Origin of the sequence: Chryseobacterium glaciei (assembly GCF_001648155.1) — a bacterium.
Classification (GTDB): Bacteria; Bacteroidota; Bacteroidia; order Flavobacteriales; family Weeksellaceae; genus Chryseobacterium; species Chryseobacterium glaciei.
Map to the genome: position 1 here is coordinate 2,408,260 of NZ_CP015199.1, position 57,671 is coordinate 2,465,930.

The 57,671-nt window shown below is 33.8% G+C and carries 50 protein-coding genes (2 of these 50 only partly in view); 26 read left to right on the plus strand and 24 right to left on the minus strand.

Annotated elements, in window-relative coordinates:
- The 3 genes in view from flxY to A0O34_RS10810 are tightly spaced (at most 58 nt apart) and all read left to right on the plus strand, a layout consistent with a single transcriptional unit that may run on beyond the window.
- On the plus strand, positions 1 to 397 hold the end of the coding sequence (gene flxY / locus A0O34_RS10800) for a flexirubin biosynthesis putative acyl-CoA ligase FlxY (protein ID WP_066754513.1). It extends 896 nt beyond the left edge of the window; the window shows 397 of its 1,293 coding nt (coding positions 897-1,293); the start codon falls outside the window, past its left edge; its stop codon occupies positions 395 to 397.
- 19 nt (positions 398 to 416) lie between these two features.
- Positions 417 to 1,016 (plus strand): hypothetical protein, encoded by a 600-nt coding sequence (locus A0O34_RS10805; RefSeq protein WP_066754515.1) that lies wholly within the window; start codon positions 417 to 419, stop codon positions 1,014 to 1,016.
- 58 nt (positions 1,017 to 1,074) lie between these two features.
- Positions 1,075 to 1,686: a hypothetical protein gene (locus A0O34_RS10810; protein ID WP_066754525.1), complete on the plus strand. Its 612-nt coding sequence runs from the start codon at positions 1,075 to 1,077 to the stop codon at positions 1,684 to 1,686.
- 36 nt (positions 1,687 to 1,722) lie between these two features.
- On the opposite strand, the gene A0O34_RS10815 is transcribed toward A0O34_RS10810, so the two are convergent.
- Complete coding sequence (locus A0O34_RS10815; RefSeq protein WP_066754526.1) at positions 1,723 to 2,973, minus strand: NAD(P)/FAD-dependent oxidoreductase; 1,251 nt, start codon at positions 2,971 to 2,973, stop codon at positions 1,723 to 1,725.
- 98 nt (positions 2,974 to 3,071) lie between these two features.
- Here A0O34_RS10815 and flxA point away from each other — a divergent pair, with 98 nt between their 5' ends.
- From flxA to A0O34_RS10865, 10 genes are all read left to right on the plus strand, one after another.
- Positions 3,072 to 4,589 (plus strand): flexirubin biosynthesis tyrosine ammonia-lyase FlxA, encoded by a 1,518-nt coding sequence (gene flxA, locus A0O34_RS10820; protein ID WP_066754527.1) that lies wholly within the window; start codon positions 3,072 to 3,074, stop codon positions 4,587 to 4,589.
- 241 nt (positions 4,590 to 4,830) lie between these two features.
- Positions 4,831 to 5,562, plus strand: a complete 732-nt coding sequence (gene flxB, locus A0O34_RS10825) for a flexirubin biosynthesis SDR family reductase FlxB (RefSeq protein ID WP_066754528.1) — start codon at positions 4,831 to 4,833, stop codon at positions 5,560 to 5,562.
- Between the two features lie 160 nt (positions 5,563 to 5,722).
- The gene (locus tag A0O34_RS10830) at positions 5,723 to 6,943 is read left to right on the plus strand and encodes a beta-ketoacyl-[acyl-carrier-protein] synthase family protein (RefSeq protein WP_066754529.1); all 1,221 of its coding nucleotides are present in this window, start codon (positions 5,723 to 5,725) and stop codon (positions 6,941 to 6,943) included.
- A 4-nt stretch (positions 6,944 to 6,947) separates the two neighbouring features.
- Positions 6,948 to 7,202, plus strand: coding sequence for an acyl carrier protein (locus A0O34_RS10835; RefSeq protein WP_066759632.1), 255 nt, complete (start codon positions 6,948 to 6,950; stop codon positions 7,200 to 7,202).
- Positions 7,203 to 7,340: 138 nt separating this feature from the next.
- Positions 7,341 to 8,225, plus strand: coding sequence for an LpxL/LpxP family acyltransferase (locus tag A0O34_RS10840; protein WP_066754533.1), 885 nt, complete (start codon positions 7,341 to 7,343; stop codon positions 8,223 to 8,225).
- Between the two features lie 162 nt (positions 8,226 to 8,387).
- Positions 8,388 to 9,923: a phytoene desaturase family protein gene (locus tag A0O34_RS10845; RefSeq protein WP_066754535.1), complete on the plus strand. Its 1,536-nt coding sequence runs from the start codon at positions 8,388 to 8,390 to the stop codon at positions 9,921 to 9,923.
- A 103-nt stretch (positions 9,924 to 10,026) separates the two neighbouring features.
- Positions 10,027 to 11,682 carry a C45 family autoproteolytic acyltransferase/hydolase gene (locus A0O34_RS10850; protein ID WP_066759634.1) on the plus strand — a complete coding sequence of 552 codons (1,656 nt, stop codon included), beginning with the start codon at positions 10,027 to 10,029 and terminating at the stop codon, positions 11,680 to 11,682.
- Positions 11,679 to 12,044 carry a hypothetical protein gene (locus A0O34_RS10855; RefSeq protein ID WP_066754537.1) on the plus strand — a complete coding sequence of 122 codons (366 nt, stop codon included), beginning with the start codon at positions 11,679 to 11,681 and terminating at the stop codon, positions 12,042 to 12,044. The genes A0O34_RS10850 and A0O34_RS10855 overlap by 4 nt, the downstream gene beginning before the upstream one ends.
- Before the next feature lie 259 nt (positions 12,045 to 12,303).
- Complete coding sequence (locus tag A0O34_RS10860; RefSeq protein ID WP_066754540.1) at positions 12,304 to 13,395, plus strand: hypothetical protein; 1,092 nt, start codon at positions 12,304 to 12,306, stop codon at positions 13,393 to 13,395.
- A 25-nt stretch (positions 13,396 to 13,420) separates the two neighbouring features.
- A complete protein-coding gene (locus tag A0O34_RS10865; protein ID WP_066754548.1) occupies positions 13,421 to 15,433 on the plus strand; it encodes a CRTAC1 family protein in 2,013 nt (670 codons plus the stop codon).
- A gap of 71 nt (positions 15,434 to 15,504) precedes the next feature.
- Here A0O34_RS10865 and A0O34_RS10870 read toward each other — a convergent pair whose 3' ends face one another.
- The 16 genes from A0O34_RS10870 to DarG form a co-directional block, all read right to left on the minus strand.
- The gene (locus tag A0O34_RS10870) at positions 15,505 to 16,677 is read right to left on the minus strand and encodes a DUF2062 domain-containing protein (RefSeq protein WP_066754549.1); all 1,173 of its coding nucleotides are present in this window, start codon (positions 16,675 to 16,677) and stop codon (positions 15,505 to 15,507) included.
- A gap of 4 nt (positions 16,678 to 16,681) precedes the next feature.
- Positions 16,682 to 17,158 (minus strand): hypothetical protein, encoded by a 477-nt coding sequence (locus A0O34_RS10875; RefSeq protein ID WP_066754551.1) that lies wholly within the window; start codon positions 17,156 to 17,158, stop codon positions 16,682 to 16,684.
- Entirely contained in the window at positions 17,155 to 17,535 is a 381-nt protein-coding gene (locus A0O34_RS10880) for an ApeI family dehydratase (protein WP_082891142.1), read from the minus strand. The genes A0O34_RS10875 and A0O34_RS10880 overlap by 4 nt, the downstream gene beginning before the upstream one ends.
- Positions 17,536 to 17,538: 3 nt before the next feature.
- On the minus strand, positions 17,539 to 18,174 hold the full coding sequence (gene lolB2 / locus A0O34_RS10885) for a flexirubin biosynthesis protein LolB2 (RefSeq protein WP_082891143.1): 636 nt from the start codon (positions 18,172 to 18,174) through the stop codon (positions 17,539 to 17,541).
- On the minus strand, positions 18,140 to 18,766 hold the full coding sequence (lolA2, locus tag A0O34_RS10890) for a flexirubin biosynthesis/transport protein LolA2 (protein WP_066754552.1): 627 nt from the start codon (positions 18,764 to 18,766) through the stop codon (positions 18,140 to 18,142). The genes lolB2 and lolA2 overlap by 35 nt, the downstream gene beginning before the upstream one ends.
- An 88-nt stretch (positions 18,767 to 18,854) precedes the next feature.
- Complete coding sequence (locus A0O34_RS10895) at positions 18,855 to 19,592, minus strand: polysaccharide deacetylase family protein (protein WP_066754553.1); 738 nt, start codon at positions 19,590 to 19,592, stop codon at positions 18,855 to 18,857.
- Between the two features lie 152 nt (positions 19,593 to 19,744).
- A complete protein-coding gene (locus tag A0O34_RS10900; RefSeq protein WP_066754555.1) occupies positions 19,745 to 20,806 on the minus strand; it encodes a beta-ketoacyl synthase N-terminal-like domain-containing protein in 1,062 nt (353 codons plus the stop codon).
- On the minus strand, positions 20,803 to 22,002 hold the full coding sequence (locus A0O34_RS10905; RefSeq protein ID WP_066754562.1) for a beta-ketoacyl-[acyl-carrier-protein] synthase family protein: 1,200 nt from the start codon (positions 22,000 to 22,002) through the stop codon (positions 20,803 to 20,805). Before A0O34_RS10905 ends, A0O34_RS10900 begins: the two co-directional genes overlap by 4 nt.
- A gap of 87 nt (positions 22,003 to 22,089) precedes the next feature.
- The gene (locus A0O34_RS10910) at positions 22,090 to 22,347 is read right to left on the minus strand and encodes a phosphopantetheine-binding protein (RefSeq protein ID WP_054512816.1); all 258 of its coding nucleotides are present in this window, start codon (positions 22,345 to 22,347) and stop codon (positions 22,090 to 22,092) included.
- A 95-nt stretch (positions 22,348 to 22,442) separates the two neighbouring features.
- On the minus strand, positions 22,443 to 22,985 hold the full coding sequence (locus A0O34_RS10915; protein WP_066759642.1) for a 3-oxoacyl-ACP synthase: 543 nt from the start codon (positions 22,983 to 22,985) through the stop codon (positions 22,443 to 22,445).
- 1 nt (position 22,986) lies between these two features.
- A complete protein-coding gene (locus tag A0O34_RS10920) occupies positions 22,987 to 24,141 on the minus strand; it encodes a beta-ketoacyl synthase N-terminal-like domain-containing protein (RefSeq protein ID WP_066754564.1) in 1,155 nt (384 codons plus the stop codon).
- Entirely contained in the window at positions 24,138 to 24,578 is a 441-nt protein-coding gene (locus A0O34_RS10925; protein WP_066754565.1) for an acyl-CoA thioesterase, read from the minus strand. Before A0O34_RS10925 ends, A0O34_RS10920 begins: the two co-directional genes overlap by 4 nt.
- Positions 24,553 to 25,824 carry an ABC transporter permease gene (locus tag A0O34_RS10930; RefSeq protein ID WP_066754567.1) on the minus strand — a complete coding sequence of 424 codons (1,272 nt, stop codon included), beginning with the start codon at positions 25,822 to 25,824 and terminating at the stop codon, positions 24,553 to 24,555. The genes A0O34_RS10925 and A0O34_RS10930 overlap by 26 nt, the downstream gene beginning before the upstream one ends.
- Positions 25,811 to 26,566, minus strand: a complete 756-nt coding sequence (locus tag A0O34_RS10935) for an ABC transporter ATP-binding protein (protein WP_066754571.1) — start codon at positions 26,564 to 26,566, stop codon at positions 25,811 to 25,813. The genes A0O34_RS10930 and A0O34_RS10935 overlap by 14 nt, the downstream gene beginning before the upstream one ends.
- A 1-nt stretch (position 26,567) precedes the next feature.
- Complete coding sequence (gene darH, locus A0O34_RS10940) at positions 26,568 to 27,563, minus strand: BtrH-related acyltransferase DarH (RefSeq protein ID WP_066754573.1); 996 nt, start codon at positions 27,561 to 27,563, stop codon at positions 26,568 to 26,570.
- A gap of 100 nt (positions 27,564 to 27,663) precedes the next feature.
- Positions 27,664 to 28,068, minus strand: a complete 405-nt coding sequence (gene DarG, locus A0O34_RS10945) for a flexirubin biosynthesis protein DarG (RefSeq protein WP_066754575.1) — start codon at positions 28,066 to 28,068, stop codon at positions 27,664 to 27,666.
- Between the two features lie 248 nt (positions 28,069 to 28,316).
- Here DarG and A0O34_RS10950 point away from each other — a divergent pair, with 248 nt between their 5' ends.
- The gene (locus A0O34_RS10950) at positions 28,317 to 31,229 is read left to right on the plus strand and encodes a M16 family metallopeptidase (protein ID WP_066754577.1); all 2,913 of its coding nucleotides are present in this window, start codon (positions 28,317 to 28,319) and stop codon (positions 31,227 to 31,229) included.
- 244 nt (positions 31,230 to 31,473) lie between these two features.
- Here A0O34_RS10950 and A0O34_RS10955 read toward each other — a convergent pair whose 3' ends face one another.
- The 5 genes from A0O34_RS10955 to A0O34_RS10975 are packed head-to-tail and all read right to left on the minus strand — an operon-like array spanning position 31,474 to position 38,056.
- Positions 31,474 to 31,917, minus strand: a complete 444-nt coding sequence (locus tag A0O34_RS10955) for a hotdog family protein (RefSeq protein WP_066754579.1) — start codon at positions 31,915 to 31,917, stop codon at positions 31,474 to 31,476.
- Positions 31,918 to 31,922: 5 nt separating this feature from the next.
- Positions 31,923 to 32,354 carry a hotdog family protein gene (locus A0O34_RS10960; protein ID WP_066754581.1) on the minus strand — a complete coding sequence of 144 codons (432 nt, stop codon included), beginning with the start codon at positions 32,352 to 32,354 and terminating at the stop codon, positions 31,923 to 31,925.
- Positions 32,354 to 33,493 (minus strand): dialkylresorcinol biosynthesis protein DarB, encoded by a 1,140-nt coding sequence (gene darB / locus A0O34_RS10965; RefSeq protein WP_066754583.1) that lies wholly within the window; start codon positions 33,491 to 33,493, stop codon positions 32,354 to 32,356. Before darB ends, A0O34_RS10960 begins: the two co-directional genes overlap by 1 nt.
- A 1-nt stretch (position 33,494) precedes the next feature.
- Positions 33,495 to 34,409: a dialkylrecorsinol condensing enzyme DarA gene (locus A0O34_RS10970; RefSeq protein ID WP_066754585.1), complete on the minus strand. Its 915-nt coding sequence runs from the start codon at positions 34,407 to 34,409 to the stop codon at positions 33,495 to 33,497.
- Positions 34,410 to 34,450: 41 nt separating this feature from the next.
- Positions 34,451 to 38,056, minus strand: coding sequence for an MMPL family transporter (locus A0O34_RS10975; RefSeq protein ID WP_228394280.1), 3,606 nt, complete (start codon positions 38,054 to 38,056; stop codon positions 34,451 to 34,453).
- A 267-nt stretch (positions 38,057 to 38,323) separates the two neighbouring features.
- On the opposite strand from A0O34_RS10975, the gene A0O34_RS10980 reads away from it, so the two are divergent.
- The 3 genes from A0O34_RS10980 to topA all read left to right on the plus strand — a co-directional run bounded on the left by A0O34_RS10980 (position 38,324) and on the right by topA (position 46,181).
- Positions 38,324 to 39,463 (plus strand): EpsG family protein, encoded by a 1,140-nt coding sequence (locus A0O34_RS10980; RefSeq protein ID WP_066754589.1) that lies wholly within the window; start codon positions 38,324 to 38,326, stop codon positions 39,461 to 39,463.
- A 328-nt stretch (positions 39,464 to 39,791) separates the two neighbouring features.
- Positions 39,792 to 43,307, plus strand: a complete 3,516-nt coding sequence (locus tag A0O34_RS10985) for a T9SS type A sorting domain-containing protein (protein ID WP_082891144.1) — start codon at positions 39,792 to 39,794, stop codon at positions 43,305 to 43,307.
- Between the two features lie 288 nt (positions 43,308 to 43,595).
- Positions 43,596 to 46,181 (plus strand): type I DNA topoisomerase, encoded by a 2,586-nt coding sequence (gene topA / locus A0O34_RS10990; RefSeq protein ID WP_066754591.1) that lies wholly within the window; start codon positions 43,596 to 43,598, stop codon positions 46,179 to 46,181.
- Positions 46,182 to 46,267: 86 nt separating this feature from the next.
- Here the strand turns inward: topA and A0O34_RS10995 are convergent, their stop codons facing one another.
- Together A0O34_RS10995 and A0O34_RS11000 are read right to left on the minus strand one after the other, a co-directional pair.
- Positions 46,268 to 46,498 (minus strand): ankyrin repeat domain-containing protein, encoded by a 231-nt coding sequence (locus A0O34_RS10995; RefSeq protein ID WP_157886000.1) that lies wholly within the window; start codon positions 46,496 to 46,498, stop codon positions 46,268 to 46,270.
- A 21-nt stretch (positions 46,499 to 46,519) separates the two neighbouring features.
- Positions 46,520 to 47,455, minus strand: coding sequence for an alpha/beta hydrolase family protein (locus A0O34_RS11000; RefSeq protein WP_066754595.1), 936 nt, complete (start codon positions 47,453 to 47,455; stop codon positions 46,520 to 46,522).
- 199 nt (positions 47,456 to 47,654) lie between these two features.
- Here A0O34_RS11000 and A0O34_RS11005 point away from each other — a divergent pair, with 199 nt between their 5' ends.
- From A0O34_RS11005 to bamA, 9 genes are all read left to right on the plus strand, one after another.
- Positions 47,655 to 48,743, plus strand: coding sequence for a glycoside hydrolase family protein (locus A0O34_RS11005; protein WP_066754597.1), 1,089 nt, complete (start codon positions 47,655 to 47,657; stop codon positions 48,741 to 48,743).
- 169 nt (positions 48,744 to 48,912) lie between these two features.
- On the plus strand, positions 48,913 to 49,983 hold the full coding sequence (locus A0O34_RS11010; protein WP_066754598.1) for a formimidoylglutamase: 1,071 nt from the start codon (positions 48,913 to 48,915) through the stop codon (positions 49,981 to 49,983).
- A 3-nt stretch (positions 49,984 to 49,986) separates the two neighbouring features.
- Complete coding sequence (locus A0O34_RS11015; protein ID WP_082891145.1) at positions 49,987 to 50,991, plus strand: glycosyltransferase family 2 protein; 1,005 nt, start codon at positions 49,987 to 49,989, stop codon at positions 50,989 to 50,991.
- Between the two features lie 110 nt (positions 50,992 to 51,101).
- Positions 51,102 to 52,220 (plus strand): glycosyltransferase family 4 protein, encoded by a 1,119-nt coding sequence (locus tag A0O34_RS11020; protein ID WP_066754599.1) that lies wholly within the window; start codon positions 51,102 to 51,104, stop codon positions 52,218 to 52,220.
- 36 nt (positions 52,221 to 52,256) lie between these two features.
- Entirely contained in the window at positions 52,257 to 53,135 is an 879-nt protein-coding gene (locus tag A0O34_RS11025; RefSeq protein ID WP_066754600.1) for a polysaccharide biosynthesis/export family protein, read from the plus strand.
- A 2-nt stretch (positions 53,136 to 53,137) separates the two neighbouring features.
- Positions 53,138 to 55,624, plus strand: a complete 2,487-nt coding sequence (locus A0O34_RS11030; protein WP_066754601.1) for an exopolysaccharide transport family protein — start codon at positions 53,138 to 53,140, stop codon at positions 55,622 to 55,624.
- A 214-nt stretch (positions 55,625 to 55,838) separates the two neighbouring features.
- The gene (gene porG, locus A0O34_RS11035) at positions 55,839 to 56,732 is read left to right on the plus strand and encodes a type IX secretion system protein PorG (protein ID WP_066754602.1); all 894 of its coding nucleotides are present in this window, start codon (positions 55,839 to 55,841) and stop codon (positions 56,730 to 56,732) included.
- 6 nt (positions 56,733 to 56,738) lie between these two features.
- The gene (locus A0O34_RS11040) at positions 56,739 to 57,488 is read left to right on the plus strand and encodes an isoprenyl transferase (RefSeq protein ID WP_066754604.1); all 750 of its coding nucleotides are present in this window, start codon (positions 56,739 to 56,741) and stop codon (positions 57,486 to 57,488) included.
- Between the two features lie 28 nt (positions 57,489 to 57,516).
- A protein-coding gene (gene bamA / locus A0O34_RS11045; RefSeq protein ID WP_066754606.1) for an outer membrane protein assembly factor BamA crosses the window boundary here: on the plus strand, positions 57,517 to 57,671 show its 5' portion. Its footprint extends 2,383 nt past the window's final position; 155 of the gene's 2,538 nt are visible here — the first part of the coding sequence; the start codon lies at positions 57,517 to 57,519; its stop codon lies off the right edge, out of view.

The window sequence follows — 57,671 nt, forward strand, 5'->3', positions numbered from 1 at the left end:
GTTTAAAACCGGAGATATTGTAAAAGCACATTACGAACCCTGCAAATGTGGAAGAAATACGATGAGACTCGGTCCGGTTGTCGGAAGAAAACAGCAGATGATCAAATATAAAGGAACAACCTTGTATCCTCCTGCGATGAATGATATTCTGAATGATTTCAATAGTATTTTGTGTTATCAGATCGTTATTCAGTCGAATGAAATTGGTTTGGATGAAATTATCATTAAAATAAGCACAAACAGCAAATCTGAAAATTTCGTCAATGAAGTGAGAGATCATTTCCGTGCAAAATTGAGGGTAAGTCCGAAAATTGAGATCATAGATTTTGATATTTTGTCTAAAACAGTTTTTAATCCAAATAGCAGAAAGCCGATTACATTTATAGATTTAAGATAAAAACTAAGTAAAATTAACCATGAAAAAAACATTATTTCTATTCTTAATAACTCTTTCTACTTGTTTAACGGCTCAGAGGGTTAAAGTTATTTCCGGAAATTATAATTTTTTAAAAGATCAAAAATTCGTTAAAGTAGTTTTCAAATATGATAATGTAAAGTTTGAGAAAAAGAATTTAACAGAAGAAGAATTTTTAGCCCAAAGAATGTCTGAAATTGAAAAATCAAACGGAAAAGAACAGGCGGAAAAATGGAAAGCAGATTGGGAGCTTAGCAAAGAAAAGTCTTTTCCGGATAAATTTATGATGTCTTGGAATAAAAATGCAACGATTCAGGCTTCCAATAAATTTGCCCAAACTAAATATACTTTAATTGTTGAACCTACATGGATTCATGTTGGATTATTTTTCCCTTTGGCAAGTGATAAGGCTTTAGTTTCAAGTAAAATGACATTCGTTGAAACAGATAATCCGAGCAATGTTTTAATGGTTGTTGAAGGAATTAAAGCGACCGGAGATAATGGTTTCGGGGTTCCTAATAATAACGACCGAATTGCAGAATGCTTTGCAAAAACATCTAAAATGCTCGCTTTAAAAGTTGAACATTACACTAAAAAATAGCAAAAAGTTATTAAGTGAAATTCTATATTTGCAAACTTTAAATTAAAAATTATAAACTATGAAAAAATTATTTCTAATGCTCATTATGAGTGTTACTATGATTGTTAATGCCCAAGATCAGAAGCTTACAATTACTGCCGGGAATTTTATTACTTTGAAAGATCAAACGGAAGTAAATGTAGAATTGAAATTTGATAATGTAACATTAATGAAAGAAAATTATACAGAAACTCAATATCTTGAAAACAGAAAAAGAGATCTTCTAGCAAATCCTAAAAGAGGAGAAGCTGGATGGCAAAAATGGAATGATGAATGGCAAAAATATAAAGATGAATATTATGTAGACTATTTTGTAAAAGGATTAAATAAAGGATATAAAAATATTGTTTTTAAAAAAGGAAGTTCTGCAAAATATACTTTATTACTAGATACAAAATGGGTTTATCCAGGATGGCATGGAGGAATGGTTGGAATGACGGCTGAAATTACAGGAACAGTAAAACTTATAGAAACAGATAATCCATCAAAGGTTTTAGCTGTAATTGAACTTAATAAATTTGATAAATACGTAAATAATAAAGAATTTGTTATGGAATACGGAAGAATTGCCGCAGCGTATGAAGCAATAGGAAAATATATTGGAAAGGATATCAAGAAAGGTGTAAAATAAAACAAAAAGCGGTCTGAAATTTTCAGACCGCTTTTTTTATGATTGTTCTTGCTGCTTCTCCATTTTGATAAGGTTCGCAAGATTTTTTATTACTGTGTCGTGTTTCTTCACGAAAGGATTGTCTTTATTCCAGACATATCCTGCCAAAACCGCGCAAATTTTCTTCTTAACATCAGGATTTTCCGGTTGATGGAAGAATAATTCCTGCAGATTTCCGGTGTACCATTCTTTCACGTAGGTTGTGAAAACATCAACGCCGTATAAGATATAATCAGCAAATTCTTTTTGCCAGTCAACTTTTTCGCCATTTAGCTGTCTTAAAGCCAGTTTTGCGGCAGTCATTCCTCCTTCCGTTGCAAAAGCCATTCCCGATGAGAAAACAGGATCAAGGAATTCTGAGGCATTTCCTGTCAACGCAAATCCGTCTCCGAATAATTTTTTAACCGAACAAGAATAGTCTTTCAAATGTCTTGGTTCAAAAAGAAAATCTACATTTCCGAAACGTTTTACATAATAATCTGAAAGCGAAATTGCTTTTCTTAATGCTTCTGCAACGTCTCCGTTTTCGGATAATTGATCAATATATTCAGTCGGACCAACAATTCCTACACTAGTATTTCCATTCGAAAAAGGAATTACCCAAAGCCAAACTTCGGTTTCAATAATATCAAAAGAAATCAATGTTCCCTCCGTTCCTTCTTCTCTGTTGATATCTTCAACATGAGCAAAAATCGCTGAATGCGGAGATAATTTTGATGGTTTTTCTAAATCTAAAAGTCTCGGTAAAACTCTTCCGTAACCGCTGGAGTCGATCACAAATTTTGCATGAATTTCCTTCGTTTCACCCTCTTTATTTTTAACGGTTGTGATAGAATCTGTTCCATTGAATTCAATACCGATAACTTCCGTTTCAAATTCAAGGTCGATTCCTTTATTGATGACTTCTTGGGCTAAAGTATTATCAAAATCAGCTCTCGGAACCTGCCAGGTCCAGTCCCAGCCCTCACCGAATTTATCACTGAAATCAAAGATGCAAACTTCGTCACCTCTCAAAAAACGCGCTCCCAATTTTTTCTCGAAGCCCATTTTATCTAAGGCAGGAAAAAGTCCCGCTTCATCAAAATGATCCATCACTCTCGGAATTAAGCTTTCGCCCACAACCAATCTCGGAAATTTTGTTTTTTCGACAACTTTTACGTTGATATTGTTCTTCTTTAAGTATGAAGAAGATACGCATCCGGAAGGTCCAGCACCGATTACGAGAACATCAACAAATTCTTTGCTCATCTTTGATTTTTTATTTTAATAATAACTTATATCTTTGCCGCAAAATTAGTGACAATTAATTAATATTTTATAAAATTATCTATTATTACTTTTAATTGATGAAAATAAATAGCTTTTTAGAACTGAAAGATTTTCAGGATATCGTCGTAAATAATGAAAAAATAGAACTGGATGATACACTTTTAGCCAGAGTGGATGCGAGTTTTCAGTTTTTGAAAGAATTTTCTAGGAATAAAGTGATATATGGTGTCAATACTGGTTTTGGGCCAATGGCTCAATTTAAGATCAGCGACGAAGATACTCACCAACTACAATATAATTTAATTAGAAGTCACTCTTCAGGTATTGGAAATGCTCTTCCTCCGCAAGAGGTGAAAGCTTGCATGTTGGCAAGATTGAATACTTTATCGCTTGGAAATTCTGGTGTTCATTATTCGGTAGTTAATTTACTTAAAGAATTAATAAACAGAGATGTTACACCGTTGATTTTCGAACACGGAGGAGTAGGCGCAAGTGGCGATTTAGTCCAATTGGCGCACTTGGCTTTAGTTTTAATCGGAGAAGGAGAGGTTTTCTATAAAGGCGAAAGAAAATCCACAAAAGAAGTTTTTCAAATTGAAGGATTGGAGCCGATAAAAGTGGAGATCCGTGAAGGTCTTGCTTTAATGAACGGAACTTCCGTGATGTCAGGAATTGGGATTGTTAATGCTTATAAAACCAATCAATTAACTGAGATTTCCATTAAATTATCTTGTGCGATCAATGAAATCGTTCAGGCTTACGACGATCATTTATCGGAAGCTTTAAATGGAACAAAACTTCATGCAGGCCAGCAAAAAATTGCAAAAAGAATGCGTGCGCATTTGTCTGACAGTAAATTAATTAGAAAAAGAGAAGATCACTTATATACTCATTTTGAAGAGCAGGAAAAGGTTTTCAAGGAAAAAGTTCAGGAATATTATTCGTTAAGATGTGTTCCGCAGATTTTGGGACCTGTTTTAGATACGTTGGAATATACGGAGAAAGTTCTTGAAAATGAGATTAATTCAGCGAATGACAATCCAATTATAGACGTTGAAGGTCAGCATGTTTATCACGGTGGAAATTTCCACGGAGATTATATTTCTTTAGAAATGGATAAACTTAAAATTGTGGTTACAAAACTGACAATGCTAGCTGAAAGACAATTAAATTATCTTTTAAACTCAAAAATCAACGAAATTTTGCCTCCTTTTGTAAATTTAGGTAAATTAGGCTTTAATTTCGGGATGCAGGGCGTTCAGTTCACAGCGACTTCCACAACAGCAGAAAGTCAGATGTTATCAAATTCTATGTACGTTCATAGTATTCCTAATAACAATGATAATCAGGATATTGTAAGCATGGGAACCAACGCTGCGGTGATTTGCAGAAAAGTGATTGAAAATGCTTTCGAAGTATTGGCGATTGAAGCGATCACGATCATTCAAGCGATTGAATATCTTGATTTTAAAGATAAAGTTTCAACATCAACAAAAGAGTTATACGATGAAATAAGAAAGATCATTCCAGCGTTTTCAGATGATATGGTGATGTATCCATATTTGGAGAAAGTGAAGCAATATTTAAAAAAATAAACAATTTAAGGAGAACCCGAAGGATTCAACATTAATAGCCGTAGGTGTAACCTATGGAAAATATAAAAGTGATCATTCCAGCGTTCTCAGATAATATGGTGATGTATCCATATTTAGAGGAAGTGAAGCAATATTTAAAAAAATAAACAGTTTAAGGAGAACCCGAAGGGTTCAACAATAATAGCCGTAGGTAAACCTATGGAAATATAAAAACCATAATCTGGTAAAAAAACAACAACCCATGAAATGTGCAATTGTAACAGGAGGCTCTAGAGGAATAGGAAGAGCAATCTGTATAAAACTGGCAGAAGAAAAAAACTATCATATCTTAATCAACTACACTTCAAACGAAGCTGCAGCAAAGGAAACTTTAGCTAAAGTTGAAGAGCTTGGATCTACCGGAGAAATTCTGAAATTCGATGTAGGAAATTCGGAAGAAACTTTAAAAGTTTTGGGAGAATGGCAGGAAAAAAATGCCGATTCAATAGTTGAAGTAATTGTAAATAATGCCGGAATAACAAGAGACGGATTATTCATGTGGATGCAGAGTGAAGACTGGAACGCTGTGATTAACACGAGTTTAAATGGTTTTTTCAACGTGACAAATTTCTTTATTCAAAAATTGTTGCGTAATAAATACGGCAGAATTATCAATATGGTTTCTGTTTCCGGAGTAAAAGGAACGGCAGGTCAGACGAACTATTCTGCAGCAAAAGGCGCTTTAGTCGGAGTTACAAAAGCTCTTGCTCAGGAAGTGGCAAAAAGAAATATCACTGTAAATGCAGTCGCACCAGGGTTTATCAGAACAGATATGACTCAAGATTTTAATGAAAATGAATTGAAAGCAATGATTCCAGCCAACCGATTTGGTGAAGCTGAGGAAGTTGCAGATCTTGTTGCATTCTTAGCTTCGAGAAAATCTTCGTACATTACAGGAGAGGTGATCAATATTAATGGTGGAATTTACTCATAATCAATCTTATACTAATTTAATTTTAAATAAAAGTTTCAATTTTTAAAACTTTGCTGAGTAAAACGCCTTTGCGAACTTAAAAAAACAGCATTAATTTTAAAATATCTTTGCGAACTTTGCGATTAAAATAAATAGCAGCAAAAATTGTTATAAAACTAAAATGGAAAATAGGGTTGTAATTACCGGAATGGGAATTTATTCTTGCATCGGAACTTCTCTGGAAGAAGTGAAAGATTCCCTGTATCAAGGAAAATCCGGTATTGTTTTAGTGGACGAAAGAAAAGAATTTGGTTTCAGATCAGGTCTTACGGGCGTGGTTCCAAAACCGGATTTGAAAAGTCTTTTAAACAGACGTCAGCGCATCAGCATGGGCGAAGAAAGCGAATATGCTTATGTAGCCACACTTAATGCGTTACAGCAGGCAGGCATAGATCAGGACTTCTTAGATAATAACGAAGTTGGAATTTTATACGGGAATGATAGTGTTTCTCAGGCAGTTGTGGAATCAATCGACATTGCAAGAGAGAAAAAAGATACTACTTTAATGGGTTCAGGAGCGATATTCAAATCAATGAATTCTACGGTTACCATGAACCTTTCCACAATATTTAAATTAAGAGGAATTAATTTGACCATCAGCGCAGCTTGTGCCAGCGGATCTCATTCGTTGGGATTGGCTTATATGATGATTAAGAGCGGAATGCAGGAGATGATCGTTTGTGGAGGAGCTCAGGAAACCAATAAATATTCAATGGCAAGTTTTGATGGGTTGGGTGTTTTTTCGGTAAGAGAAAATGAACCAACAAAAGCATCAAGACCTTTTGATAAAGATCGAGACGGCTTAATTCCAAGTGGTGGAGCAGCTTCTTTGATTGTTGAAAGTTTAGAATCTGCACAAAAAAGAGGCGCAAATATTCTGGCTGAAATCGTTGGTTACGGTTTTTCTTCAAATGGCGGACACATCTCAACTCCAAATGTTGACGGACCAGCTTTAGCAATGAACAGAGCCTTGCAACAGTCTGGTTTACAGGTAAAAGATATTGATTATATTAATGCTCACGCGACTTCTACACCAATCGGAGACGCGAATGAAGCAAAAGCAATCTACGAAATTTTCGGAAGTGAAGTTCCTGTAAGTTCTACAAAATCCATGACGGGACATGAATGTTGGATGGCAGGTGCAAGTGAAGTTATTTACTCAATTCTGATGATGCAAAATGATTTCGTAGCACCAAATATCAACTTGGAAAACCCTGATGATGAGGCAAAAAAGATAAATTTGATCGCCGAAACAAAAAGTCAAAAAATTGACGTATTTTTGTCGAATTCTTTTGGATTTGGGGGAACAAATTCGGCACTAATTGTTAAAAAATTTGAATAAAAACATGGAAAGGGAAAAAATTGTTGCGATCGTCAACGACTTTTTGGTTAATGAATTCGAGGTAGACGGCGATGAAATCAGCAATGAAGCAAACTTAAAAACAACTTTAGGCTTAGACAGCTTAGATTATATCGATATGGTTGTAGTGATTGAATCTAATTTCGGAGTGAAATTAGGGGAAGCAGACTTCAAGAAAATGGTCACTTTTGATGACTTTTATTCGACTATTCAAAACAAAATCACTGAAAAAAACGCTTAATTATCGATTAAACTTTATTTTCTATAAATTTTAACGGAAATGAATGTCTTTGCTGAGTGAAACGCCTTTGCGAACTTAAAAACATTTAGTAGTTAAAGAAAATCTTTGCGAACTTTGCGTTAAGAACAAGAATAAATTATGAACAAGTGGAAAGGTAAATCTAAAGGCACAATTCTGGGCTACAGAATTTTCGTCTGGTGTATTAGAAATATCGGGATCAGAAGTTCATATTTTGTACTTTATTTTGTTGCTTTATACTACTTTTTGTTCGAAAAAAACAGCAACAAATACTTCACTTATTACTTTCAAAAAAGACTGAATTACGGATTTTGGAAAACTAAATTTTCATTATTTAAAAGTTATTTCACTTTCGGAACAGTTTTGATTGATAAAACAGCTATTTCAGCAGGATTAAGAGAAAAGTACACTTATGAATTTGATGGCGTTGAAAACCTCAAAAATCTTTTAGAAGAAAAAAAAGGTGGCGTCTTAATCAGCGCCCACATCGGAAATTTTGAAATTGCAGAACACTTTTTCGCTGATATTGATTTTGATTGTCAAATTAATTTAGTAACGACAGATCAGGAGGTTACAGTGATAAAAGAATACCTTGAAAGTGTTACTGTTAAAAAAAGCAATATCAAATTCATTTATGTAAAAGACGATATGTCGCATATTTTCGACATCAATGAAGCGTTGTCGAAAAATGAGTTGATCTGTTTTACAGGCGACCGTTATTTTGAAGGTTCAAAATTTCTTGAGGGAGATCTTCTTGGAAAAAGTGCGAAATTTCCTGCAGGGCCTTTCCTCATTGCTTCTCGGTTAGGCGTTCCCGTTGTGTACGTGTATGTGATGAAGGAAAAAAATCTTCATTATCACTTGTATGCAAGGGTCGCTCAGCAAGTTAAAAAACGAGATGCGCAGGGACTTTTAAACTCTTATACTCAAAATTTAGAGTCCATGATCAAAAAATATCCTCTTCAATGGTTCAATTACTTTGATTTTTGGGATGATATTGATTAATTTTCAATATTTTTAGGGCAGCTTTTCCGCCTTCCGCTCCCAATCTTTTTTTGCTTTGGCAAAAAAAGGATTTCCGCTCAAGTCGGGCTGCAAACAATTCAACGTTAAAAAAGCCTTGTCAAGGTTCAAAACCTTGACAAGGCTGATGAAAAATTAATCTCCTTGAAAAAAACATACGACATATTGATTATCGGTAGCGGATTGGGAGGTCTTGTTTCGGCTCTAATTTTGGCGAAAGAAGGTCTGAAAGTCTGTGTCTTGGAGAAAAATAACCAATACGGCGGAAATTTACAGACATTTTCACGAGACAAACTGATTTTCGATACGGGAGTTCATTATTTGGGTGGATTATCAAAAGGGCAAAATCTTCATCAATTCTTTTCTTATTTGGGAATTATGGATGATCTCGAACTTCAGAAAATGGATGAAGACGGATATGATAAAATCACTTTCGGTGATGACGAAATCGAGTATCCTCATGCCCAGGGTTATGAAAATTTTGTTGAGCAATTATCTCAATATTTTCCGCATGAAAAAGAGAACTTGGAGAACTATTGTGAAGAAATTCAGCGGGTTTGTAATCAGTTTCCGAGATATAATGTTGTCGGAAGCAATAATTATAATGAAGAAATTCTCCATTTAAATACAAAAAGATTCATCGAATCGATTACTTCAGATAAAAAATTACAGTCAGTTTTATTGGGTTCAAATTTTCTCTATGCAGGAGATTCGGAAAATGTTCCGTTTTACGTTCATGCTTTGACGGTGAATTCTTACATTCAAAGTGCTTACAAATGCGTAAAAGGAGGAAGCCAGATCTCAAAATTATTAATTATAAAATTAAGAGAATATGGCGCGGAAGTTCACAAACATTCCGAAGTTTCTACAATGATCTTTAATGAAAATGGAGTTTTAAATGGAGTAAAAACTAAGGAAGGAAAAGAATATTTTGCGAAACAAATTATTTCAAACATTGAAATTCGTTCAACCATTAAATTGATTGGCGAAGAAAGGTTGAAAAAATCCTTTTTAAACAGGGTTTTAAGTTGGGAGCCTGTTTCTTCATGTTTCAGCGTTTATTTGGTCTTAAAACCAAATTCAATTCCAAATTTTAATTATAATTTGTATCATTATTCTTCAGAAGATCTGGTTTGGAATGCCTATCAATATAAAAAAGAAAACTGGCCGGAAACGTATATGCTTTCTTCAACACCTTCAAAACATCATCCTAAATTTGCTGAAAGTTTAACGGTAATTTCCTACATGGATTTTGATGAAGTTAAAAATTGGCAAAATACCTTTAATACAGTTGCTGATGAAGAGGAGAGAGGGCAACAGTATGAAAAATTCAAGCTTGAAAAAGCAGAAAAAATGATTGATGCATTGGAAAAGAAAATTCCAGATTTGCGACAATTTATTAAAAAAGTGTACACATCTTCTCCGTTATCTTACCGTGACTACATCGGAAGTTTCGAGGGAAACATGTACGGATATATAAAAAGCTCGGAAAACCCTTTAAAAACAATGGTTTCTCCGCGAACAAAAATTAATAATCTTTTTCTTACAGGACAATCTGTCAACATGCACGGAATTTTGGGTTGCACGATTGGAGCTTTCAATACTTGCGCTGAAATCTTAGGAAAAGAGCGTATTGATGAGCGTTTGACACAAATGATTAATAAGAATAAAAGTGAATAAAAATAGAATATGGCGTACTGTCATTCAGAACGGAACGAAGTTGAGTGAAGAATCTAAACAATTTAGAATAGATTTCTCCTTCCGTCGAAATGACAGAGTTTTAATCTTACTGTTTTTCAGCTTCAGCCTTATCCTCAGTCTCACATCTTGTGGTGTCAGAAAATCAATAAAACACGTCCCGGACGTAAAACAATATTCATTAGAAGTTCCGAAAGTCAGTAAAATTAATGATTCTACTTTTAATTTTAATCAAAATTACTTAACCAAAAACAAGCAACAGCTTTGGGAATTATATATTAAAGGTAACCCTTTACAGCTAGGCTATAACAACGGTGCATTGACTCAAAATTTAATGCAGAAACAGGAAGAAATTTTCTTTTCAAAAGTAGAAGGTTTTGTTCCGTCGAAGTTTAAGCAAAAATTATTGAGAGGTTTTCTAAAATGGTACAACCGAAAAATGTACTTGAATGTAAGAGAAGACTATCAGGCAGAATTATTTGGGTTATCTCAATATGCATCAGATAAATACAATTTTATTGCACCTAAATATCTGAGAAGTTTATATTTACATGGCGCTCACGATATTGGCCATGCAATGCAGGATTTGATGGTGGTTGGCTGTACTTCTCTCGCGGTTTGGAATGAAAATACGGAAGATGGAGATCTGTTGATCGGGCGAAATTTCGATTTTTATGTTGGAGATGATTTTGCTAAAAATAAATTGATAGAATTCGTAGAGCCTGAACAAGGAATTCCCTACATGTCTGTGAGTTGGCCGGGAATGATTGGCGTGGTTTCAGGGATGAATAAAGAAGGGATTACAGTGACAATCAATGCAGGAAAATCTAAAATTCCTTTGACTGCAAAAACACCTATTTCTTTGGTTACGAGAGAGATTTTACAATATGCAAAAAACATCGAAGAAGCTATTGCCATTGCAAAAAAGAGGAAGGTTTTCGTTTCCGAATCTATTTTGGTTGGAAGCGCAAATGATAAAAATACAGTCATTATTGAGGTTTCACCGGATAATTTCGGAGTTTATAAAGTAGAAAATACAAGTCGTGTTTTTTGTACAAATCATTTCCAATCAGATGCTTATAAAGATGATAAAAGAAATAAAAAACATATTATAGAAAGTCATTCTGAATACCGTTACGAAAAACTTCAGGAACTTTTAGAAAAAAATAAAAAGCTGAATCCTGAAAAAATGGCTTCTGTTTTAAGAGATAAATCGGGCTTAAAAGAGGAGAAAATAGGTTATGGAAATGAAAAGGCAATCAATCAGTTACTGGCGCATCATGCCGTGATTTTTTCGCCTCAGAAAAAATTGGTTTGGGTTTCTGCGAATCCTTATCAGTTGGGAGAATTTGTATGTTATGATTTAAATGAAATTTTTTCAGATAAAAGATTAAAAAGCGGTGAATTTGCAAAGTCAAATTTAAATATTGCTAAAGATCCTTTTATTGATTCTCAAGAGTACAAAAATTACGAAGAATATAAAAAATTAAGTTCTCAGATTGAAGATGCAATTAATGATAAAAAGAAAATTCTTTCTGATGAATTTATCAATAATTATCAATCTTTAAACCCTGATTTTTGGTTCTTATATTATCAGGCAGGAAAGTATTATTTCAATAAAAAAGAATATTCTAAAGCGAAAATTCAATTTGAAGCAGCGTTAACAAAAGAAATTACAACTGTTCCAGATAGAGAAAATGTTGAGGAATATTTGAAGAAAACATTAAAAAAATTAAAATGATTCCCAAAAGTATACGGTATTTATTTTCCATTCCTTTTATTATAATTGTTTGTTATTCTGTGTATTTGCTGAGTAGATACAATTCAATTCCAGAGATAATTCCTATTCATGGTTACGGAAGATCGACAGGCGGATCTGGAAGTAAATTATTTCTTTTTTCACCAATTATATTAAACATGATCATTTTATTGTTCATTTGGAGAATCATCAAAAATCCTGGTAAGATCAATTTTACTTTTGAGAATAAAGATGAAAATTACAAGAAAGAAACTTTTACAGTACAGTTGGTTTTGGTGATTATTGCTATATTTATTACTGTTTTTACAACACTTTTGTTGTTCTCCGATGTTGTTTATAAATAATTTTAATTCTTGAAATTTTAATAGAATGCTTATTGGTAATAATAACAATTAGCCTTATTTATTTTGTTTAATTTTTATTTATTATTTAATAAATATTATTTGTGTTTTTATAAGTGTTTATGGTGTTTTTATTGAATAATAACTTTTTAATTGTTTATTTTGTTTTATTATTTTAATTGATTTTGCTTTTTTAATGTAAAAATATTTGGCGCGTAGTTAGTTTATTATTTATATTCGTTTCCTTAAAACCATGAAACGAATGAGAAAAAACTATTTTTTATCTCTTATATTTTTATTGATGCTGTTTTCTTGTAAAGATGAGAAGATGGAAGGAGTGGAGGTAGAGAGTTCTTTTGTTAATTTTGAAATCAATGCGGTTCCATACGCTAAATTATCTACCTATGCTTTCTTCACAGGTGAACTAAAAAATTTAACTCCATCAAGCAAGGTAATTCCTTATGAACCTGCAAGTTCGCTGTTTACCGATTATGCTCTTAAAAAGAGATTTATCTGGATGCCGCAAGGCGTAAAAGCGACTTTTGATGCAGATGATAAAACACTGAATTTCCCTGTAGGAACTGTTTTAATAAAAAGCTTTTATTACAATACAGTACAGCCTAATAATACCACCAAAATACTGGAAACGCGATTAATGATAAGAAAATCAACTGGTTGGATTTTTGCAGAATACATGTGGAATGATGAACAGACAGAAGCCAATCTGGTTACCGGAACAGATTTTACAAGTGGTAGTTCTAAAAACTTAACTTTCAAAAAAGAGAATAATGAAGTCATGAATATTGATTACAGAATTCCTTCAGAATCAGAATGCTATGCCTGTCATAAATTAGATAACAAGCCGGTTCCTATCGGTGTAAAACCTCAAAATATTAATACAACATATAGCTACGAAGGAGGAGTTAAAAATCAATTGCAAAAATTGGTGGATGAAGGTTATCTTTTAAGTTACCCTTCAAATATTGTTTCTACAGTTAATTACAAAGATACCAGCAAACCTGTAGATATACGGTTGCGGTCTTATTTAGATATCAACTGCGCGCATTGTCATCAACAAAATGCGCGTTGTGATTATCGTGCTATACGATTGAGTTTTAGCCAAACGACAAACCTTACCAATATGGGAGTTTGCGTAATGGCAGATGAACCGCAAGGTCCTTCATTAGAGAAGATTATAACACCCGGAAATCATAATAAATCGGTGATGAGCTTTAGACTTAATTCTGTAGATGAGAGTAACAGAATGCCTTTGTTGGGAAGAACGATTGTACACGATGAAGGAGTTGAACTCTTAAAGCAATGGATCAATTCTCTTAACCAAAACTGTCCTTAAAAACAAATAACCAAACTGAAAGAATATGAGAAAAAAATTATCCTTTTTTGTTTTATTATCTAATATAACATGGGGAATAGCACAACTTACTTGCGCTTCTGCAGTAAATCTTACGGTAGGAACATATACAGCACCTGCAGTTACAGGAACGCCACCATCCATAGTTTGTAATTTGGGAACTCTCGGATCAGCAGCGGTATGGTACAAATACACAGCTACTGCAAATAAGAATGTTACTGTTTCTTCGTTCGTAGCAGGGCAAAATGTAGACACAAGAGTGATGGTATATTCAGGAAGTTGTGGAGCATTAGCATGTGTTGCAGCAAATGATGACTCTTCTGGTACTTCTTCACAGGTTACCTTTGGAGCTGTTGCCGGAAACACCTATTATGTGGTGTTCGACAACAGATGGTCTAGTTTAGGATTTAATTTTAATGTAACTGAATCAGCACCTGTTATCAATCGACTTTCATTTGTTTCTCAGCCGGTTACGGTAGCCGGTAGTTACAATAACTGTGTGGTAGATATGAACGGGGATTATTTAGATGATATTGTTTCTGTCGTAAATAATACTCAAATCGTTATCTCATATCAAAAGCAGGGAGGTGGATTCAATGATGTTACGTATACAATTCCCAATACGACAGTATTACCTTCATGGAGCATTGCTGCCGGAGATTACGACAATAACGGTTTTAATGATCTGGTGTATGGTTCTGGAAGCGGGATTGCTTTTTTGAAAGCTAGTGCTGACGGAACGGCCTTTATTGCTGATAGAAAACCACAATCTTTTTTAGTTCAGAGAACTAATTTTATAGATATCAATAATGATGGAAAACTGGATGCTTTCATTTGTGATGATAACGCTCCGAACAGGTATTATATGAATGATGGAACAAATATGAACCACAATCAGGGAGGAATGGGAGATTTCCCTTCTGGTGGAAATTACGGTTCTATCTGGATTGATTATGATAACGATGGTGACATGGACTTATACATTGCAAAATGTAGCGGAGGAGGTTCCGGTCCCGGAGGAAATATAGATGAGCTTCACAGAAACAACGGAAACGGAACTTTCACAAACGTTGCTCTTGCTGCGAATATGGCTAATCCTACCCAGACATGGTCTACTGCTTGGGGAGATTTTAATAATGATGGTTGGATGGACGCTGTCGTAGGAATCAATGCTACAACCAACGGGCTGAGCAAAGTGATGAAGAATAATGGGGATGGTACATTTACCGATAAATCAGTAGGTTCGGGTTATGATATAGTTAATGCTTCAAGCAGAGAATATATTGCTTATGATTTTGATAATGATGGATTTCTGGATGTCTTAGGCGCAGGAAATACAATCATGTTTGGAAATGGTGATTTTACTTTTACTCCAAATGCTACTGTTTACAGCTTAAATATAACAAAGCGCCCAATTGGAGATCTCAATAATGACGGATTTCTGGATATTCAGAATGGAAATACCATCATGATGAATGCCGGAAACACCAATAAATGGCTAAAAGTAACATTAAAAGGAACTCAAAGTAACAGAAACGGAATCGGAGCAAGAGTTGAAATTTACGGAGCTTGGGGAAAACAAATCCGAGATGTACAGAGCGGAACAGGTTTCGGAAATATGAGTACACTGAATGCTCATTTCGGAATTGGTCAGGCTACAGCCATTACAAAAGTAATTATAAAATGGCCTTCAGGTATTGTTGATACGATTTACAATGTAACGCCAAACACGACATTAAATGTTGTGGAAGGATCATTCTTGAATACGAGAGAAGTACAGACTACTCAGGAAATATTCACTATTTATCCAAATCCGAGTGATGATATTATCAATTTTAAATCTAAAAATGATTTTACTCCAACCGAAGCAAAAGTGTATGAAATGACTGGTAGAATGGTTTTACAAACAAAGGTTGAAAGAAACTCAATGTCTATCAAACAATTAAATTCAGGTATTTACATGCTTGTTTTGGCAGATAAAAATGGAAAAACATATTCTCAGAAGCTAACGAAAAAATAAAACATAATTTATCCTTCATAACTCACTGCAAGGTCGAAAGGCTTTGCAGTTTTTGTTTAAAAAAGGTTGGATTAATTATTATCAGGATTCACTCTATTCAAAAAGAAAAAAGTGCCTATTCCTAAAATCATAGACATTGTGGTCGCTAAAATGGTACTTCCGATTACGTATTGAAGAAGATTATTCTTAATCAGTTCAAAATTAAGTTCACTGCTTAAAATATTACTGTCGCTATGTACAAAAGGAGAACCTAAAAATAGTGAAGCTGCAATGATAAAAGGGATAAACGGTGGAAAACTCACGTTAGAAGCTACAAAAGCCAAGACTTTGTTCAGTTTAAAAAGAACCGCCAGAGAAATAGTTAATAAAGTATGAAATCCCCACAACGGAGAAAATCCTATAAAAACCCCAAGCGCAATAGAAAAAGCCTTTGTACGGTTGCTTCCGTCGCTTTCTAAAACATCTTCTTTAATGAATCTTTTAAAGCTTTTCTTCCTGAAATTATTAATAAAATTTCTCGGAATAATATAAAGCAAAGTAATCGTCACCAAGATCGTATTCAGAATACTGATTCTTGTAAAATCTTTGAAAGGTCTGAAATGCGAAACCCTTTCCGCAGGATCATACAAAACTTTTATCGGAACATTTTTTACGGGAACATGTCTCCAGGCTGTTCTTACAATAATTTCAATCTCAAACTCAAATTTTGGAGTAAAATATTTTTTCGGAATTTTATGTAAAGGATATAAACGATAACCGGATTGGGTGTCTTCCAGCTTAATTCCGGTTTCAAACCAAAACCAGAAATTAGAAAAACGATTTCCGAAACTGCTTTTCTTTGGAATTCCGTCTTGCGACATATTTCGATTTCCGATCAGTAAAACATCATGTTCTTCATTCAATAATGCTTCCACAAAAACCGGAAGGTCATCCGGATAATGTTGCCCGTCTGAATCAATCGTTATTGAATAATTGAACCCCAATTCTTTTGCCTTTCTGAAACCTATTTTAAGTCCATTTCCTTTTCCTTTATTCTCAGGCAGGGAAACGGTTGTAATCTGAGGATATTGACCGAGAATGCGAGGTGTGGAGTCCGTAGAACCATCATTGATCACAATGATACTTTCGGTATAGTCTAAAACACCAGTAATCACTCTTCTCAGAGTTTTCTCGTTGTTGTAAGTAGGTATTAAAATGCAGATTTTCTTTTCAGAAATTGCATTCTGTACTTCAGGAAGGGTCATTGTTTTATTTTAATGATGCTTTTTCAGTATCAGACATGGTTTTGGACTGTACAGCAAACTTTTTAATATAACTTTTCATAGCTGCATTTTGCTTTCCGTAGTTGCTTAAAATGAATGCTTTATCATCTTTCAATCCACCTCTGTATCCTACAATTTTAGGGATATTTTCCTGAACACTTAGTCTTATCAGCCTTAATTCAATATTGTTAGGATTTGATTTAATAATACTTTCAAGGTTTACTGCTCCGGCTTTTACGAGCGCTTTTCTGTTTTGTTTAACAATTTTGGCTTCCATGATCTTCGCAGCAGCTTTATATCCAATGGTTACAGCATCAGAACCTGACTGTTTTTCGGCAGTATTAATAAATGCCTGTGTGTTTTCGTTGGATTGATTGGCTTTTGCATAGCTATTTCTTAATGCTTCCAAATCTGTTTGAAAGAATAAAATAAAAGCTGTTATGAATGATAAAATGAACTTCATGATGTCAATTTTTTATAGTTTACTGACATTTTTAATGCAATAGTCTCGCCAAAAGAAGTGGTATTCTTTACTTTAACTTCATCTTCGGTTTCAGTAATATCTAATTGTAAAGTTAAATCCGGTGTTTCAAACGGGTTGATGATCGCCATGAATTTTACATTCGAAGCAGATTTTAAAAATAATTGCGCACCTGTAAATTCTTCAGTCAGTTCTTTTACGATCTGCATCATGCAAACTCCCGGAGTTACAGGGTTTCCCGGAAAATGTCCATTGAAAATATCATGATCTTTATTTAAACTGATATTTGCGATGAAGCGTCCGTTTTCTTCTTTTTCGGATGATTGTAAAGTGTAAAAGTCTGTAAGTATGGTTTGCATCAGCTATTCTGTTTCGGTTATTTGAAATAGTTTTATATTGATCTTGAAATCTTTATGTTGAAGATTCAAACTATCCGCGAAGATATGTTTTTTTGCTTCAAAAGTGAAATCGATTTTTTCCTTATTGTTTTTGGTGTAAATGATCTGGTTCAGCAATCCATTTTCTTTATTAAAGAACAAATAATATTGTTTCTTATCCAGTTTTGAGAGGTAGATTTTCGATTTTTCATTCTCAAAAGTTTCATTAACAGGATATTTCTGTTTTAACAATTGCTGAAAATCATTCTTTAAAAAATTAATAACAATCTTTTTATCTAAATCTGCTAGAACATAGTTAAGCTTAAAATTTTCTCCTGAAATCTCGAAATCAATTAATTTATTTCCAAAATCAGAGGTTAATACGACACGGTGTATCGCGTCATTTAGTTTTTTAATAATTAAAATTCCGCTTACATGATTTTTATAAATATCCATCTGACATTTATAAACATAATCTTCATTAGAAGAAAAGTATAAATTTTCAACGATCTTCTCAGAAGTCGAAACGGATTTTGCGTCTGCAAGTTTATATGTTTTACACGAAACAAACAGCAGAAAAATCAGACTATAAAGAAAACTCTGAAGCAGAAATCGGCGCATTGATCTTTGTATTTTTGAAAACAATATTCGTAGTGTCTCCTGAAGCTTCCGTCATATTTACTTGTGAAACGGTTGATTGACCTTTTGGAAAACTCAATTCAATTTGTTTGATGTATTTCAATAATTGAGCAGATTTCGGAGTAAATTTTGCGATATTATAATTCGCATTTTTCAAATAAGCAACTGAAAATTCAGGATCGTTAAACATCTGTCCGTTTGAACTTCCTACAATCAGTTTATTGATCTTTTCAAAGGTTTTACTTTTTGCATCAACAGAAGATTTCTTTCCCTGGTCGTTGATGAATATTTTATTGTCCTTGAAGATAATGCTGTATTGATAAGGCTTTGTATATTTCCAGCTTAAAATGTTGGGTGTTTTTAAAGACATTCTTCCATATGTCACAATGTTTTTATCCAAAAAATCCATTTTCTTGGTTTGGATAAAATCACTTTGTAAGGTTTTTATTTCCTTCGTTTCAGATGAAACTTTGGTCACAAAAGCTCTTGCTTCAGCGCCTGTCATTGCTGTATTTTGAGCAAAAAAGAAGCTTGAAACTAATAAGAATGCTCCGAAAGCAATATTTTTAATCATTTATAAATTCGGTTTTATTTTGTTATTGTTTACATTGGATTGCATCCAATGCTTTGTTAAGTCGTCCCTTCGGGACTCCCAACCAATATTATTTTTCGTTATCCACCGTAAAAGTTGAATACTTTTCACGCTCCAAAAATACTAATAAATCTACCAAAACATTATACGTTTTTTCTGAGGTATCATGTAGAAGAATGATGCTTCCTTTTTTCAGATTTTTTGTAACTCGTTTATAAATTTTCTTTTCGTTGTCTGTAATCGTATCGAGAGAACGGACATTCCAGCCGATGCTTTTTTTGTGAGTTTGTTTGATCGCTTTAGCAATATTCGGATTGGTAACACCAAAAGGAGGGCGGTATAAATTGGTCTTTATATTTCCAATTTTATAAATGATTTCGTCGCATTTTTCAATCTCTTCAACCATTTTTGGAGTAGATAAGAATCCGGTATTGTTTGAATGAGAAAAAGTATGATTTCCAATTGTGTGACCTTCCGCAATAATTCTTTGGAAAGTTTCAGGATATTTTTCAATCTGTTTTCCGATGCAGAAAAAGGTTGCTTTTATCTGATTTTCTTTTAAAATATCTAAAAATTTCGGGGTAAATTCAGTCGGACCATCATCAAAAGTCAAAGCAACTTCCTTGATTTTTGTTCTTTTATGAGTCAAACTATTGACAAAATATCCTAATTCAATATCAAAAGATCCCCAAACAAGCACTGCCGAAAAAAGTAAGAAACAAAACAAATAAACCCAAAAAGTCCCGTGAAATGCATAAATAAATACATTGCAGAAAAGATAAAATAGAATAAATGGATAGTGTTTCATCTTTTTATTATTTTGAGTTTTTGGTTTAAAATATTCTTGGTGTCATTGCTAGGAACGCAGTGACGAAGCAATCTCAAATTCGTAATAGATTCCACGCTCCACTTCGTTTCGCTCTGAATGACAAACCAATCGTTTTACTTTACTTAGTGAAATCAAACGTTCTCCAACAAAACCAAACTATGATCACTTCCTCCCAAATGATTATACAAAAGAATATTTTTAATACTTTCTTTTTTCACATCATTAATCATCATCACTTCCGGAATCTGCTGATCTTTCAGAATATGACAAGCCATAAATGTTGAGAAGCCACTTGCTGTATTGAATTCTCCACTTAAATGCTTGTAATATAACAACGCTGAATTTGGAAATAAATTCATTGTTTTAGTATAATAAACATCAGATGTAGAATCTCCGCTGAAACCTAAAATCACAGCATCAATTTCTTCAAAGGTAAGATTGTTTTGAGTTAAAAAATATCCGATAAAGCTTTGAATTTCATCTTGTTCTAATCTATTATTGATTTTTATATCTCTAAGTTGAGCGTAAGAATTTTCTGTCTTTTCTTTTCCCAGAACAAAAAAGCTAGAACCTTCTCCCCAAATAACACCTTCTGTTGTTGAATGTAAATAATCAACGGGAAGATTTTCTTCTTTCTTAATGGTTTTGTTTAATTTATACAATTCCATTGTTCGGTCGGTTTGTTCATCCGTTGAACCCACCAAAACATTGTCAGCTTCACCATCATTAATTTGAAGTTTAGCATCTAACATCGAGAATTCCAATGAAGAAGAGGTATTTACATACGTGAAGTTGTAAGCGTGGCATTGTAATGCTAAAGCAATTTGCCCGGCAACCGTATTGTGAGTGGATTGAATAAAATAAGTCGGAGTCAGAAACTCTTCATTATTATCAATTACATTTTTTAAAAACTTTTCAGAATCTTGGGAGCAACCCATTCCTGTTCCGACAATAATCGCGTCAGGGTTTTCAATTCCGGCTTCTTTTAAAGCATATTTTGAGGTTACGGAACTCATTTTTACTGTTTTAGACATTCTTCTGCTCATTGCGGGCGGAATGAATTCTTTGTAATTAGGTTCAATAGCTTTTACGATCTGAATTGAATTTTCAGGCGTAAGGTTTTGGATGAAATTTTGATTTAAAGTGTCCTGAACCGAGATGCAGGCTGCACTGTTGATATAAACTGCACTCATGATTTTGAGAAAATTAAGGTTGAACAATTTCCTCCGAACCCAAATGAGTTAGAAAGGACATGATCGATATTCTTCTCTTTCAATTCGGTAACAGGTGTTAAATCAAATTCTTCCATTTTCGTTTTAAAATTCAAATTGGGGAAAATGATATTATTTTGAATGGCCAACAATGAATATATGGCTTCAATTCCCGCAGCAGCAGCTAAAGTATGACCTGTAAACGCTTTTGTAGAACTGAATTCCGGTACCTGGTTTTCACCAAAGAGTCTAATCATCGCAATTCCTTCCGATAGATCATTATTTGGAGTGGCTGTTCCGTGAGCGTTGATATAATCGATGTTTTCTTTCTGTAAACCTGAAACTTTCAATGCTTTTTCCATAGCTAAATAAGCGCCTTGTCCGTTTTCCGAAGAAGCGGTTTGATGGTGGGCATCGTTGGCATTTCCATAGCCTGAAAGATAGCCTAGGACTTTTTTATTTTCTTTTTTAACAACTTCATCAGATTCCAATACCAGAAAAGCGGCTGCTTCTCCGAGATTTAATCCTTTTCTGTCATTGTCGAAAGGCGTATTGTAAGAATCGGTAAGAATCATTAGGGTACTGAATCCATTCAATGTAAATTTTGAAAGAGAATCAGTTCCACCAACAATCACGCGGTCTAAAACTCCATTTTTAATAAGCTTTGCGCCCATCATAATCGCGTTAGCTGCTGAAGAACAAGCCGTACTGATGGTCGAAACCATACCTTTCAGCCCTAAATAATCTGCAATAGCTAATGATGAATTTCCTGCATCATGAGAGTCAATATATTTTTGCTTTTCAGGAAAGTCTTCGTAAGAGTAGAAATATTTTTCGGTGATATCCATTCCGCCAACGCTTGTTGAGGAGATCAAGCCTGTTTTGTAGCCGTTAATATCTGATATTCCGGCACTTTCTACGGCTTCTTTTGCGGCAATCATCCCTAACAAAGCAGTTCTTGTCACATTATTATCTTCATTAAGCTGAAGTTTTTGTACCAATTCTTCATTAGATAGTTTTATCTCGCCTGTTTTAATATTTCCGGTGTGGCGGGTTTCAAACAACTGAATATCTGAAATTCCGTGTTTTCCGGTTTTTAACGAAATAAAATTTTCTTCCACATTGTTACCGATGGAAGAAATGATGCCCATTCCTGTTATGGCAATTTTTTGACTCATTTTATCTTATAATGTAACTGTGTATCAATTTAACAGTTTACCAATATTGTTACATTGCTAAACTGATACATTGCTAGATTGACTCATTTATTTTGTTCTGTTTTCTTCGATGAATTTTGCCATCGTATCGATAGATTGAAAAATTTCCTTTCCTTTTTTAGGATCGGCTAATTTTATTCCATAATCTTTGTCAAGAAGAACGATCAACTCTAAAGCGTCGATAGAATCTAATCCTAAACCTCCTCCGAATAACGGATCAGTATCTTTGATCTCTTCTATAGAAACATCTTCAAGATTAAGTACTTCGATAATTTTGTGCTTCAATTCAGTTTGTAAGTTTTCCATAAAAATTATTTTAATGTACCAATTTAGCAGTGTGCCAGTTTACCAATGGATGACTGCAAATTAATGCTACATTGTTATAGTGTTAAATTGTTATATTAGTTCGTAAGCAAATATACAAAAGCTTTATAACTTTCCTGATATAGCTCTACCCAGCCACAGAGTACCTTTTCAGCCTTTCCTGACTGTAAGATCTGTTCTGAGTAATCATTTAAAAATTTTTCATCAAATTCATCCAAAACAAAAAACGCATTCTCTGTCTGCATTTTATGCTTGATGCTGATTTCACCGACGCAAATGTTAGGCAAAGTGTACACAAAAACAGCCGGGCTCGGGAAGAAATTTTCCTGAGAGTTGATGCTTTCCTGATATTTAAAATCAGTATCTAAACTTGATGATCTGTTGGCTAAAACAATTGCTGTTTTGCTGTGATCTCCGTCTTTTAAAATAATTTCCGAAGCCAAAAATGCCAGTTTACTCAAGTTATCCATTTTATGAAATTTAGGATAATTCAATTCTAAACTTTTATAAGCTTCTTTTGCAAATTCTGAGAAAAATTCAGCTTGGCTTTCAAAAATAACTTGTTTGTTGGTCGTTATTTTTGAATTTTCTATGGTGCAAATGTCTGTTTTCTTCATCATCTTAACATTTTTCGAAAACAATTGCTGCATTACAACCGCCAAAACCTGAAGCTGTTTTCAAAATATATTTGATTTCCGTAGGTTGGTTTTCTTTAATAATGTTCAAAGGTTGGGAAACTCCCATTTCTTCAAAGTTTTTAGATGAAATTAAGGTACTGTGAAGAGCACTTTCCATAGAAATAATGCTTTCCAGTAGACCTGATGCTCCTAAACAATGACCATAATAGCCTTTCATACTGTTTAAAGAAACATTTTGTAATTCCATTCTGTTGAAAGCGATGGCTTCCATTTCGTCGTTATAGAGTGTTGCCGTTCCGTGGGCAGATATAAAATTGATTTGTTCTGCTGAAACGTTGGCTTCTGTCATTGCATTTTTGATGCTTGTATACAATCCGTCTCCTGTTCTTGAAGGTCCGGAAATGTGATTGGCATCGTTGATTGCTGAGTCTCCTGATATTTTAAAACTAAATTTTTCGTTTGAGATTGCTTCGTCACTTCGTTCTTCGCAATGACCTGTAATATAAGCTGCCGCCGTAGCTTCACCAAGATTGATTCCGCTACGGTTTTTGTCATAAGGTTTGCAGGGTTCGCTTCCGATGGCCTGGAAAGAATTAAATCCTGAAATCACAAACTCTGAGATCTCATCTCCAGCCACAACAAATGCATCTTTATATCTTCCTGCCTGAATCATGTTTTTTGCTACAGCAATCGCCATCACTCCAGAGACACATGCATTGGAAACAACAATTGGTTTTGTTTTAAATCCGAAAAAATCAGCGATTTTTTGTGCTAAACTTGAAAGATAAGCACCTTCCGGTAAAGTCGTTTTATTTTTTAATAAACTGATATTTCCTTTAGTTGTTGATAAAATGAAAGCTGTTTCTTCTGTAATGTTATGTCTTTCCACCAAAGGTTTTAAACTTAACAAAAACATTTTTTCAAGCCGTGTGAAATTTTTATTGTCGAAGTTTTTGTTGAATTCTTCTTCCAATTTTTCAGAATCGATGATAGAAGCATAAAAAGCTTCCTGATTTTCGATCACTTTATGTTTTGCAACGCCTGATTTTCCTTGAAGTAAAGCATTCCAATTGGATGCAACATCAAAACCTAAAGGAGTGACGCAGTTGTAATCTGTGATGTAAACTTCTTTTCTCATAATCCCATTTTATCTTTCCAAGCTTGAAAAAACTCGGGATTATACAAACATAAATTATTGTCAGAATCTAAGAAAACCTGAATGGTTTCTCCACTGCAAACCAATTTATTATCTTGATTAAAAAGTTCGTATTTATAAATTAATTTCGCAGCAGTTATATTGACAAAAGTGGTTACGATATTGAAGGTTTCACCATATTTTAAAGGAAGAAAATGCTCACAAGTACTTTTTACGATAGGCGTTACAAATCCAGCTTTCTGAATATCGAGGTAAGTCAGGCCATGCTGTCTGCCGAAAGCTTCTCTTCCGTCTTCGAAATACACAATGTAATGGCCATGCCACACAATTCCCAACGGATCTGTCTCATTGAATCGTACTCGTACTTCCTCAGTACACTGGATTGGTTTTTCGTTAGACTGCATTTTGTTTCCTTTCATAAAAAATTGAAATAGTGACCATGGCAATATAAAATAATAATAATAAAGCCAGTTCTTTTGCTATGCCTGCGATTCCGCTGTTTCTTAGAATGATGTCGTAATAAGCGTTCAGTCCCCAGTTCATGGGTGAGAATTTGGCTACGGTCTGCATGAATTCAGGCATTAAGAATACCGGAACCCATATTCCTCCGACTGCTGCCAATACAACAACAGAAGTGGCTCCAAACGGTGCAGACTGTTCCTGAGTATCGGCCAGTGTTCCTAATAAAACACCAAAGCCAATAGCTGCTAAACCTGCGAAAATGGTAACGATAATTAAATGGAACATTTTTCCTGTCACATCAAATTGTGGTAAGTCCATATAAGGGAAAAGATAAATTCCCACCGCTACCATCAATAAAAATTGAATGATGCAGATGATTAAATAGGTACACGTTTTTCCTAAAATATGAATATAATAAGGCGTTGGACTCACTCTTACCCTTACACTCGTTCCCTGACTTTTTTCTTTAACTAAATTAATAGAAAGCGGAACGACAATGAAAAATATCGCAAAAAGTGCCCAAGCCGGAACATTGTGCTGAACAGAATTCGGTATAATGTCCATTTTTCCTTTTGTAGGCGTAATTTCTTTAAAGCTGATTAAGTTTTTATTTTCATCCAGATTTTCCGTAGTTCCCAATTGATCCTGGAAAGCTTTGTAGATCTTTTTGTTTTCGATTTCAAAAACCATTTTATTAACGGCATTCATTACATTATTTTTGAAACCGATATTTGTTGCCGGATCAAAATACAAGTGAATATCTTTGGCTTTTATTTCAACATTCTTTTTTGCAGAAGCAGAATCTGCCTCAATTCCAAATGAGCTTACAATGGTCTGAACTTTAGAATCAATATTTGCATTTAAATCTTTAGTTAAATTTTCAGGAATGACGATTGCCATTTGATAATCACCTGAAAAAACGGCGTTTTGAGCTGATTTTTCGGTATAATTAGTCACTAACTCGAATGTTTTACCATTTTCGAGCTCGTGTTTTATACTTTTTGAAATTTCAGATTTGTCATTATCAATAAAAATGATCGGAATTTTTGAACCTTCCAGATTTTTAAAAGTAGAATCCTGAATTAAGGTGATGGTGATAATCAGCAATAAAGGCATCACAAAAATAATGACGATTCCACCGATATCTCTTTTCAGTAAAAGGATCTCTTTAACGAAACTTCTCCACAATTTATACAACAACATCTCTTAATTCTTTTCCGGTTAATGAAATGAAAACATCTTCTAAGTTTTCGGCACTGGCAACTCTGTTCACCAATTCTTCGGGAGTTCCAACAGCGTGGATTTTTCCATGATCAATGATGGCAATTTTGGTACAGAATTCTTCCGCTTCAGAAAGATGATGAGAGGTATAAATGATGCACGTTCCTTTTTTATTTAAATCCAAAAGATAATCAATGATTGCTTTTTTAGATTGAACATCAACGCCAACGGTCGGTTCATCCAAAAATAGAACTTTCGGATTGTGAAGTGTTCCTGCGATCAAATTGCAACGACGTTTCATTCCTCCTGAGAATTGTTCTACTTTTTTATCGGCGAATTTTGATAAACCCATGAGTTCTAAAGATTCATCAATCGCAATTTTTAATTTTTTATGTGGTAAACCGTACAAGCTACCGAAGAACATTAAGTTTTCTTTTGCTGTAAGCGTAGGGTATAGTGCATATTCCTGTGGAACAATTCCAATGATTTGTCTTAATTTAAAACCGTCTTTTTGAGGAGATAATCCGTTGATCTTAAAAGTTCCTGAAGTTGGTTTTATCAACCCAGAAAGCATGGAGATTAAAGTTGTTTTTCCTGCTCCGTTGGGTCCCAGAATTCCGTAGATTTCGTTTTGATTAATATTCAACGAGATATCATTTACAGAAAACTCTTCTGCATGCTTGTATTTTTTATACAGGTTTTTTATTTCAATGATGTTCTCCACGTTAAATTGCTTTTCTCAGTTTTTTGTAAAAAGCCTCTTCCAGATCAGCAATATGAAGCATCGATTTTGAAAGCTCCTGATAGATATTGCTTTTTGAGTTTCTGTTTTTGTAAACACGGGCAATATCAACTGCAAAATCTCTCCAAAGATCACCGATTGCGGTAATTTCTTTAGAAAGTTCTTTTAATTCGTCATTTTTAAGAATTACAGCAGCTTCCTGTAAAAATGCACCGTAAATAAATCTGAAACCGCCACCGCCTGTTCCGATTTCCTCCTGCATTCTGATCAATTGTCCCAAATAATGATTGGTCACTTTTGTACCTTTTTTATCAGCCCATTTCGGAATGCTTTTCGCGACCCATCTCATGGCTTTTACCCCAATAAGTGGAACGGGAGCTAACATATTTTTACAAGTATCTTTAATGCCTTTTTTGATAGCTTCTTCCAGATTTACATTTTCCGGAATGTAAGTAGGGTAGTACATGTGACCTTTAGGAGGAAGTGCACCTTTGGCATATCTTACTTTTTCCAATTCTGATTCGGAAAGGGAAGTGGTATAATCCATCACAGGATCACTGATCAAAAATCTTCCGTCTTCTTTTCCATAAACGACCAAATTGTGAGCGTTGAAATGGAATTTATATTCTTCAGGAAAATAAGTAAGGTTAAAAACCCCAACCTGTAAACCTGTCGGTATGTTGTTTTCTAAATTTTTCTCTAAGGCTAATTGTGCGTCTTTAGGATTCGAGAATTTTTCTCTTTTAATTTTAATTCCCAGTCTTTTTGCCGCTTTGCTGAAAATAGCTCCCGGCATTGGCCTGTAACTAAAACCTGGGGCGAAATTTACTTTTAAAAAAGGTAAATACACGAAAAATAACCCAGAACCAATTCCGAAGATCATCGGTTCGCTGAGTTTTAGCCCTTTGTTTATTAGTAAATTAGAGGCAACACCGTTTTCGCAATGCGCAGTTTGATGGTGTTCAAAATTAATTTTCATTCGTTGCTTTTCTCTTTTTATCTTGGTAATATTTTTATCTTAATTGTAGAGATTTTTCGCTCCTTAGAGTAACAAACTTTACATTTATTTTAAGATGGTTTTATTTACCGTTGAAATTTTTTAATTCATCCACTGAAATCCCGAATGCATCGGCATATTTTTTCAGTACGGATTCGCTTAGTGTCTTAAATACTTTTGGTTTTGCGTGTCTCTTTACTCTCCATTGCCACATTCCGGCATAGGAAGCAAGAACCTGTAAATCCATTTTATTCAGTTCCATGAAATAAACAATCGGACTCGCTACGTTATTGGTAACATCTTGTTTAGCTTCTTCTATTCTTTCGTTAATTAAGGCTAAAGATTCATCTAAAGCGGCTTTCTTAACGTCCCAACCAATGCTGTTTGCCGTTGTATAATTATTGTTTTCATCAGTCACGTACAAAACCTCGGTCATATTTGCCGATTTCAAATTGCTTTCGTCTTGAGGAAGGTCTTGCTTTTTCATCTAAATATTTTTAAGTTTTAGATTACAGATGAATAAAATCCACCCGTTTTGTGATTAACTTTATCAATCGGCTAAAATAGTGAAAATAGATTATATGTAAATCATATTATTCTGTGATGATGTAATGTGAGTTTTAATAAGTAAGCCTAATAAAATATATCACATTTGCAGATGAATGATATGTAACAAGTGAGGGATAAATTCAGACTAATATATTTTAAAAGAAATTTGATTAAATAAATAATACTATGAAGAAATTTTTTATTTCTGTCTCGCTCTTTTGTATGTTGAGTGCGATGGCTCAGAAATTTGAAACACAAAAACTGACGGATAATCAGGGTTACAGCTATGAAACCGTGAAAAATGATCAGTCTGGTGTAAGAGTTTATACATTAAAGAACGGATTGAAGGTGTATCTGGCAAAAAATGAAGATGCACCAAGAATTCAAACGTATATTCCGGTAAGAACGGGATCAAATAACGATCCGAGTGATAATACGGGATTGGCTCATTACCTTGAGCATATGGTTTTCAAAGGAACTTCGCATTTGGGAACTCAGGATTGGGCGAAAGAAAAAGTTTTGCTTCAACAAATCTCAGATCTTTACGAGCAACACAAAGCAGAAAAAGATCCTGAAAAGAAAAAAGCATTGTACAAAAAAATTGATGAGGTTTCTCAGGAAGCGTCTAAATATGCGATTGCTAACGAATATGATAAAGCAATTTCATCTTTGGGAGCAACAGGAACGAATGCTCACACTTGGTTGGATGAAACGGTTTATAAAAATAATATTCCTGCAAACGAGCTTGAAAAATGGCTTAAAGTAGAAAAAGAACGTTTTTCTGAATTGGTTTTAAGGCTTTTTCATACAGAATTGGAAGCGGTTTATGAAGAATACAACAGAGCTCAAGATAATGACGGCCGTTTGGTAAATTATGCTTTGATGGAAGCTCTTTTCCCAAAACATCCAAATGGACAGCAAACAACGATCGGAACTTCAGAACACTTGAAAAGCCCTTCAATGGTAGCAATTCATAAGTATTTTGATACGTATTATGTTCCTAATAACATGGCGGTTGTTTTGGTTGGAGATCTGGATTATGATAAAACGATAAAATTAGTTGATCAATATTTCGGAACTTTCAAATACAAAGAATTACCAATGAAAAAAATGGTAACAGAAGCTCCAATGACTTCAATCGTTACCAGAACAGTGAAAAGTCCGTCAACGCCGAGAATGACGATGGCTTGGAGAACTGATTCTTACGGAACACAGGACGCTAGATTGGCTGATGTCGTGGCTGAGATTTTAAGTAACAGAGGCGATGCAGGTCTAATCGATCTTAATATTAATCAAAAGCAAAAAACATTAGGCGCGGGAGCTTACGAATCTCCATTCAAAATGTACGGTTCTTTTGCGTTAACAGTAACTCCGAAAGAGGGACAAAGTTTTGATGAGGCTAAAAAATTATTATTAGATCAGGTTGATTTAATTAAAAAAGGTCAATTTCCTGATTGGATGCTGAAAGCGATCGTGAACGACAAGAAAGTTCAGAGAATGAAGAATTGGGAAACTGCGGACGGTTTGGCTACCAATCTTTATGATGTTTACATCAACGGAAGAACTTGGCAACAGGAATTGGATGAGATCAATGAATATGAAAAGATTTCAAAATCTGATGTTGTAAAATTTGCTAATGAATTTTTCAAGGATAATTATATAGTTGTTTACAAAGAAAAAGGGGTTAATGATAAATTAGTTCGTGTACAAAATCCGGGAATCACTCCGATTAAACTGAACAGAGATGCACAATCTCCTTTCCTGAAAGAAGTTTTAGCGATAAAACCAACTGAAATTAAGCCTGAATTTATCGATTATAAAACAGCGATCCAAACGTCTCAGATTAAAGATAAGAAAGTAAGCTTCGTTAAAAATAAATACAACGAAATTGCTCAGGTGAATTATATTTTCCCTTTCGGAACAGATAATGACAAAGAATTATCTCTTGCGATCACTGCTCTGGAATATTTGGGAACAGATAAATATTCACCTGAACAACTGAAAGAAGAATTCTACAAACTTGGAATTTCAAACAGTTTCAGAACTTCAAATGACCAAACGGTAATCACTTTGAGCGGATTGGAAAGCAATATGCAAAAAGGCGTTGAGCTAATGAATCACTGGCTGACCAATGTAAAAGCAGATAAAGCAATTTATGATCAGACCGTAAAAACGATCTTAGAATCAAGAGAAGTTGCGAAGAAAGATAAAACAAGAATCATGACTGCATTGAGCAATTACGCGAAGTATGGGAAAGATTCAAGAATGGCGGATGTTGTTTCTAAAGAGCGTATGCAGAGCATTAATGTTGATGATTTAATGAAAAAAATCAAGACGATCAATCAATATCCTTACGAAGTTTTCCTTTACGGAGAAGATCAGAAAGGATTGGAAAAAGCAGTTAAACCTTACATCGCCAACACAACTTTACAACCGGCAAAAGCAAAAGTTTACGCTGAACCTGCGACTGAAGGAAAAGTATATTTCACCAATTACGACATGGTACAAATGGAAATGTCTAAAATTGCAAAAGGCAGCAACGTAAATCTTGGAAACTTCGGAAAAGCGAATGTTTTCAACGAATATTTCGGACGTGGACTGTCTTCTATCGTTTTCCAGGAGATCAGAGAAAGTAAGTCGTTGGCTTATTCTGCGTATGTCTCTTATGCAAATGCAACTGAAAGCAATCATCCAAACTACGTTACAAACTATATCGGAACACAAGCAAATAAATTACCTTTAGCAGTAAGTGCAATGAATGATTTAATGGCTCAATTGCCACAAATTCCGGCTCAGTTTGAAAATTCTAAAGGTTCTGCTTTGAAACAAATTGCATCCAACAGAATCAATAGAACAAGTATTTTCTTTAATCAGTTAGCTTTGAAAAAATTAGGCGTTGATTATGATATCAGAAAAGATATTTATACTGAAATTCAGGGATTGAGCTTACCTCAATTGACGAGCTTCTACGATACTGATATTAAGCCATTGAAATATAATACAGCCATCATCGGGAAAAAAGAAAACCTGAATATGGAATCTATTAATAAAATGGGAGAATTTAAAGAGGTAACTCTTGAAGAGATTTTCGGATATTAATTTTCAGATTTAAAATAATATTGAAAGTGGGGTAGAAATGCCTCACTTTTTTGTTTCTTTCATTTCATATTAACCACAGATTTACACAAATTTTCACAGATGTTTGTGTTTTATTTTTGAGTTTAAATATTTATACATTTTTATTATTCTCAATCATCTGTGAAAATTTGTGTAAATCTGTGGTTCAAACAAAAATAAAAGCTGCACAAAACGTACAGCTTTTATATATTTAAAGTAAATTTTTCTATGATTTCACTTCCTGAATAAACAAATTGATTTCAGCTCTGATCAGCAATTCATCATTATTAAAAGTCTCACAAAAAATATTGCAGATATTTTCATATTGAGAAATCAATGATGCTTTTGAAATAATCTTGTCACCAACTTTAGGCAACGCAAAAACTTCAATTTTCTTAATATTGGTAATAAAACCGATCACTTTTGTATCAGCTTCAGGATTTTCGAAGAAACTTTGTCCGAGGATTGATGAACAGGTTTGCGCTAGATTTTCAATTAAACCGGCTTCAACAAACTCATTATTGTGAACAAAAATATTATCTTCCAGAATTTCAAACGAAGTCATCACTTTTTCTTTGGTCAATTCCAAAATATAATCTGCCATCAGCATTGGATCGCGATGAGGTAAGAATTGATGAATATTGATGATGTCGTTTTCCTTGATTTCCATTAAAATTATTTTACAACAGTTTTCATTTGAGAGTTGGCGATCTCAATATCATTTAGTTTAGTAATAATATTGACAAGTGTAACTCCCATTACTTCATTCAAAATAGTAACTTCCGATTTCAAATGATCTCCGACTTTCGGTAATGCTTCAGCTTCAAAAGACTTGATGGCACCAATATATCCTGTGGGAGCATCTTTTCCCAATAAATAGTATTTGTATCCGGTGTGTAAAGCCACGCTTTGAGCCTGATGTTCAATTAATCCTGATGCCTGAAAAATTCCGTTCTGAACAAAAATATTGTCTTCTTTTATTTCAAATCCTGAGATCAGGTGATTTTCAGAATATTCTGCAAGTTCATTCACCATTACAAAAGGAGATCTTTGCGGAATTAAGCTTTCCACAAAATTTTGATCAGATGTTGGTAATTTGTTTTCCATTAGCAAACGGTTAACAAGGCACAAGAATACGCAAATCTTCCACTTTCAGGAACGCAAAGAAGTATTTTTTCTCCTTTTTTCAATTTCCCTGAATTCATTAGTTGCTCTAAAGCTACGAAGATAGAACCGGCACCGATATTTCCTATTTCAGAAAGGTTGTAGTACCATTTTTCCCAAGGGAAATCCAATCCTACTTTAGCAAACTCATCTTTAAGTCCTTCTTTAAAATAACCTGAAGAAATATGAGCTAAAACATGATCGATAGAATCCGGGTCTAAAGTATGTTTGTCGAAAGATGATCTTAAACTTTCGGCACCTTTCACCAAAATATATTTATCTAATATTTTTGTGTCTTGTTTTAATGCAAAAATAGATTGCTTCAACCATTCGTCCGAAGGGTAATCTGCCCAAGATTTCAGGCTTCCGTCTTCCTGCTTCTCGCAACCTGCATACATACAAGCTTCGATTTCGTGAGCGTAAGAATAGAAATCAATCCATTCTACTTTCAAATTGGTTTCATTTTCTCTTGGTTTGTTTTCCAATAGAAATGCGCCTGCTCCGTCAGAAAGCATCCATCTAAGGAATTCTCTTTTGAAAGCGATAATTGGTCTTTCTTCTAATAAGACTAAATTTTCTGCTTCATGGTTGAATTTATCGGCCGTCATCCATGCTGACATTCTCTCGGAACCTGCACAAACTGCCGCTTCCTGAACGCCTGCTTTTACAGAAAGAAAACCGTAGTTCAGCGCATTCATTCCTGAGTTGCAAAGACCTGTTGCAGTATTTATTTCGATAGATTTACCAATGTTTAATTCACCATGCACCATAGAAGCGTGTGACGGCTGAATCTGGTCTGGTGAAGTTGTTCCTACAGACAGTAATTTCATGTCTTCTTTTTTGAAATTTTCATCAAAAAGACCTTCAATTGCTTTTGCTGTGATCTGAGCATTGGTATGTGTAGGATTTCCTTCTTTATCTAAAGCGTAATATCTTGTTGTGATTTTATTGTTTCTTAAAATCAATGACTTAGCTTTTGATTTGGCGTCATTTATATACCCTAGATACGTTTCCATTTCATCATTAGAAACCGGCTCATTCGGTAAATATGTTGAGGCTTTTGTTATAAATACGTCGTACATTCTATTTTAAATTAATTCCTTGTAAATATTTTTTTTGTTTCTGTCTTTTAACCCCAAATATAGGGGTCGTCAACAGGTGTAAAACTAAAACTACGGGTGAAATTACCCAGATTGCTGCCATCAAATATACCTTAAAGAATTTTATCAGCAATGGTCGTTTTTCTTTTTTCTTGATAATCAGGTTAGACCAAATGGTGAAGATCTTGTTTCCTACCTTTTCTACTCTTACCAAAAAAGGACGAATTTCTACAGCTCCGTTATTGATCAAATCAGGTTGAAGATTATCCAGATCATTGTTTTTTAAATGTCTTTCAATAACCTCGCCATATTTTACAGAACCTTTAATTTCTTCGTCCGAAACTCCGGCCGCGGGAAGTATTCCTGATTTTTCTTTTTGTCCTGTTGTTAACCAACGTAAGATTGTTAATACACTTGTATAATTGTCGTGTCTGTCTACCAAAGCGATGTTTCCTACAAGCTCGGCTTTCATATCTTTTAAATAAACTTTCAGTTTTTCCTGAGAAAGCATCCACATATTTCTTGTTGCAGAAATGGTAACCACAGGAGTATTTTTCAATATATTTTCTGCGTAACCACTTTTCAGGAATGAAATGATGGGAATGGACGGCGTTAAATACCAAACCTGATATCCAAAAATAATGAGGTCATATTTTTTGTTCAGAATGTTTTCCGAAGGCGGATGTATCTCGCTCGGAATCTGTAAATAAGACTCCGGAAATGTATTGAAAAATACATCACTCGACCAAGGAAAAGCAAAGTCTTCCTTTAACTGAATATTATAATACGTAACATTATATTCTTCTTTATTATTTTCAAACGGTTGGGCAACATTCTTTACAATATCCTCCAATTGTCCGGTTTGTGAATAATATATTACAAGTATATTTTTTTGCATTAGTTTTTTTATCGGTTACAAAAATATGCTTTTCATATTTATTATTTATGTCTAAATACTTTTATTGATTCAGAACTGAATTCGAGCTCGTAATTATCATTTTCAAATGAAGAATTTTTAATATTCATTAAAATAATAGTTTCTGGAAGCTCAGTAATATCTTTTAGATTAAAATTTTCGTCAGAAATTAAAAGCACGTTTGCTTTTTTATTTATTTCTGAGATATCGTTGATATAATTAATCTTTCTTCTCTTTACAATATAATTCTGTTTTGCAATCTCACGTTTTTCGTGATCATTAATTAAACTGAATATTTTTCTGTTTGCTTGCTGAAGAGTTAATAAAACATCTTTTTGTCCAAAATCATCAGCAATATGTAGAATTACTGCATCTTTTGGAATGTGCTTATTCAATTCAAAATAAACGGATTTATTGGTTTTGAAATCTTTTTTCAGTTCGTATACAACTTCAGTTTCTTTATATAAAAAGCTTAAAAATAATTTCTTTTTGAAATAATTTTCATCTTCAATCTCATTTCTCAGTTTTGCAAATTCATCTCTGAAATAGGCATTGATCTTTTTCGTTCGTTCCGAATAGTTTTTACCAAAGCTAAGATCATCATTAAGAATTCTGTCACCAACTTTCACGGTAATGCTTCCGTCGTAAATAATGAAGTCGCCTTTCGGTAAAACCTCAGAATTTCCGTGGATGTAAACCGGAACGACATCCAAACCAAATTCTTCAGCAATGTAAAATGCTCCTTTGTGGAATCTTTTTACATCATTCGTGTAAGAACGTTCTGCTTCCGGGAAAACCATTAAAGAATAGCCCTCATTTATTTTTTCTCGAAGTTGATCCATTCCGTTTTCGATACCTTGAGAAACGGGGAAGAAACCTAAAGCTTTTACTAATTTTCCAAAAACGGGAGATTCGTAAACCCAATCATTCACTAAATAAACGATTTTGTGCGTCGCCATTGCAAGCGCCAAAGTATCCAAAAATGAAGTATGATTAGCGATAATAACGGAAGGTTTGCTGAAATCTTCAAGCAGATTTTTAATAACAGTTTTCTTGACAAACGGACTAAGATGTAAAACCGATTTTAAAAATAAAGCGATAGATTTTTTAATAGTGCTCAAGGTTTTCCCTTTTGCTTTTCTCACAAAGAAATGTCCGAAGAAAGAAAAGAAAATTCCGCCTAGGCCGTAATAAAAGAATGATATTACTGAACGTAAAAATAATCTGAAAGTTATGGGGGAAAGTCCCTTTTTTTGTCTGTTTGTGATTAATAACCTAAACCAAAATGGATATAATGTTGAGGTGATGATGATTACGGAGAACATTCCGATTAACGCAACCAATGCTAACGAATGTAAAGCCGGGTGTTTCGCAAAAATCAAAGAACCGATGGATAAAATTGTAGTGAAAACGGCCAGAATAATTGAGGTTCTATAGGTTGGAAGTTCATTCTTACCCGTAGTGTGCTCTTTTTGCATGGCTTTCGTCAGAAAAATACTGAAATCGTCTCCAACTCCGAAAACTAGAGTACAAACAACGGTACTGAAAATATTTAATTCTAATCCTAAGAAATAGAGAATTCCGGCGGTTACAACTCCCGTTAAAACAATCGGGAACATTGTAAGAATCGTTAATTCGAAGTTTCTGAAGAAAACAATAATGGTTAAAACGATTGCTAATAATGAATAATTAATCAAAGTATTAAAATCTCTTTTTAGTAATCCTAAAAAGTTTTCATTCATTTGCTGACGGTCGATTGCTAATGCCTCGTGCTTCTTTTCAACATCTTTGATGAAGGCGTCTCTTTTGGTCTCATCTACTTTCACTACATTAGAAACAGTGTAGAAACCATTTTCATTACTTAAAAACTCGGAAATTTGTAAAGCCTTTATTTTTTCGTAGTCTTTTAAGCTTAAAGTAGAGTAGTTTTTATTTAAATTTTCATTGAACTGATCAAATGCAGAGCTGTTGAAACCAAATTTGTTTCCGTTATCAATTAATTCAGAAATAGTTTGATCTTTTTTATGACTGTCCCAGAATTTTTTCCAGGTTTCAATTTTCTTTTGTTGATCTTTTTCGGATAAAACAACATTTCCAATGGAGTTATAACTTAAAATTTTTCCGTCTTTTTTCTCTTTTTCAAGGAATTGAGAGAGTTGAGAATTTCTTGCTAAAGCTTCATTTTCCGAATCTCCGTACGAGATTGTATAAATAGATTTTGAAGTGATGTCTGAAAGTTTTTCCAACTTTGCTTCACTTATTTTTAAATCTTTTGGAATGTAATTCAGGTCGCCAATATCTTCATTAAAACCAACATGCCTAAAACCAAAGATACAGGCAATAATAATGATGGAACACCCAATAATTAAAGGTTTATTCTTCTCATACGGATACGAACCGATTTTATCAATAAAATTGGTGCTGACTTTTTCGTCCTTCTGTTTAGGTTTGTAAAGTTGAGGAACGATAATTAATGCTGTAATTGAGGACAAAATAACCGTAATCGCAGCGAAAATTCCGAGATCTTTCAATGCTTCGGAACGTACAAAAACCAAACATAGAAATGAAACAGCAGTTGTTGCGCTACTTAATATAATAGGTTGTGTGATCTCTTTGTAGAGTTCTTCAATATTGTTATTATGCTTGTAATGTGTCAAGATATGTAACGCATAATCTATCGTAATTCCAATCAGAATGGCGCCAACGCTTAATGAAATTGCTGAGATTTTGTCTTTAGTAAAATATAAAATCAACAAAGCCAATAAAACTGAAAATACAGTCGGAAGAAAAACGATAATCGGTGTAAAGAAATTCCTGAAATAATAAATTAGCAATATCAAAAGTACCGTCATAGAGATCATTACCGTATTTTGAATGTCTTTTTTGATCTGTTGAGCATTGGCAACAGCAATTACAGGCGAGCCAAAATAACTGAGTTCAGTTTTTCCTTTAAACTGTTTGTTGATCTTGTCTTTTATTTCATTTAATTGATTGACAAATACTTCGTTGTTTTTGGTGTCGTTGCTTTTATTTTTAGGTTCAATAAAAAGCAAAAGATTTTTTCCGTCTTTGGTGACGATGTAATTGTCTTCAAGCTTAAAATCTTTGCTGATATTTAACGCATTCAGTTTTTTGATTCCTAAAAATGTGATTCCCAGCGGATCTTTTTTAATAAAATCTTTAGTCACCAAACTTGTCGGAGAGACAAGAGAAACATAATTATTTTCTACCTGTTTTGCGATGCTGTCTTTTTGAAGCTTTCTTTCAATTTCCTTATAATCGTTTTCATTTAAGAATAAAGGAAGGTTTTGATTGACGAAATCAAAGGTTTCTGAAATTTCATTATCGTTTACTTTTCCCTGAACTGAGCCTATGTATTTTTGTAAAGGTTCAATTTTAGTTAAAAAAGTATCGGCTGTCTCGGAAAGCTGAAAATTGTCTTCTTTAGATTTATTTTCAATAATGACAATGATTTTGTCTGAAAAATTAAGTTGTTTAAGAACTTTTGCGGTAAGATCAGATTTTTCGTTTTTCGGGATTATCTGATTAATGTCTTCCTCGAAATTGATTTTTGAGGCGAAAAATCCACATATCAAAGCAATGCTTAGAGTAATAAATACTGAAAGCACTTTGTTTCTGGAAATGAGATAATATAAAAATATAAAAAAACGATGCATTGCATTATGAAATCAAGTTTGCAAATTTAATTTTTTAAGTATAAGTTCAAAAGATTTAATATATAAAGTTTTAGCTTACAATGAATAAATATTCTTGACGAAATAAAAAAAAAATCTACTTTTGCAGAAGTTCCCCATTGATGAAAAAAAATATAATAAAAACTTTTAAGTAAAAACTTGGTTTTTTATATGTTTTAAAAATACACATAGATTAAAATAATGAGTTTATTACACCCGTATTTTCTTATAATAATCGTTTTCCTGATTATTTTTAGTTACCAAGAAGTGTTTCGTCAGAAAGTAGATAGAAAATATCTATACTTTTTAGGTATTTTCATGGTTCTTGTTGCAGGATTACGTAATGAAGTTGGAGCTGACTATGGTAGTTATAGAGGGATATATGTGTATTCTGATACGGTTGATTATATTAGTATTATTTTTAAAGGCTTGCATTTGGATAGCCCTCAGCCGGTTGTTGTAGAATGGTTGTATGTGTTGATTAATAAACTTCTTCTGAATGTTTTTAATGCGCCGTATTACATGCTCACATTAGTGATTGCATCACTAGCAGTTTTCTTTAAAATGCAGTATGTTGAGGATAATACATTTTACCCATTTACTTTTATTCTATTCATGTTTGTTCCGGGGTTTTTTATTGGAGAATGTGGACAGATAAGACAGAATTTAGGGGTTTTTATGGTGTATTTTGCGGTGAGATTTATAAAAGAGAAAAAACTCATCTATTATCTATTATGTATTTATCTGGCGGGAGGAATTCACAATGTATGTTATGCATTTTTACCGATGTATTGGGTTGCTCGTATTCCTGTAAATAAGGGAATTATGCTTGGAGCGATCTTGGTTTCTATAATAATGTCCCCATTTGAAGTGTATAGGGTCTTTGGTAGTTTTCTAGATGGTTTGGCTTCGGATAGTGTGGTTGTCGGTGGTTTTAATGCCTATATGGAAGAAACAGCTGAAAGGCTTAATGGAGGAATTGGTATTCCAGAAGTTATGACGGCGATTCTTACCTTTTTCCTGTTTTTCTTTGATACTAAAATGGTGGAAAAGTATCCGTATTATGAATATCATAGGAATTATGCGCTTGTAGGAATCTGCTTTTACTTTATATTCAGAAATAACCCTGTCTTTTCATCCAGATTGGTGGGAGCTTTTACTGGTTTTGGATTTATAATTATTCCAAACGCTATGTATGTGGTTTCGAAAAGTACAAAAACGGCAATATATAGCTTTATTATAGCGTTGTTCATTTTTAATTTTGTGGTTTTCTCAAGCTTTAGAAACATTATCGCTGGTAGATTCACGATAGATCTTTATCATAACTTCCTTCTTCCTTAGAATTCTAATCAAATTAACATAAAAAAGAGAGGTAATACGTAAAAGTATTGCCTCTCTTTTTATTTCTAAATTTTAAATTAAATATCAATAATTTGTTTATGATTGTTAATATTTGTTCAAAATAGATTATTTAATAAAAATATAAATAAAAAATATCATATTTTTGCATTGCTCAAGTTGAGAATGCAATATTTTCATTCATAATTAATTAATATTATATTATTTATGATTTAAATCATAATATTGGTTTATTATTTATAAGACAAGTGAATTATGATTGAGGAAGGCTTAAAAATTGTACTTTTATGACAGCACAAAATTTAGGAATATGAAAAAGTCAATTAAGAATGTAACGACAATGTTTTGTTTATTGTCAATGAGCACCTATTCTGCTAGTAACATAGGTGCAAAAGGTGATTTGTTCTCTCAAAACTCAAAAGAGTTGTATCAGGCAAAAGCGGATACAATAATTAAGGTTTCGGAGCAGCAAATGAATAAAGAAAGGAATGTTATTAATAGAAAATCTATTAATTCAAATAATGGAAGTGAATCACGAGTAAAATTTGCATCTGTTCCACTGGATTGGACAAAAGCTCCCAACAGTTACATTTTTGATCCCAGTCAAAATAGTGATGGCTTATATGTGCCTGTAAAAAAGGCTTATGTAATGTGGGAAAAAGATAAATATATTGGTGGATCTAGTGTTCCTGCAGGAACAATTACGGCTGATGTATTATGGGAGGATGTTCATGGCTTGATAAAAACTGGAGCGGGATATTCTCTTGAGATTCAGGATTCAGGAGCAAGTGCGAAAATTAAAGTTCCCATTAATAAATCTAAAAAAGGAAACGCAGTCATTGCTTTTAGAATTAATGGCGAAATTTTCTGGTCTTGGCATATTTGGGTAACCGATGATCCTACGAACGGGCCGACTTATAAAAGTTTCGGTAATATCAGACGTGAACGGAGTGATGGTACAGTAGAATCAATTCCGGATTCCGACTGGAAATGGATGGATCGAAATTTAGGAGCTATCAGTAATTCGATGACCAATAATGATTGGGGAAGAAGTGGCGGACTGCTTTATCAGTGGGGAAGAAAAGATCCGATACCGTCACTGGTAACTAAAGTAGATGATTTTTATGAAGCAAGTGGTTCTATTGGACGAGTAAGACATAGAGGTGCGAAAAACTTCACCAATGCTGTTAAAATCGATGATCTTACTAAATATGTTTTATTGTCCGGTGCTGAGGTAAGCAACAATATCAAGCTTTCAATAAAAAATCCTTTAAGTCTTATTTATATCAATAAAGATGACAATTCGGGACCTGCGTATTACAATAACAATACAAATCTGCCTATTAATTGGTTTGGAAAAACGGCAAGCTTAACAGACAGCCAACTTGGAGAGCTAAATTTATGGTCGGATAATGCTCAAGGTAAAATTGATGCCGTTTACAATAGTGACGACAGCGCTAAACCTTATAGAGATAAATCATCCTTTGATCCCTGTCCAAACGGATGGCGGGTTCCGTCTGCTTTAGTTGCGAATTTAGGTTCTACAACATATGCTGATGATATCAGAATTGATTTTTCTCCTTTTGGAGTAAAAACCAATATGGGAAAAGACCTTTTTGAAACCAATAAATACCATATTATAAAACCTACAGACAATGGTGTTCCAAGTTTTATGACGGGTTTTAAAGTGTATTCTAATTACGGATACGATTTATCGAATGTAGCAGGAAATAATATGGGCGTTTTCCCTGGAAGTGGACAAATAATTCAGCTGGTTCATCAAGGTCAGTACAGCGATCAGCATCATACGGGTTTATGGACAGCAACGATGCCGAGGCATTTTGATGCTTCCCCTGCTGTAAGTGCCAGAATGTTGTTTATGGTTCCCGATAAAGATCAGCCTGATATTCCTGATTCCGGACTTCCTAATGTAAAAGGAAGATATTTTTATCTGCCTTTAATGACGGGTAAAACATCAGATGCTAACGGTTGTAGATGTATAAAAGACCCATTGTATCTTGCAAACAGCTATGATTTTCCTACGGAATATATGACGCAGCAACAAGAGTATAGAGAAGGTCTGAATAATCCTAATACCTATCAAATTGTTAAAAATACAGCGATTTCTACGATTGAAATTCCTGTAAGTAAAGCTTTTTCGGTTCAGAGTCAGCTTTTAAATAATCCGGATATTCTTAATTCTTCTAATTTTAATAATTTGAAGGCTAATGTTCTTTGGACTACCAATTCAGGTTTGGTGAATAAAATTACAGTTGTTAATCCTTCTCCGGGTAGCGTTTCCTCTATTTCTCTATCTAAAATTTTGGTTGATATTAATCCTAATCAAAGCGGAAATGCTGTGGTAACTTTGCATAATGGAAGTATTACCAATCCTGTATATTGGAGCTGGCATATTTGGGTGACCGATACACCTATTCAATCCAATAATTATACAACAGAACTTCCGATGAATAATGTTACAAATTATGTAAATTATGTTCTTAAAGCTAAGTCTGTTCTCGAAACAGAGTTTATGGATAGAAATTTAGGTGCCACAGACGCATTTCCGGTTGTTGCGAATCCTCTTACTCCTACAGCAGCAGAGCTTGCGGTAATAAAAGCGTCTACAGGCTTGCATTATCAGTGGGGAAGAAAAGATCCGCTTCCGGTTTTTCAACATGCTGATAACAGGGCTTCTTACGGAGTGTTTTTAGGAACTGTTACCGCAAGTGGAACGTTGACTTATACATCTCTGCCTTATGCAACATACAATAATTTGTCGGGAGCGTATATCATTCCATTTAATACCTATTCTAATCCTGCGAATGCCAATGTTTTAGCAACAGATAAGGTTTCGGATAAAGTTTCTAAAGTTTTATCATATTCTGTTAAAAATCCTTTGGTTTATATGATTCCAAGTTCTTTTGCTCCTTTTAACAGTGCAAATCCTCTTTACACCAATGGTACAGACTGGTTGTCAACCGAACCAAACTTAGCTGCCGACAGATGGGGCAGAGGTGGCAAAAAATCCCCTTTTGATCCTTGTCCTGAAGGCTGGAGGGTTCCGGATATCATGAACAGTGCATTTAGCTCCAATCAGGATTTTGGAATCTCGCCTTGGTATAAAAAAGATAAAAATGTAGGAACAGCGTACAGTGTGCTTACAGATTATTTAGGAGTAAGAGTTAGAAATAGTACATCAACCACGATAGGATATACTTTTAATGATCCTACTTATAAATTAGGGAATTATCCGAACTCCGGTTCAAGAGGTTTTAGAAGTGTAATAGCTAATCAAACATCAACAGGAACTTTTAATATGGTTAATTTTCAATATCCTGGAGTATGGACGGCTGCATTGAACTCAAATTATATTGGAAGACCAATTAATATCTTGTTTGATGCCGCATCTACGGCCAATCGTCTTACAGTTTTTCATGATAATAATGATCCTTATTTCGCAATGAGCTGTCGTTGTGTTAAAATAAAATACGATGCCAACGGAAATGAGCAAGGGGCTCTTCCGAAACTTCAGATTACTTCATTACCGGCTGCGAAAGCTTCTCTTCCTTTGGCGAAAAGTGAAGTTGTTGAAAAAGTTAGGAAAAATAAGATCACCTTATTCCCAAATCCGGTTAAAGATGTTCTTTATATTGATGCAACTGAGAACGGAAAATATTTCTACCAGATTTATAGTCTGTCTGGTCAGTTGGTACAGTCCGGACAGTTTATCAATGATGAAGCCTATGTTTCTTCATTGTCATCAGGAGTATATTTGGTAAGAATCAACAATTCTGAAATTGTGGTTAAAATTATTAAAGAGTAATATCTAAATCAATAATACTAAAGGGAACGAAGAAATATTTTCGTTCCCTTTTATTTATTAAAAACAGCCATATTTCTTACATCTATTACGGTTGATGAAAAATTCTATATCATTTTATTTTAAATAAGATTATTCTTTACTACTTAAGGGTAAACTACCTTGAATAAAGGAATGAATTGCTTAAAATTCTTTTTACTAAGTCTTAATTAAATTCTGTTAGTTGCCAAATTAAAATTGGATAACAAAAAGTATATAATAAAAAAGCTTTACTTTTGCAAAAATTTTAGAATGTCGAAAAATTTAGTAATTGTAGAGTCTCCGGCGAAAGCAAAAACTATTCAGAAATATTTAGGGAAAGATTTTGAAGTAAAATCCAGCTTTGGACACATTAGGGATTTACCTAAAAAAGGGATGGGTATCGACCTTGAGACCTTCAATCCGGATTATGAAGTTTCGGCAGATAAAAAGAAACTGGTAACAGAATTAAAATCCGCAGTAAAGAAAGCCGAAATGGTTTGGCTGGCTTCCGATGAGGACCGCGAGGGTGAGGCTATTGCATGGCATTTAGCAGATGAATTAAAACTGAAACCCGAAAACAGAAAAAGAATCGTTTTTCACGAGATTACTAAAAACGCTATTCTAAAAGCAATCGAAAACCCAAGAGATATAGACCAGAATTTGGTAAATGCTCAGCAGGCAAGAAGAATTTTAGACAGAATTGTAGGTTTTGAAATGTCTCCGGTTCTTTGGAAAAAAGTGAAACCGGGATTATCAGCAGGAAGAGTTCAGTCTGTTGCGGTAAGATTAATCGTTGAAAGAGAAAAAGAAATCCGTCTGTTTAAGCCAAAAGCTAGTTTCAAACTGGATGGAATTTTCGTAAATAATACAGAGCAGGATATCGCTGCTAAACTTAAAAAAGACTTCGAAAAAGAAGAAGACGCCGAAAAATTCCTTGAGCAGGCAAGAACAACAGAATTTAAAGTTCTGAATGTTGAAACCAAACCGGGAATGCGTTCTGCATCTGCACCTTTTACAACGTCTACGTTACAGCAGGAAGCCTCTTCAAGATTAGGATATAACGTAACCAATACAATGCGTATAGCACAAAGATTATACGAAGAAGGTTATATTACTTATATGAGAACGGATTCAGTAAATCTTTCTCAGGAAGCTATTGAAGGCGCCAAAAAGCAAATCACATCAGAATACGGATCAGAATATTCTTCTCCAAGAAATTATACAACAAAATCTGCATCTGCGCAGGAAGCTCACGAGGCGATTCGTCCGACGGATTTTTCAGTAAAAAGTATTGGTGATGCTCAATTAAGCAAATTATATCAATTAATTTACAGAAGAACATTGGCTTCTCAAATGGCAAATGCTAAAATTGAGAAGACTGTTATCGAGATCGGAAACGCAAAATTACCACAACATTTTGAAGCTCAGGGAGAGGTTATCATTTTCGATGGTTTTCTAAAAGCGTACGGAATTGTTAAGGCTGAAGATGATGATGACGAAAGCAACGATAAATTACTTCCGAAAGTTACTGTCGGTGAAGTTTTAGAATACAAAACAATCACTGCTACAGAAAAGTACACGAGACCAAGCGCAAGATATACGGAAGCAGGATTAATCAAGAAACTGGAAGAATTAGGAATTGGCCGTCCGTCAACGTACGCGCCAACAATTCAAACAATCCAGAATCGTGAATATGTAGACAAAAGAGAAATTGAACCACAAATGAGAGAAGTGGTAAAGATCTCTTTAGCAAAAGATAAAATTAAAAAAGTAATCCTTGACGAGAAATTCGGAGGGGATAAAAATAAATTCGTTCCTACAGACATTGGTGAAGTTGTAAGTGATTTCTTGACAGATAATTTCAAAGAAATCCTAGATTACGGTTTCACAGCAAGAGTAGAAGAGAGTTTTGACGAAATTGCAAACGGTGCGCAGAAATGGAAAGAAATGATGACTGATTTCTATTCTAAATTCCACCCTAGAATTGCAGATGTTGAAGAAAATGCAGACCGTGCCAACGGAGAACGACTTTTAGGAGTAGATCCGAAAACAGGTAAAAATGTTCATGCAAGAATCGGGAGATTTGGAGCAATGATCCAGATTGGAGAAACGGAAGATGAGGAAAAACCGACTTTCGCATCATTAATGACAGGTCAGAACATCGCAACCATTACTTTCGAAGAAGCTATGGAATTATTCAAATTACCTTTTGAATTAAATAGCTTCGAAGATCAGCCGGTTTCAGTGGGTGTTGGTAGATTTGGTCCTTATGTAAAATGGGGCGAAACTTACATCAGCATCCCGAAAGGTGAAGATCCATTGTCTGTAAATCAGGAAAGAGCGGAAGAAATCATCCACGAAAAGAAAATAGCAGATGCTCCGATCGCAACATATAAAGGCGAGGGTGTAACAAAAGGAACGGGTAGATTCGGGCCTTTCATTAAATATAAAAGCATTTTCGTAAACGTTCCTAAGAAGTATGACTTCGATAATCTTTCTCAAAGTGATATCAATGAATTAATTGATGCTAAGCTTGAAAAAGAAGCCAACAGATACATTCAACAGTGGGAAAAAGAGAAAATCTCCGTTGAAAATGGAAGATGGGGTCCATTCGTAAAATTCGGGAAAGCAATGTTCAAAATTCCGAAGAAAAGCGACGATACCAAATATGAAGCTGACGAACTAAAAGATATTTCGTTAGATGAGGTTAAAAAATGGATCACAGATCAGGATCCTAAAGCTTTTTCCGAGAAAAAGAAACCTGCCACTAAGAAAGCAACGACAAAAACTGCAGCAGCGAAAAAGACGACAACAGTGAAGAAAGCTCCGGCTAAAAAACCTGCCGCTAAGAAATAAGTAATCTTTAATAAAATAGAAAGCACAGATTTTTGGTCTGTGCTTTTTTATTAGTCGAATATTGCAAATTTGCAACATCAAATTATTTAATCTATTTCATCGGGTGAGTTTAATTTTTCTTTTGCTCCCATACTTAAAAGATATTCAACGATATCGTCATTTTCTCCATATTTCGCGGCATCTAATGGCGACATTCCATTGTAACCAATTCCGTTGAGGTCAATACCTTCTTTCAATAATCGTTTAACTTGATCAATATGACCATAATAGCACATTTCAAGTAACTCCCATATTTTATCTGCGTTTTCCAACTTCAATTTTATTAATTTTTTTGATTGTCAGTGTTTTTGAGATGTCGTCGATGTCTTTATATTTTTCATCCATTTCACAGCATCTTTCATAGGCTCTTCAGATTTTGAGAACGCAGTATTATGTCCTAATGTTGGAAATAATTTATATTCATAGCGTTTGCCTTTAGACTTTAATGTATTTAGATGTTCAATGGAAAGATTCACCGGTACCTGAATATCTTTGCCTCCAAATATCCATATTCCCGGAATTGATAATTTGGAAAGAACATTAAGTGGGTCTGTGTCTATAAACTCGTATTTATCTGGATCAGTCATGGTGTGTTTACGGGCATCTTCTTCTGTATGCGTATCCCAAAAATTTGAATTTCCGTTTGTGTAAAACTGAAACCTAAGCTGTTCTTTTACCGTTATCAATGCTCCACTGAATATAGTCATAAATTTGACTTTCTTGTTTTTTTCTGCAGCCAGCGGAATGATCCATCCGGCTTGGCTTCCACCAATTAAACCTATTGGTATTTGATTGTTTGATAAATATGTAGACAATATATTCACGGCAGCACTCGCATCCAGAGATAAAAGATTAAGATTTGAAGCGTCCACATTATTGGTTCCTACTTCAGGCCCGGCATAGACACCTGCAGATTCTCCTACACCACGTTTGTCATAAGTTAAAACAGCAATACCGTTTTTAGCTAATAATGTTGCAAATTCAATCATCCTTTTTTCCTGTCCGGATCCATGAACAATTACAACAGCCGCAGAAATATGATCAGGCTTAAAAATTGTTCCCGCAAGCGAATCTCCTTCACTCAGGAATTTTATATTCTTAGTTGTAAAGCTTGGCGGAATTGCTGACAGGTGATTAATACTACTAAAAAGAAATAATACCAGAAGAAAGTTCCTGCAAAATTGTTTTGTACTTATGGCGTTTTTTAAAATAGTCAATTTATTTATAGTTTTCATTTAGTTTAATCATTCTCTATTAGTAGTAAAGTTTTGCGGTCGTGGTATCGCGGTCAACTTGTTTATAAGCGAAACTTAATCAATCAAATATAATCATTTTCCAATCGATCAAAAGAGCTCATTAATCATTAAATCCACCCCCAGACCACAGGATACTTCATTATGATGATTCTTCTAAATTAGCTGAAAATCATATGATATGAGCATACCCAAGAACTTCACCCGAAAAGATTTTTTACAAACTTCAGCTTTAGGAATCGCAGCGGTAGCTTTTGGTTCATCATTTACAAGTTTGTTGTCTTCAGAAGAAAAACCATATTTTAAATTAAAACCAATCGGGCGACAATTTTCCTTGGAAGGTTACTACATCTGGTGCAGTTCTCCGATTTGGGACGAAGATGGAAAAGTTCATCTTTTTTATTCTCGATGGAAAAAAGAAAAAGGAATGGGCGGCTGGCTCAACGGTTCAGAAATTTGTCGTGCAGAAGCAGATTCTCCGTTTGATGAATTTCAGCATAAACAAGTTATCTTAATTCCCAGAGGTGGCGAATTTTGGGATGCAACAACCTGTCACAATCCTTTAATTAAGAAAGTAGAAGATCAATATTTCTTATTTTTCATGGGAAATTCCAACGGAAAAACAAATACAAAAAGAATCGGATTGGCGACTTCAAAAAGTCTTGATGGAGATTGGATCAGACCAGAACAACCTCTACTTCTTCCCGGAAAAAAAGGTTCTTGGGACGATCATTGCACCACAAACCCAGCTTTTGTAAAAGGAAACGACGGAAAATATTGGCTGTTTTATAAATCTTGGAATACCCAAGAATACGAAACCCAAAAAGGCCCAGTCCGAGGAAACCGAAAGTATGGACTCGCAAAAGCTGATTCTCCAATGGGACCTTACAAAAAAGTATCCGAAAATCCTGTCATTGATTTTTCATCATTGCCCAACAATGCACAATTAGAAGACGCTTTTGTTTGGAAACAAAACGGAAAATTTCATATGATAGCCAGAGATATGGGGTTTTTTAATCACGAATATGGTTTGCATTTAACCACAAAAGACGGACTTCACTGGACAAAACCGGAAATCGCTTATCTTAATATGAAACATTACATTCAGGAATCTACTCCTCCAAAAAATTTAAACCGATTTGGAAGATTGGAGCGTCCAATGATTTCATTCGATAAAGATGGAAAAACACCTAAGTTCTTAGTCGGCGCAACACAAGGTGGAAAATTTGATACTTCTACAACTTTTATTTTTGAGATTTTAAAATCCTAAAGTTTAGGATGAAGTCAACAGAACCTTGTCAAAGTTTTAGAACTTTGACAAGGTTGATAAATACGAAGTCGTTAACAATTTGTTGACGGTTTTTTATTGACAAAAAGCGTGACATGATTTCAATTTGATGAGGTTTTTTGTATGTTTGTGAAAATAATGAAGATTATAAATGAATTTTGAAGATTTTATCATTTCACCAAGAAATTTCAAAACTGAAAGCTGGCAGATCGGAAACCGAATCACGAAAGATATAAAGGAAGACAGTATTGTTCTTTTATTCGTTTCGGATTACAGAGGTTCAAAAGGTGAGGCGGAAGTACAGGATTTTACCGCAATAAGAAAAGAGTTTTATAAACTTTCACAACTCGATTTTGAGATCCCGTTGGTAGATTTGGGTGATTTGGTTTCAGGGAAATCTGTTCAGGATTCTCATTATATTTTGCAGGAGGTTTTATCGGCATGTCATTATAAAAGGGCGATTCCGATCATTATTGGAGGATCAAATGATTTTGCTTTTTCGCTTTTCTCAGCATTAAATTTTCATAAGAAAAATATTAATTATACTCAGATAAGCAATGTTATTTCCCTAAAACAGGGTGAAAACATTAACGAACATACTTTTTTAAGTAAAATGTTCGGGACTAAGGATTTTTCCATTAAAAACTATCATCATTTAGGATACCAAAAACATTTGAATGAAGTTGATTCTGTAAGATTGATCAAGGAAGTTGAGTTTGACATTATCCGTTTAGCTGAAATGATGAATTCTACCGAAAAAACAGAACCTTTTTTCAGAAAAACTGATCTTGTGACGGTAAATTGTGACGCAATTGAAAGTTTCGGCGAACCTTTTTCTATGAATCCGCAGGTAAATGGATTGAACCGAAGAGAAATTTGCGCCTACATGAAGGAAATCGGTTTGAGCGAAAATCTAAAATCTGTAGGAATTTTTAATTATAATATTTACTCAGAAAACCAATTAAATCACCAGCTTTTAGCACAAATGATCTGGTATTTGATTGAAGGAATTAATATACAACACTCACATCCAAAGGAAAGGCATTACGAAATTTTCTATGTTTTGATTGATGACAGGCAATATGCTTTCAAACGAGATACTTTCAGTAATTTATGGTATTTTGGTGATGATGAAAATATAGAAAACTGCATTCCGTGCTCAAGGAAGGATTTTGATGAAGCCAAAAAAGGCTGGCTGAATGCAAGACTGACGAAAATATAAGGTATGATAAAACTTGTTCCCCAAAAAGTTTCCATAATTGTTCCCGTTTATAATGTCGAAAATTACTTGGCAAAATGCCTTGATTCTTTAGTTAACCAAACGCTTCAAAATATTGAGGTTTTAGTTGTAAATGACGGAAGTAAAGACAATTCTGAGAAAATTATTCAACAATATGCTCAAAAATATCCTGAAAAAATAAAATCTTTCTCCAAAGAAAACGGAGGGTTGAGCGATGCCAGAAATTTCGGACTAGATAAAGCTACAGGAGACTTTATCGGTTTCGTAGATAGTGACGATTACGTTACAGCAACCATGTTCGAAGAAATGCTGAATCTAGCAGAAAAGTATCAGTCGAAAATGGTGATTTGCAACATTCAAAAAGTAGATCAACACGGAAATGTGACTCAAAAACTGACACAGATTCCTAATATGCTGGAAAATATCGATCTTGAAAATAATTTTTCGGTTTTCTCAGATCTAAGTTATTTTGCGTGTAACAAGTTGTTCAAAAAAGAACTTTTTGATGATAAAAGATTTAAAAAAGGGGTTCATTTTGAAGATATTCAGCTTATTCCGCAGCTTTTATTGGAATGCAAAAATATTGCTCAGACTCAAAACTTTCATTATCAATATCTGGAAAGAACCGATTCTATTACTAAAACTCACACTGAAAAAGGATTGGATATTTTGAAAGCTGTTGAAGATGTTGAGGCTGTTTTTCAGAAATCTAAATACGCTGAAAAGAAGCTGGAATTAAAAAACTTTCAGATTTTTGAAGGAGTTTATTCATTTTTGGCGTATCTCGCTTTTGTGAAAAATGATGAAGCTTTTTATGATATGGCCAATAAATTAGAGCTTTTCATGAAAGAAAGAGATATAAAAATAAAAGATATATTAAACTATAGTCGTTTTGATAAAAATTATCTTTTATCTTTGCCACTGAAAAAAAAGATTTTTTATCTCTTATTTTTTGCTGGACAGAAGAAATTGATAAGAAAATTAATGTAAACACAAATGTTAGTACGATTGTTTCGATTGGAAGAAACTTTTTATAAATCCCAATATAAAAGCTTCTCTAAAAGTTATAAGGAAACACATGTACTTGATTAGAAAAAAAAATGAAGAATTTTGAATTGTTCTTAACCGAAACCGGAATTTCTATTTTCTACGTGAAGATAGGGTTAGGTTTTTTGTTCTCTTTTTTAATCACCTATTTTTCAGTACCTACCATTATCAAGATCTCCAGAAGGAAGAACTTGATGGATGAACCTGGCGTTAGAAGTTCTCACATGAGAAAAATCCCAAATTTAGGGGGAATCGCTATTTTCTATTCAATAGGAATATGCACTTCTATTTTTGCGTATGAGCTTTTTGATCTCTACAAATTTCTATTTGCGTCGCTGGTCATTCTTTTATATATCGGGGTAATGGATGATATTGTGGTGATGAGAGCATATAAAAAACTGGTTGCTCAGATCGTTGTTTCGGCTCTTATTGTTATAGGTTCTGATATCCGAATAAGAAGTTTATTCGGGATATGCGGTGTATACCAGCTTAGTTATTTCGTAAGTATTATATTCACGATTGTTACTTTTATTATCCTTATTAATGCTTTTAATTTGATAGATGGTATTGATGGTTTAGCAGGAAGCTATTCTTTAATATGTTGTGCTCTTTTTGGAGTAAGTTATTATAGATTAGGAGAGTATAATTATCCATTGGTGGTTCTTTCTGGGATAATTATCGGAGCAGTTTTGGCATTTTTATATTATAATTTGTCGAATTACCGAACCAATAAAATCTTTATGGGAGACACAGGTTCCATGTTATTGGGATTCTTACTTGCATTCACTGCTATTTGTTTTATAGATATTTTTATAGATAAAGATCTTCCGAATGTACCAAAGTATCATTTACAGTCTGCGCCTGTAATTGCAGTTGCAATATTGATACTTCCTATTGTAGATACATTAAATGTTATCATTATAAGGCTTTGTAATAAAAAATCGCCTTTCGATGCAGATAAAAACCATATACACCATAAACTATTAAAGCTTAATCTTACCCACAGAAGATCTACTTTTTATATTATTGTGTATTATCTTTTTATTGTAACGGCTGCTTATTGTTTAAGACACACCAATATAAATTTATTATTATTAATCATATTGGCTTTAGGCTTTTTGGGAGCCTATTTGCCTGATTTTATATATGTTTTAAGAAATAATAAAAAGTAACAATTAAATCTTTATTTTTGCAAACAACTTGAAAATATGATGAAGAATTTTAAATATTTATTCCTTTTACTATTGCCTTTTCTCTTTACATCATGTGTTACTACAAAAGATGTAAGATACATGCAGCCTAGTGAAAGCCTCGTAATAAACGAAGAAGGTCTGATTCCGTATAATGTTCCCGTTTACAGAATCACTAAAAATGATATGTTGAATCTTAATATTGTAACTACTCCTAAAGGTGATGCTGCACAATTTTACTCTTCTTTGAATGGTAGCGGTGCGAATGGCACAATGAGTATTAATAATCCGGTTTCAGGTGCTGGCAGTGGATCTACTGGTGGTGGTGGTGGAAGTGGCCCAGGAGGAAATGTCAACTTTTATTTTAATGGTTTAAAAGTTGATTCCAATGGTGATATTAATATTTTCGGTATTGGCTATATTAAAGCTGAAGGAAGAACTGTCGAAGACCTTACAAAAGAGATCCAAGATAAAGTAAATGAGAATTTCCAGGAAGGGAAATCTGAAGTTAGATTAAATACCAACGGAATCACTTATTATATCTTAGGTGATGTTGAAACAACAGGTCTTACAGGAGAAAAAGTAGTTCATAAAAATATACTTACGATAACTGAAGCTTTAGCTATTAATGGCGGAATGAACAGAACTATCGACAGAAAAAATATCGTAATCCACAGAAAGTTACCGGAAGGAATCAAGGTCGCCAAAATAGACCTTACCCGTGAAGATATTATGAATTCACCTTACTATTATGTTCAAAACGGTGATGAGATCTATCTTAACACAAGAGCGAAGAGCTTGAACGGATTTGGAAAAGATCCTATACAAACTTTAACGACTGGAGTTGGTGTATTTACTACAGCATTGTCAATTTTTCTACTTATAAAAAACCTTTAATCATGATTCCAGGAAAAGACACTACTGTAGAGAAAAATGATTCTCAAAAGGAAAAATATGGTTCTTTCTCATTATTTGACATAGAACATTTTTTAAGAAGAATATTAAAGAATTGGTATTGGTTTGTATTCATGCTGCTTGTTGGCTATGTGATCTCATGGGTCTATAGTAAATATTATGCGCAAAATGTGTATTCTTCAAATTTATCATTAAGTATTTCAAGTAATACATCTAGTTATTTCACTCCAAATCAGTCTATTAATTTCATATATGGACAGAATGGGAATCAGGATGGAATTTATTTAAAAAAAATGCTTTTATCAAGGTCTCATAATGAATTTCTTGTAAAAGGATTGGACCTTTTTGTGGATTATTCTACAAAAGGATCTATAAAATCTACTTATTTAGACAAAGATGACTCCCCTGTTTTCTTACAAATAGATAAAAAACATGCACAGCAAATTAATTATGCCATTACTTTGATGCCTAAAAGTAATAATACATATGAAGTTGTTTTACCTGAGGAAGGTCAATCCACAAATTTATATAGCTATGAAACTGAAGGTTTTCAAAGTATTAATGCATACGAAAGACCTGCTAATAAAGTTATAAAAATTGGAGAATGGTACACGTCTCCAAATTTGAGATTTAGATTAATTAAGAATCCTATAAAGTCTAAAATTGTTTTAGATAAGATTATTGTTAATCTAAATTCTGTTAATCAGGCTGTTAATGAGATTGTTTCTTCAATAACAGTAGATTTTGATAAAGAGATTAATAGTATTATGATTATCGGTAAAACTGGGTATAACCTTAACAGTACTGTAAGTTTTCTAAATAAATCCGTAGCCGAATTACAGAAAAAAAGATTTGCAGATAAAAATACGGTAGATAAAAATACAGAGTCTTATTTGCAAGATAATCTTGATGGAATAAGAAAAAGACTAGATTCTAGTGCTGCAGTTTTAAACTATTTAAAAACATCGGAAAAACTGTATGATATCAAAGATAGAGACGAAAAATCTCTTACTAAAATAAAAGATCTTGAAGCTAAAAAAGCAGATTTAGAAAGTAAATTAAGCTCTCTGAATACGATAAGACGTACACTAGAAACTCAGAATTTTGATAAAATGATTAGTACCAATGCTGCTGGTTTTGAGGATGGTCTTTTCACAGCTTCTGTATCTGAATTGAAGGCTCTTTATCTTAAAAAAAGAGAAATGGCTTCTATTTATAAGCCTAATTCTGAGCCAATGCTGGAAATTAATAGGCTGATTAATGATGCTAAATTAAGTTCTACTAATTCACTAAGAAATTATTATACAGGATATTATACGGAGATTAATAAAATTAATCAACAGGTTACTGATGCTAATTCTGATTTGCTTACTTATCCTGAGAAACAAAGAAAATATCTGGATGCCGAGAGAGGGTACAGCATGATTGAAGCAACATATAACAGTTTATTAGGTAGACAGAACGAAACTCAAATGAGAATGGCTACCAATCAGTCTGATATCACGGTTATTGACCCTGCTAAAAATCTTGGGCAAGGGCCAATCGGTCCGAATGTAAAAGGAACCAAGGCTATGATTATGGGAGGTTTGTTTGTTCTTCCATTATTATTTATTTTGATAGGTACAGTTCTTGACAATAGGATCAGAAATATTAAAGAATTATTGAACGCTACAAGAATTCCATTGCTTGGAGTTATTGGCAACAATAGTAATGAAAATATGCTTACCGTTCTTGAACAACCTAAATCTTCTGTATCTGAAGCCTTTAGAGGTATAAGAGCGAACATGAGATTCTTGTCAGTTGAAAATAATGGTAAAAGCAAGACAATACTGGTTACATCATCTATTGGAGGTGAGGGTAAAACTTACGTTTCAATCAATTTAGCTTCCGTTTTAGGACTAAGTGATAAGAAAACGATCCTTTTAGGAATGGATTTAAGAAAACCAAAGATTTTTGGAGATTTTAAAATTGATAATAAATACGGGATTTCCAATTATCTTACAGGAGAAGTTACTATAGATCAGATTATTAATAAAACAAATATTCCTAATCTTGATGTTGCTACTTCAGGGCCAATTCCTCCAAATCCTTCAGAACTTTTAATGAGTGATAAAAATATTAAGTTTCTTGAAGAGCTTAAAAATATATACGATTTCATTATTATTGACTCTCCACCAGTAGGTTTGGTTGCAGATTCTTATGAATTGATGAAATATTCAGATGCAAACATCTATGTTGTTCGTCATGAATACACAGAAAAGTATATGTTGAAGATGATTACTGAGAAATATCATAATAATGAGATTGAGCATTTAGGCTTAGTTTATAACGATTATGACGTAAAACAAGGGTATGGATACGGCTATGGTTACGGCTATGGTTACGGATATTTCGATGAAGATAAAAATTATAAAGAGCCTCTGTTAATAAGAATAAGAAACAGGGTCAGAACGATCTTTAATAAAAAATAGTGTTTTTAAACCCTCATTTAATGGGGGTTTACTATGTATTTAAGAATTTTAAATCTATTAAAAAAAGAATATTTTTGCTACTTTGTCGTTTACTTTATAACAAATTATGTTTTTTTGTTTATTTTTAACTAAACATTAAGATTATCATTAATATAAAAATGTTTTATATTTGCAAAAATTAAATTTTAAAATAACCATAAATCCATATTCTTTTATGAATAAAAAATTATTATTTAGCTTCCTTGCCGTTTTGGGAACTGTGGTAAGTATTAAAGCTCAAAGAAACGAATTGGGAGTTCGTCTAGGGATGAGTAACCTAGTTGGTGATATAGGAAGAACGAATTATATTTTACAAAAGCCGTTGGATTTAAATAAGGCGTCGGATTGGGGCATCCCATTTTATGGAGGTATTTTATACAGGTTTAATTTTAACCCACACCAAACTGTTAGATTAGATCTAGGATATAATCAGATTCAGTTCAGTGATAAGGCGGCTAAAGAAGAATATAGAAAAAATAGAAATGCAGGAGGAAAGAATAATGTTTATGAAGCGAGTTTAATGTTTGAATACAATTTCTTCCCGGTAAATAATGAGCAGAAAGGTATGCTGAGTCCATATATTTTTGGAGGGGTTGGAGCTTTAATGTTTGATGCACCAAAGGCTAACATGGTAAATGACTTCAGAAGAGATGCAGATGGGGTAGCGCAGGCACCTATTAATGAGCTAGATTTTACCACGACGGCTGTTTATACAACAGGGAAAAAGACAACAATGCATATTCCTTTTGGGGTAGGTTTGAAATATAAGTTTAACTATAGCTGGGCAATATTTGCAGAAGCTACATTTAGGTATACATTAACAGATCAGTTGGATTATAGTAAGGTTCTAGATAAAGATGTGACTGGTAGTTATAATGGAGATATTTTAAATCCTGCTACAGGTGGATCACTACTTCAGACAGGTGCTTATTATGTGGTGTCTAAAGAAAGAGAGGCGAAACTTATTGGTGAAAGAAATATTGGAGATTTAACGTCTAAAGATTGGATGAATACGGTAAGCTTAGGTCTTACTTATTCTTTTGGAAGACCACCATGTTATTGTGATTAATTAATTATGTCGTTGATTAAAGATAAAATAGATTCTGAGAATTTACCACAACACGTTGCTATCATTATGGATGGTAATGGAAGATGGGCAAAGTCTCGAGGCGAAGAAAGGACCTTTGGTCATAAAAATGCCATTGATGCTGTAAGAAATGCTATTAATGCATGTAATGAGATAAACATCCCATACTTAACGCTCTACACGTTTTCTTCGGAGAACTGGAAACGTCCTGCTGAAGAAGTAAATACTTTGATGAGTTTACTGGTTGAAACACTTTTGCTGGAAGCAGAGGAAATTTTCACGAAAGGGTTAAGAATGCATGTTATTGGTAATTTAGATAAATTGCCGTCACTCGTGAAGGATCAGTTACTTCGCGTGGTAGAACTTACAAAAGAAAACACAAAAGGTAATTTGGTATTAGCGATAAGCTATGGCTCACAAAATGAGATACTGAATGCTGTTAAAAATATTAGTGCTGATGTAAAAGAAGGTAAGGTAGATATTGATAATATTGATGAAAAATTATTCGAAAACTATCTTTATACTAAAGATTTTCCGCCTGTAGACTTATTGATAAGAACAAGTGGCGAAACTAGAATAAGTAATTTCCTCCTCTGGCAGATAGCCTATGCAGAACTGCAATTTTTAAATGTTCTGTGGCCGGATTTTTCAAAAGATATTTTCTTTCAGTGCATTGTAGATTATCAAAGTAAGGAAAGGAGATACGGCCTAACTGGTGAACAAATAAAGATTCAGTAAAATTTAAGAAAAGAAAGACTACGATAAAATGAAGTTTAGACTATTACCCATCATTATGTTTGTTGCTTCTGCACATTTTTATGGACAGGTAACACCACAGGACAGCACAAAAGTGAATAATCCTGTGCATGCAGACAGCCAAATTGGCTCTTACATGCTTAAAGACATCGTTGTAGATGGGGT

Excerpts from the sequence above, each read along its gene's own strand:
- A0O34_RS10805 (WP_066754515.1), top strand. The coding sequence starts at position 417 with ATGAAAAAAACATTATTTCTATTCTTAATAACTCTTTCTACTTGTTTA.
- A0O34_RS10810 (WP_066754525.1), top strand. The coding sequence starts at position 1,075 with ATGAAAAAATTATTTCTAATGCTCATTATGAGTGTTACTATGATTGTT.
- A0O34_RS10815 (WP_066754526.1), bottom strand. The coding sequence starts at position 2,973 with ATGAGCAAAGAATTTGTTGATGTTCTCGTAATCGGTGCTGGACCTTCC.
- flxA (WP_066754527.1), top strand. The coding sequence starts at position 3,072 with ATGAAAATAAATAGCTTTTTAGAACTGAAAGATTTTCAGGATATCGTC.
- flxB (WP_066754528.1), top strand. The coding sequence starts at position 4,831 with ATGAAATGTGCAATTGTAACAGGAGGCTCTAGAGGAATAGGAAGAGCA.
- A0O34_RS10830 (WP_066754529.1), top strand. The coding sequence starts at position 5,723 with ATGGAAAATAGGGTTGTAATTACCGGAATGGGAATTTATTCTTGCATC.
- A0O34_RS10835 (WP_066759632.1), top strand. The coding sequence starts at position 6,948 with ATGGAAAGGGAAAAAATTGTTGCGATCGTCAACGACTTTTTGGTTAAT.
- A0O34_RS10840 (WP_066754533.1), top strand. The coding sequence starts at position 7,341 with ATGAACAAGTGGAAAGGTAAATCTAAAGGCACAATTCTGGGCTACAGA.
- A0O34_RS10855 (WP_066754537.1), top strand. The coding sequence starts at position 11,679 with ATGATTCCCAAAAGTATACGGTATTTATTTTCCATTCCTTTTATTATA.
- A0O34_RS10860 (WP_066754540.1), top strand. The coding sequence starts at position 12,304 with ATGAGAAAAAACTATTTTTTATCTCTTATATTTTTATTGATGCTGTTT.
- A0O34_RS10865 (WP_066754548.1), top strand. The coding sequence starts at position 13,421 with ATGAGAAAAAAATTATCCTTTTTTGTTTTATTATCTAATATAACATGG.
- A0O34_RS10870 (WP_066754549.1), bottom strand. The coding sequence starts at position 16,677 with ATGACCCTTCCTGAAGTACAGAATGCAATTTCTGAAAAGAAAATCTGC.
- A0O34_RS10875 (WP_066754551.1), bottom strand. The coding sequence starts at position 17,158 with ATGAAGTTCATTTTATCATTCATAACAGCTTTTATTTTATTCTTTCAA.
- A0O34_RS10880 (WP_082891142.1), bottom strand. The coding sequence starts at position 17,535 with ATGCAAACCATACTTACAGACTTTTACACTTTACAATCATCCGAAAAA.
- lolB2 (WP_082891143.1), bottom strand. The coding sequence starts at position 18,174 with ATGCGCCGATTTCTGCTTCAGAGTTTTCTTTATAGTCTGATTTTTCTG.
- lolA2 (WP_066754552.1), bottom strand. The coding sequence starts at position 18,766 with ATGATTAAAAATATTGCTTTCGGAGCATTCTTATTAGTTTCAAGCTTC.
- A0O34_RS10895 (WP_066754553.1), bottom strand. The coding sequence starts at position 19,592 with ATGAAACACTATCCATTTATTCTATTTTATCTTTTCTGCAATGTATTT.
- A0O34_RS10900 (WP_066754555.1), bottom strand. The coding sequence starts at position 20,806 with ATGAGTGCAGTTTATATCAACAGTGCAGCCTGCATCTCGGTTCAGGAC.
- A0O34_RS10905 (WP_066754562.1), bottom strand. The coding sequence starts at position 22,002 with ATGAGTCAAAAAATTGCCATAACAGGAATGGGCATCATTTCTTCCATC.
- A0O34_RS10910 (WP_054512816.1), bottom strand. The coding sequence starts at position 22,347 with ATGGAAAACTTACAAACTGAATTGAAGCACAAAATTATCGAAGTACTT.
- A0O34_RS10915 (WP_066759642.1), bottom strand. The coding sequence starts at position 22,985 with ATGATGAAGAAAACAGACATTTGCACCATAGAAAATTCAAAAATAACG.
- A0O34_RS10920 (WP_066754564.1), bottom strand. The coding sequence starts at position 24,141 with ATGAGAAAAGAAGTTTACATCACAGATTACAACTGCGTCACTCCTTTA.
- A0O34_RS10925 (WP_066754565.1), bottom strand. The coding sequence starts at position 24,578 with ATGAAAGGAAACAAAATGCAGTCTAACGAAAAACCAATCCAGTGTACT.
- A0O34_RS10930 (WP_066754567.1), bottom strand. The coding sequence starts at position 25,824 with ATGTTGTTGTATAAATTGTGGAGAAGTTTCGTTAAAGAGATCCTTTTA.
- darH (WP_066754573.1), bottom strand. The coding sequence starts at position 27,563 with ATGAAAATTAATTTTGAACACCATCAAACTGCGCATTGCGAAAACGGT.
- DarG (WP_066754575.1), bottom strand. The coding sequence starts at position 28,068 with ATGAAAAAGCAAGACCTTCCTCAAGACGAAAGCAATTTGAAATCGGCA.
- A0O34_RS10950 (WP_066754577.1), top strand. The coding sequence starts at position 28,317 with ATGAAGAAATTTTTTATTTCTGTCTCGCTCTTTTGTATGTTGAGTGCG.
- A0O34_RS10955 (WP_066754579.1), bottom strand. The coding sequence starts at position 31,917 with ATGGAAATCAAGGAAAACGACATCATCAATATTCATCAATTCTTACCT.
- A0O34_RS10960 (WP_066754581.1), bottom strand. The coding sequence starts at position 32,354 with ATGGAAAACAAATTACCAACATCTGATCAAAATTTTGTGGAAAGCTTA.
- darB (WP_066754583.1), bottom strand. The coding sequence starts at position 33,493 with ATGTACGACGTATTTATAACAAAAGCCTCAACATATTTACCGAATGAG.
- A0O34_RS10970 (WP_066754585.1), bottom strand. The coding sequence starts at position 34,409 with ATGCAAAAAAATATACTTGTAATATATTATTCACAAACCGGACAATTG.
- A0O34_RS10980 (WP_066754589.1), top strand. The coding sequence starts at position 38,324 with ATGAGTTTATTACACCCGTATTTTCTTATAATAATCGTTTTCCTGATT.
- A0O34_RS10985 (WP_082891144.1), top strand. The coding sequence starts at position 39,792 with ATGAAAAAGTCAATTAAGAATGTAACGACAATGTTTTGTTTATTGTCA.
- topA (WP_066754591.1), top strand. The coding sequence starts at position 43,596 with ATGTCGAAAAATTTAGTAATTGTAGAGTCTCCGGCGAAAGCAAAAACT.
- A0O34_RS11000 (WP_066754595.1), bottom strand. The coding sequence starts at position 47,455 with ATGAAAACTATAAATAAATTGACTATTTTAAAAAACGCCATAAGTACA.
- A0O34_RS11005 (WP_066754597.1), top strand. The coding sequence starts at position 47,655 with ATGAGCATACCCAAGAACTTCACCCGAAAAGATTTTTTACAAACTTCA.
- A0O34_RS11010 (WP_066754598.1), top strand. The coding sequence starts at position 48,913 with ATGAATTTTGAAGATTTTATCATTTCACCAAGAAATTTCAAAACTGAA.
- A0O34_RS11015 (WP_082891145.1), top strand. The coding sequence starts at position 49,987 with ATGATAAAACTTGTTCCCCAAAAAGTTTCCATAATTGTTCCCGTTTAT.
- A0O34_RS11020 (WP_066754599.1), top strand. The coding sequence starts at position 51,102 with ATGAAGAATTTTGAATTGTTCTTAACCGAAACCGGAATTTCTATTTTC.
- A0O34_RS11025 (WP_066754600.1), top strand. The coding sequence starts at position 52,257 with ATGATGAAGAATTTTAAATATTTATTCCTTTTACTATTGCCTTTTCTC.
- A0O34_RS11030 (WP_066754601.1), top strand. The coding sequence starts at position 53,138 with ATGATTCCAGGAAAAGACACTACTGTAGAGAAAAATGATTCTCAAAAG.
- porG (WP_066754602.1), top strand. The coding sequence starts at position 55,839 with ATGAATAAAAAATTATTATTTAGCTTCCTTGCCGTTTTGGGAACTGTG.
- A0O34_RS11040 (WP_066754604.1), top strand. The coding sequence starts at position 56,739 with ATGTCGTTGATTAAAGATAAAATAGATTCTGAGAATTTACCACAACAC.